Origin of the sequence: Tabrizicola sp. (assembly GCF_030373185.1) — a bacterium.
Taxonomy (GTDB): domain Bacteria; phylum Pseudomonadota; class Alphaproteobacteria; order Rhodobacterales; family Rhodobacteraceae; genus Tabrizicola.
This window is the reverse complement of the sequence record NZ_JAUCZH010000006.1, coordinates 169,855-216,383: the sequence shown is the minus strand read 5'-3', so window position 1 is coordinate 216,383 and position 46,529 is coordinate 169,855. Positions and strand designations below refer to the sequence as shown.

Sequence of the window (46,529 nt, the reverse complement as noted above, 5' to 3'; positions counted from 1 at the left end):
CCTTGCGGAGCCTGAATCATGCCGCAAGCGCAAGTTCAATGGGTCCTGACCCTAGGCTGGGAGCGGGCGCTGCGGCAGCATTTCCTTTTCCGGCGGACCCCTTCCCTGCCGGGGATGCAGAGGCTAGAAGGGCGGCCAATCTGCACAAGGCCAGCCATGCCCGACCTTTCGCCCGGCATCACTCTTTCTTCTGCCAGTGTTCGGCTTGGCGGGCGCCTGGTGCTTGATGGGTTGTCTCTTGTCCTGACCGAGGGCCGGATCGGCATCCTTGGCCGCAACGGGTCTGGCAAGACCACCCTTTTGCGCCTTCTGGCCGGGCTGATCGCGCCTGACAGCGGACAGGTCCGCCTTGACGGCTTTGATCCCCACAGTGACCGCAAGGCCGCCCTTGGCGCCATCGGCATCCTGTTTCAGAACCCCGACCACCAGATCCTGTTCCCAACGGTCGAGGAAGAGCTGGCCTTTGGTCTGGCCCAGCAGGGCTTGGCCCAACCGCAAGCGCTGGCCCGCGCCGGGGCCGTCCTTGCGGCTGAAGGCCGTGCGCATTGGGCCAAGGCCCCGGTCTCGACCCTGTCCCAAGGTCAGCGGCACTATCTGTGCCTTCTGGCCGTGCTGCTGATGCACCCCCGGACGATCCTGCTGGACGAACCCCTTGCCGGGCTGGACCTGCCGACCCAGACCCGCCTTGCCCGCCGCTTTGCCGCCCTGCCGCAGCGGCTGATCACCATCACCCATGACCCCGCCACCCTTGCCACGGCTGACCGGGTGCTGTGGCTGGAAGCTGGCCGGATCGCCGCCGACGGGCCGCCCGACAGGGTGCTTCCCGCCTTCATTGCCGAGATGGCCCGGATCGGAGAGCAGGATGCTGACGCTGACCTCACCGGTTGAGATCTGGGCGCATCGGCTACCTGCCGGGCTGAAGCTGGCAGCACTTGCGCTGGCGACGATGGGGCTTTTTGCGCTGAAGTCCCCCCTGCCACTTGCCGCCGCCGCCACGGCTACGGCGGTACTTTTCGCCACGGGCGGCGCGCGATTTGCGACCACCGGACTGCGCCTGTTGCGCCCGCTTTGGCCCTTTGTAGTGATTGTCGGCCTTTGGCATCTGTGGACTGCCGACATCTTCGGCGGCGCGGCCATCCTGTTGCGCCTGCTGACCGCCGTGGCGCTGGCCAACCTTGTCACCATGACCACCCGGCTTTCCGACATGATCGCGGTGTTCCAGACCCTTGCCCGCCCGCTGCGTCCGATTGGACTGTCGCCCCGCCGCCTTGCGCTTGCCATGGCACTGGTGATCCGCTTCATCCCGGTGATGCTGGACCGGCTGACCCAGATTTCCGAGGCATGGTCCGCCCGGTCCCGCCGCCGTCCGCGCTGGCGTGTGCTGGTGCCAGCCACCCTTGCCGCCCTTGACGATGCCGACCGCGCCGCCGAAGCCTTGCGCGCCCGGGGCGGGGCTGGTTAAACGGCGCGAGCAAACGGGGGATCCCATGGAACGCAACCTGACCCACATCGCCCTTTTCGCGGCCCTGATCGCGGTGCTTGGCCTGATCCCGCGGATCGACCTTGCCGCTGGCGTGCCGATCACCGCGCAATCGCTGGGCATCATGCTGTGCGGCACCGTGCTTGGTGCCAGACGCGGGGCTTTGGCGGTTTTGCTGTTTCTTGCCCTTGTTGCCGCCGGCCTGCCCCTTCTGTCAGGCGGGCGCGGTGGCCTTGGCGTCTTTGCCGGGCCTTCGGTCGGCTTCCTTGTCGGCTTTCCCATCGCCGCTTTCGTGGCGGGCTGGGTGATGGAGCGGACGACACTTGCCCCCGGCATTGCCGCTGGCGCCGCATCCGTCATCGGCGGGATCGGGGTGCTTTACGTCTTCGGGATTGCCGGTATGGCGATCACGCTGGACAAGACGCTGTCCGAAGCCGCCTTCCTTGGCATGGCCTTCCTGCCGGGCGACGTGTTGAAAGCGGTGCTGGCCGGGCTGATCACCCAAAGCCTTGCCCGGATGCGCCCCGCCTCGCTTTTGTCACGGGCCTGAGGCTTCGACCCAAAGCGCCGTCCCGATCCCCCCGGCAGAGGCGATGGTGGCAAGCCCCCGCCCCTGTTGCAGGCCGTGAAACAACCGCACCGCCAGAATCGCGCCCGAGGCACCGATGGGATGGCCACGCGCCAAGGCCCCGCCACCGGAGTTGACCAGCGCGGGGTCTATCGCTGCGCCTTCGACCACCGCGATGGCCTGCACGGCATAGGCCTCCATCACCTCGACCATGGTCAGGGGTGTGCGGTCCCAGACCCGCGCGATGGCCGCCAGCGGCGCAAGGCCCGGCTCTACGGGGTTGGCACCGACCGTTGCCCCGCCAAGGATTGCCAGCCCCCGCCCTTTTGCCACCCGGTCTGACACCACAAGACACACCGCCGCCGCATCTGCCGCAACCGCCGCTGTGGCCGCCGTGACGCTGCCCGACACGACCGGCGCGCGGGCCAGAAGGCCCGGGGTCAGGCGGCGCGCAAAGGCGTCACGCGTGACGTCGGCCACAGCGACAATCTCGGCGGAGTGGTCTGCTTTCAATGCCTTGGCATGGCTTTCTGCCGCCCATGCCTCTTGCCTGTCCCGGCTGATCCCCAAGCGCTGCGCCAGCGCCTCGGCGGCGTCAGCCATGCCGGGATCGCGGTCTGGCCATGGGGTGAAGGGGGACTGGTCATAGGCCATGGGCGCCCCGCCATCAGGATCAGTCGCCAACCGCAAGGGACGGCGAGAATAGCTTTCGACACCCCCCGCCAACACCACATCCGCAGCGCCGCTGTCCACCAGCGCCCGGGCCAGCAAGATCGCATCCAGCCCCCCCGCGCATTGCCGGTCCAAGGTCAGCCCCGCCACATGTTCGGGCAGCCCCGCCGCCAACGCGACTCGCCGCGCCGGATTGCCCCCAGCGCCAAGCGCGTTGGACAAGATCACCTCATCTACCCGGTCCGCGCCGATCCCGGCATCCGCCAGACAGGCCAGCAGGACAGGCGCGGCCAGAGCCTCGATCGACAGCCGCGCGAACGCCCCGCCACGCGGCACCACAGCCGTTCTGCGGGCGGCAATCAGATGGGCCATTGCAACTGCACCTCCAGCGCCCGAAGGTCAGTCTTGCCAGAGGGCAGGCTTGGCCAGTCCTGAAGCCAGATCAAAGTCTTGGGCGCCTTCAGCGCCCCAAGCTGGCGGCGCAGGGCGGTCAGGATATCGGCCTCGGTGGCCCGATTGCCCTGCACCATCGCGACCAGCACAGTGCCACGCAACCCGTCCCGCACTGGCAGGACAGCGGCGCGGGTGATACCGGGCAGCGCTTGCATGAAGGCCTCGATTTCTTCGGGAAAGACGTTTTGATCGGCCACCGTCACCATCCGCCCCGCGCGGCCATGAAGATACAGAAATCCGCCCTCCATCCGCCCGATCTCGCCCACGGAAAGCCAACCATCTCGCCAGCGGCCTGACCCCGCGCTGCCAACGTAGCCGATGAAAAGATAGGGGCTGTTCACCCAGATTTCACCGCCCGGATCGACCAGAACCTTGACCCCCGGATACGGCCGCCCGACCGACCCTTCCGGCGTCGCCTCATCGGCAAGGGTGATGAAACTTGCCTCGGCGGCACCGTAGAATTCACGCAAGCGTGCGCCGGGGGCCATGGCGCGCACCGCCGCGCGCAAGGCCGGGTCCAGCTTCGAGCCGCCCACCAGCACCAGCCGCAGATCGGGGCAAGGCCCCTGCCCCTGAGCCAGCAGACGCAACTGGGCGGGCGTGGCGTAAAGATGCGTGATCCCCTTGTCCGCCAAGGCCTTGCGCTGCCTGTCGGGGCGCAGACTGTCCAGCAGATGCACCTCTGCCCCCAGATGCAGACCCTCGACCGCGCCGTAAAGCGACAGCGAATGGACCAGCCGCCCCAGCACCGCAACCCGCGCCCCCGGGCCGATGCCGAAAGCCGCGTTCACGGTGAAACTGGCCACCCAAGAGCCTTGCGACCGCAAGATCCGGCGTGGCTGGCCGGTGGAGCCGGAGGTCAGCGTTTCAAAGACCGGGGTATCGGTCGGCGCGGGCGCGGGCTGATCCATGGCCCCAAGGCGAAAGGCCGTCAAACCAATGGCTTGCGCCAGACCCTCTGCCCCGTCGGCCAGGACCGGGCCAAGGGGCGGCTGCGCGCAAACCTCAGACCCGGCCCCGCCAAACAGCCGTGCTTGGGGATGCCAGCGAAACCTTTCGGTCATGCGTTCAGAAGCGTCGCCATCCGCCGCAGCGCCAACAGGTAGCCTTCGGTGCCGAACCCCGCGATCACCCCATCAGCGCGGGCCGACACATAGGAGTGGTGCCGGAACGATTCGCGCTTGTGGATGTTGGAGATATGCACCTCCAGCACCGGGCCGTCATAGGCGTTCAGCGCATCGAGAATTGCGATCGAGGTATGGGAATAGGCCCCCGGATTGATGATGATCCCGGCCGAGGAGCCGCGCGCCTCGTGGATCCAGTCAACCAGCTGACCCTCGTGGTTCGATTGCAGCGCGCGCAGGCGCAGGCCAAGGTCTTCCGCCAGATCGGCGGTCTTGGCGGCCACATCCTCGAGCGTCTCTCGCCCATAGATTTCTGGCTGGCGCAGGCCAAGCAAGTTGAGGTTGGGGCCGTTCAGAAGGGTGACGAGCCTGGTCATGATGGTCCTGTGCCGGTCCTGCAAATGCGCCCTCAGACATTAGCTGATGTGGGCGGGGGGGCAAGCATCAGGAAAAATGGCGGCCTTCCGAGCCTGCTGGGGACAGTTCGGAAGGCCGCCCAGGGAGACGACGTTGACGACAAGCGTCTGAATTCAGGCGACCTTTTCCAGAACAACCTCTGGCGTGATCCCAAGGGCGCGCACCACCTCTCGCGTCAGATGCGGGCGGTTCAGGGTGTAAAAGTGCAGATCTTCAACCCCGCCCTCGATCAGGCGGTCGCAAAGCGCGGTGCAATGGGTCAGGGCCAGAAGCTCTTCGCGGCCATCGCGGGCGGCGGTGGTAAAGGCCTCATCCAGCTTGGCCGGAACCTGCGTGCCGCAGCGGTGGGCAAACTTCCTGGCCCCCTCCCAGCTGGTAATCGGCAGGATGCCGGGGATGATCGGCGCGGTGATCCCGGCTTTTGCGCAGGCATCGCGGAAGCGAAAGAAGGTGTCAGCGTTGAAGAAGAACTGGGTGATGGCCGATGATGCGCCCGCGTCGATCTTGCGCTTCAGCCATGTCACATCGGCGGAGCTGTCGGCCGCATCGGGGTGCGGTTCGGGATAGGCGCCGACGCGGATCTTGAACTTGCCGGTTTTCGCCAGCTTTTCAACCAGTTCGACCGAATTTGCAAACCCCAGTGGATGCGGCACAAACCGCTGCGCGCCTTTCGGGGCATCGCCGCGCAGGGCGACGATTTCGGTTACGCCAGCGGCGGCATAGGCTTCGGCGATGGACAGCGTTTCGGTCTGGGTAGCGTCAACGCAAGTCAGATGCGCGGCAACAGGCAGGCCGTAGTTGCGGTGGATGGTCGAAACCGCCTCGTGCGTCAGGGTGCGGGTCGTGCCACCCGCGCCGTAAGTCACGGAAACAAATGAAGGTTTCATCGGGGCGAGCGCCTGCACCGTTTCCCACAGCCGGAATGAGCCATCCAGCGATTGCGGCGGGAAGAATTCAAAGCTGATGCGGGGTGTGGTCATGGTGGTCTCCTTCATTGCCCCTCTTGTTTCAGATTCCCCTATGTGAGACCAATTCATAGTTTTCACGTTCTTCATGAGGTTCATTCATGTATGTCGAGCTGCGCCACCTGCGCACCATCCGCGCGATTCAGCAGGCCGGGGGGCTGGCGCGGGCGGCTGAAGTGCTGAACATGACCCAGTCGGCGCTGAGCCATCAGGTCAAGGGGCTGGAAGATCAGGCCGGGATGGAACTGTTCGTGCGGCGGTCCAAGCCGATGCGGTTGTCAGCCGCCGGACACAGGATGTTGCGTGCGGCCGAACGTATCCTGCCAGAGATAGACGCGATGGAGGAGGAGTTTCGGGCGCTTCGGGCGGGAAGAACCGGGCGTTTGCACATCGCGATTGAGTGTCATGCCTGCTTTGACTGGCTGTTCCCGGTGCTGGAGATGTTCCGCCATGCCTGGCCCGAGATTGACGTGGACATCCGCGCGGGCCTCGCGTTCGAGGCTTTGGCGGCACTTAACCGCGAGGATGTGGATCTGGTGATCAGTTCCGACCGGGAACCGCCACCGGGAATCCTGTTCAATCCGCTGTTTGATTACCATCCGACATTCGTGGCCTCGTCGCAGAATCCGCTGGCCGAACAGCCATTCATCACGGCGGAAGACTTCCGCGATCAGGTGCTGATCACCTACCCGGTAAGCCGCGACAAGCTTGATATCTTTACCGAAATCCTGACACCTGCGAAGGTGGAACCCCGCGCGCAGCGCACGGCGGAACTCACGGCGGTGATCCTGATGCTGGTTGGATCAAACCGGGGCGTGGCGGTTTTGCCGGACTGGGTGATGCGGGAAGTGAGGTCGAATGCGGACTATGTGACGCGGCCCTTGGGTCCGGAACCGGTGTTGAAGCGGATGTACGCGGCGACAAGGGTCGAGGATGCGGGGAAGGCCTATATGGCGCATTTTCTGCGGCTGGCGCGCAGCGAGCCGGTGAAATTGCAGCGGGGCGGCTAAGTCCCTGCGGTCGCTGGGGTAATCGGTGGATTTTGTCAGCTTTCTCACGTCTTTTACCGGTCTTTCCTGCGTCTTCCTTCCGTCTCTACGCCCGGCGGGAAAAGCCACGGTTAACCTTTGTCGACGAGTCGGCTTTCCGGTGGCCCCGTCCCACCCTTTCCCTCCCCAACGACGGGGGGAGCGAAGCGCCCGGCTTTCGGTGCAGGCGCCCTTCGGGTGCCTTGGCTGACAATCTAGCCCGAGTTTTCCACCGCCATTCCGGCATTGCCCAGCATCAGGTTGCGGCCGGCGTAGATATCTCCAGCCAGTTGCAGCGCGAAGCGGTCGGCGTCTCGGAGGCGCACTTCCGCTACGGTCGCCACGACGCGTTCCTCCTCTGCCCCAAGATGGCGGAGAAGATGCGCGCCCATCGACAGGGCCGATTCAAATGTCTCGCGCACCGGGGCATCGACGCCTGCCTTGATCAATTCGATGGAGTGGCGGCGATCAAAGCTGCGGGCGAAGACTGGTATCAGGGGACATTCCTCATGCAGCAGTTGGGCGATGCGGGTCGCGGCACCGGGGTTGTCGATGGCGATGACCACGGCGCGGGCATGCGTGGCCCCGGCGGCATGCAAGATATCCAGCCGCGTGCCATCACCGAAATAGACCTTGAAGCCAAAGTCGCGCGCGGTGGTGATCGCGGTGGGGTCGGTGTCGATGATCGTCAGGCGGTGGCCCATCTGCAAAAGCGGCTGGGTGACGACCTGACCGAAACGGCCAAAGCCGATCAGAAGGACCGCCGCGCCATCATCTTCCGGCGCGGGAAAACCATCGGCTGAAACCGCAGGCTTTGGCATCAACCGGTCATGCAGGATGATGAAAAGCGGCGTCATGACCATCGACAGGATGATGATCGCGGTCAGGGTGGCGTTTTCTTCCGCGTTGATCAGGCCGACCGAAAGCGCTGCGGCGTAAAGGACAAAGGCAAACTCACCCCCTTGCGCCATCAGCACAAGGCGTTCCACCGCCTCGCGGTGCGAGGCCTTGAAGGCGCGGGCGACGGCGTAAATGGCAAGCATCTTCAGCACGGTAAGGGCCACGACGGAAATCAGGATCAGCTGCCAGTTGCGGGCAACGACCGACAGGTCCAGCGCCATGCCCACGGCAAGGAAGAACAGGCCAAGAAGAAGGCCGCGAAACGGTTCCACATCCGCCTCAAGCTGGTGGCGGTAGGAGGAGGTGGACAAAAGCACCCCTGCCAGAAACGCCCCCATCGCAGCGGAAAGCCCGCCGACCTGCATCCAGAGCGCGGCACCCAGCACGATCAGAAGCGCGGCGGCGGTCATCACCTCACGCGCTTGCGCCGCAGCAAGCAGCGCAAAGACCGGGTTCAGAAGATAGCGCCCGGCAAGGATCAGCGCGGCGATGGCGCCAAGGCCGACCGCAATGCCAGTAGCCCGGTCGGCAAGGGTGACGGCCTCTCCGCCCGGGGCAAGAAAGGCGACCATCGCCAGAAGCGGGACAATCGCAAGGTCTTCCAGGAGCAGGATAGAGACGATCCGCTGCCCCTTTGGTGCGGAGATATCGCCCCGTTCTTCAAGCATCTGCATGACGATGGCGGTAGAAGTCAGCACAAAGCCGGTGCCAGCCACCAGCGCGGGCGCAAACGGGTAGCCAAGCGCAAGGCCGACCAGCGACAGGAGGCCCATCGACAGAAGCACCTGCGCCAGACCAAGGCCAAAGATATCGCGCCGCATCGACCACAGGCGCGAAGGCTGCATTTCCAGCCCGATGATGAAGAGAAACATCACGACGCCAAGTTCGGCCACATGCAGGATCGCCATCGGATCGGAAAAGAGGCCCGCCCCGAACGGCCCGATCGCCAGACCGGCGGCAAGGTAGCCAAGGACAGAGCCAAGCCCGGCCCGCTTGAACAAAGGCACAGCCACCACGGCGGCCCCAAGCAGAGTCACAATGGCGGGGAGATCGACGCCTGCGCTTTCGGTGGCCATGAGCTTTCCTTCCTTGCCGGCAAGGGTGAAGGCACGCGGGTCCGTTGGCAAGCGCCGGGGATGCGAAACCCCGTTTCGGTCTGCGCAGGTCCAGTGTGCGGCCATTGTATAGCCTTCCAGATATGCCGGACCAGGGTCACCGATGCGCCGCCCAAAATGGTCTGCTTGGCTATGACATGACCCCAGCTCAGCAGATTTTCGTTGACTCGCGCGCGGTTGCTGAAATCCTGACAGGATTGAACACTGAATTCGGAGGTGTGCATGCGCAGGTATTTCGCTGCGTTGGCTTTGGGGGCGGCGCTGGTGGTGCCGGGAGCGGCGCTGGCCGACCGGGTGGTCGCCCGCGTCTCGATCTCGACCCAGACGATGAAAGTCTACCACGAAGGGCGGCATCTGTTCACATGGGAGGTGTCGACGGCCAAGTCGGGAAAGATTACGCCCACAGGAGTTTATGCGCCCGAGTTTCTGTCACGCCACCACCGGTCAAGGCGCTACAACAACGCGCCGATGCCGTTTGCGATCTTTTATGACGGTCATTACGCGATCCATGGCACCGACCAGATCAAGGGGCTGGGGCGGCCTGCGTCAAACGGCTGCGTGCGGCTGCATCCCGACAATGCCGCGATCCTGTTCCAGATGGTGAAGGCCGAGGGAATGGCAAACATGCGGGTCGAGATCGTCCAGTAGCCCCGCGCCTCTTTCTTTCCCGCGCGCGACCCCCTATAGAGCCGGGCTTGAACTGCGCCCCATGGCGGGCGGCACGCTTGGGAGCGGATTGATGCAAGGCTCGGCCAACCTAAACCTGATGATCAAGGCCGCGCGCAAGGCCGGTCGTTCGCTGGTCAAGGACTTCCGCGAGGTGGAGAACCTTCAGGTCTCGACCAAGGGGCCGGGAGATTTCGTCAGCCGCGCCGACCGTGAGGCCGAACGGCTGATCAAGGAGGAACTGCTGGGCGGGCGGCCGACCTATGGCTGGCTGGGCGAGGAAACCGGGGCTACGGCAGGGGCAGACCCGACCCGGCGCTGGCTTGTGGATCCGTTGGACGGGACCACGAACTTTCTGCACGGGATGCCGCATTGGGCGGTGTCGATCGCGCTGGAACACAAGGGCGAGATCGTGTCAGCCGTGGTCTATGACCCGGCCAAGGACGAGATGTTCTGGGCGGAAAAGGGCGCAGGCTGCTGGCTGAACGACAACCGCCGCCTGCGGGTGTCGGGCCGCCGCGCGATGCATGAGGCGGTGTTTGCCACCGGCGTGCCGTTCGGGGCGAAATCCACCCTGCCCGCGACCTTGCAGGATCTGGCGCGCCTGATGCCGGGCTGCGCAGGGGTTCGGCGCTGGGGGGCGGCGGCACTTGACCTTGCCTATGTGGCGGCTGGCCGGTTCGACGGTTATTGGGAGCGTGAGCTTTCCGCATGGGACGTGGCGGCGGGCATCCTGCTGGTCAAGGAAGCTGGCGGGCTGGTCGAAGGCCTGCGCAAGGGCAGTGACCCGCTGGATGGCGCGCTGATTGCCGGGAACGACGGGTTGTTCGACGCGTTTTCCGGCGTGATCCGGGGCTGATCGGGGTCAGGATCGACTCCTCGTGGTCCGCTAGTTCTTGCGGCGAGGGATCAGCGGCACGTTGGAGCGGGCGGCCGCAAAATGCGTTTCGGGATGCGGCGGATGGCCTTTGGTGGCCTGCCAGAACCCTACCGCCCCACGTTTCAGCCAGACCGGCAGCGTCAGCACCAGTCCGGCGATGAACCCTCCCGCATGCGCCCAATAGGCAACGCCCCCGGCATCGCCGGGCGTGGAGAGGCCAGAGAATATCTGGATCGCGAACCACAGCCCAAGCACGATCCACGCCGGAATTGCGAAGATGCGGATGAAGATGACGATGATCACCAGGACATCGACCTTCGCGCGCGGAAACAGCAAGAGATACCCCCCCATCACCCCGGCAATCGCGCCTGATGCCCCGACCATCGGGATGTCTGAGCCAAGGTCGGCAAAGGTTTGCAGTCCAGCCGCAGCCAGCCCGGCGGCAAGGTAGAACAGCAGGAAGCGGAAGTGGCCGAACTCTTCCTCCAGATTGTCGCCGTAGATCCAGAGAAACAACATGTTGCCGGCCAGATGCATCCAGCCTCCATGCAAGAACATCGAGGTCACGAAGGTCTCATACCCGCCACCGGCCATGATGCGGGCAGGAACAAGGCCCCATTCAAAGAAGAAGAACTGAAGCTGGTAGTCGTTCTTCCCCAGAAAATAGCCAAGGAAAACCATGATGTTGATCGCGATCAGGACGATCGTGACATAGGGCGCCTTGCCCGAAGGGTTGTGATCGCGGATCGGAAACATCGGCTACAGGGTTTCCGATCCGCGAGGGGCCGTCAAGCGTCGGCCACAGCGGCCAACAGTTGCGCGTTGCCACCCGAGGCGGTGGTATCGATGCAAAGGTGCCGCTCAAGGCTGGCGTGGCCCAGATCCGGCGCGCCGATCAGGGGCAGGATCGGACCGGGGCGTTCGGCAAGCGCCTTGGCATAGGCGCGGCCCGGGTCTGCATCCCCCCACCACAGCGCACCTGAAAATCCAGCCAATGTGGTCAGCGCTTGCGGATCAAGCCCCGGGGCCTCGACGGCATGGCCGCCTAGTTTGCGCACCCGTTCGGCCTGTTCCAGTGCCGCCGCCCGGCCCGGACCAAGGCACAGAAGCGGGGCGCGCGGGGTCAGCGTCAGGCGGTTGGATTCGCCGGTCGGGCCGGGAAGGTCATGCGTGACCGCCGCCAGCACAGGCCATGGCGCGGTCAGGGCGCGGGCGATGTCCTTGGAAGTGGAGGTCGCGTCATCGGGCGTCGCGGCGGGCAGGCTGGCTGCGGTGAAGCGGGTCAGGTAATGCGGGCCGCCGGCCTTTGGGCCTGTGCCGGAAAGCCCTTCACCGCCAAAGGGTTGGCTTCCAACCACAGCGCCAATCTGGTTTCGGTTGACGTAGGTGTTTCCGACGTGCAGCCCTTCGACAATGCGCTGCACCCGGTCATCGATGCGCGAATGAAGGCCAAAGGTCAGCCCATAGCCGGTGGCGTTGATTGTGGCGATGACCGCGTCGATCTCGCTCGCCTTGAAGGTGGCGATGTGCAGGACCGGGCCAAAGATTTCGCGCGGCATGTCCTGAATACCCCGGACCGACAGAACGGTGGGCGCGATGAACGTCCCCCCGGTCGGGGCGGCAAGTTCCTTCAACACGCGGCCATCGCTGCGGGCGGCATCGACATAGGCGCGGATACCGGCCTGGGCTTCGGCGTCGATCACCGGGCCTACGTCGGTGGCAAGGTGCCACGGGTCGCCAAGGGAAAGGTCGTCCATCGCGCCGAACAGCATTTCGGTAACGGTGGCGGCCACGTCTTCCTGAACATAAAGGCAGCGGAGCGCCGAACAGCGCTGGCCCGCCGACTGGAAGGCCGAGGCGAGGATATCGCGCACCGCCTGTTCCGGCAGGGCGGTCGAATCCACCAGCATCGCGTTAAGGCCGCCAGTTTCGGCGATCAGCGGGGCGGTCGGGTCCATATGGTCGGCCATGGCGCGGCGGATGGCTTGGGCGGTGGCGGTCGATCCGGTGAAGGCCACGCCATTGACGCGTGGGTCGCGGGTCAGGGCGGCACCGATGCTGCCATTGCCCGGCAGAAGTTGCAGGGCAGTGGCGGGGACGCCGGCGGCGTGCAGATGGTCAACAGCGAGGGTCGCGATCAGCGGGGTCTGCTCGGCGGGTTTGGCAAGGACCGCGTTCCCGGCGGCGAGTGCGGCACCAATCTGGCCGCAGAAGATGGCGAGCGGGAAATTCCAGGGGCTGATGCAGGCAAAGACACCCCGGGCAGGGTTTTGCAGGCCGGTCGCCCCGGCGGCGTAGTAGCGCAGGAAATCCACCGCCTCGCGCAGTTCGGCGATGGCGTCGGCTAGGGTCTTGCCTGCCTCACGCGCCAGAAGGGCAAAGATGCGGCCGAAATCGGCCTCCAGCCGGTCAGCGGCGCGGTTGAGAACTTCGGCACGTTCCGGCGCGGCGGCAGACCACGGCTCGGCCAGCCGCAGCGCGGTGTCGACGTCGGGATGCCCGGCAGTCAGCACATGGCCGACCAGCGCGCCGGTGGCAGGGTTCAGGACCGCAAGGCGCGGACCTCCGACAGCACGCCCGGCAATGCGGGGGGCGACGTCGGTCTGGCTGTCGGCATGGGGCGCGCGGGCGGCCTCGATCGCGGCAAGATCGGCGGTGTCGGTCAGATCCCAGCCTTTTGCGTTCTTGCGCGGGGCAAAGAGGGTGGGGCCGGTGGCAAGCGCCGGGCTGGGGATGGCAGTCAGGCCGTCCACCGCCGTCAGCGGGCAGGCGGCCACTTGCACAGGGGTAACGTCCTCATCGACGATCTGGTTGACGAAGCTGGAATTCGCGCCGTTCTCCAGCAGGCGGCGGACGAGATAGGCCAGAAGGTCACGATGCGCGCCGACGGGGGCGTAGATCCGGCAGCGGGTGGATTGGTCGGTCAACACGAGGTCATGCAGCCGCTCACCCATGCCGTGCAGGCGCTGGAATTCGTAATCCAGCGGCGTGACACCGATCTCTTCGGCCAGATGCAGGATGGCGGCGACGGTATGGGCGTTGTGGGTGGCGAATTGGGGGTAGATCCGGTCGGTCAAAGACAGCAGCTTGCGGGCGTTGGCGATGTAGCTGACATCGGTCGATTGCTTGCGGGTGAAGACCGGGAACGAGGTCAGGCCCAGAACCTGTGCGCGCTTTACCTCGGCGTCCCAATAGGCGCCTTTGACAAGGCGGATCATGATCTTGCGGTCAAGCCTTGTGGCAAGGGCGTGCAGCCAGTCGATCACCGCCCCTGCCCTGCGGCCATAGGCCTGCACGACGACGCCAAACCCGTCCCAGCCTTTGAGTGCGGGGTCCGAAAGCGTGGCCTCGATCACTTCAAGGGAAAGGGCAAGGCGGTCGGCTTCCTCGGCGTCGATGTTGAAGCCAAGACCCGCCGCCTTCGCCAGTGAGGCAAGGGCGCGGACGCGGGGGACCAGTTCCTCCATCACCCTTTCGCGCTTGGCGACCTCATAGCGCGGGTGCAGCGCCGAGAGTTTGACCGAGATGCCGGGATTGGTGCGGATATCGTTGCCCTTGGCGGCGCGGGCGATGGCGGTGATCGCGCGGGAATAGCTGAGGTGATAGCGTCGGGCGTCGGCTTCGGTGCGCGCGGCCTCGCCCAGCATGTCGTAACTGTAGGTGTAGCCTTTGGCTTCCAGTTCCTGCGCGCGGTCCATCGCCTTGTCGATGGTTTCACCCAGGACGAAGTTGCGACCCATTTCCTTCATCGCGCGGGACACGGCGGTGCGGATCACCGGTTCGCCCAGACGTTTGACGGCGGCACGGAGGTGGCGGGTGATGCCGCCCTCATGGTCGTCCAGAACCTTGCCGGTCAGCATCAGGGCCCAGGTCGAGGCGTTCACCAGGCTTGAGGCGGATTTGCCCAGATGGCGGCCCCAGTCGGAGGGGGCGATCTTGTCTTCGATCAGCGCGTCCATCGTCTCGGCGTCCGGCACGCGCAAAAGCGCCTCGGCCAGACACATGAGCGCGATGCCTTCATCGGTGGACAGACCGTATTCCGCAAGGAATACTTCCATCATCCCCGGTTTGGCACTGGCGCGGATGCGGGTCACAAGATCGGCCCCGGCGGCGGTGATCTTGGCCCGGGCGGCGGTATCAAGCGCCGCTTCGGCCGTCAGACGACGGACAAGGCCCGTCTCATCGGCAAGCGCGGCGGTTTCGATCACGGACCAGGCGGCAATGGAATCTGTGGACATCAAGCACCTCTGACTTTCCGCCCAGCATATACCCAAAATGACAGGCTGTTTTCCTGAAAGTTTCCTGATATGCAGGCGAATGAATGGAATTTCGGGAGAAAGCGCATGTCAGTCGACCGTGCCGACCTGGACCGTTTCGATCTGGCGATCCTGCGGATCCTGCAAACCGATGGCCGAATTTCGGCTGTGGAACTGGCCCGCCGCATCGGGCTGTCCAAATCGCCGACGCAAGCGCGGATGAAACGGCTGGAGGAGTTGCGGTTCATCACCGGCTATCGCGCGATCCTTGACCCGATTCGCATGGGTCAGGCACATGTTGCCTTTGTGGAAGTCCGGTTGTCGGACACCCGCGAAGCCGCGCTGAGCGCCTTCAACCGCGCGGTGCTTTCAGTACCAGAGGTTGAACAGTGTCACATGATGGCCTCCAGCTTCGACTATCTGCTGAAGGTGCGTACTGCTGACATCCAGTCCTATCGCCGGGTGCTGGGCGAAGTCATCTCGGCCTTGCCGCATGTCGCATCAACGTCGACCTATGTCGCGATGGAGGCGGTGAAGGAAGTGTTCTGATCTGCAGCTTCCGGCGCGCGCCCGCGTCGTTGCGGGCAAAGGGAGATGCAGATGGACATGGTTGGCCGCATCCTGCTTGCGGCGCTGTTTGCGGCGGGGGCGCTTCAGAAGGCCCTTGCCCCGGAAGCGGCGCAAGGCCTGCTGGCGGGGGCTGGTGCGCCGGTCTGGCTGGTCTGGCCAGCATTGGCCCTGAACGCCGCGCTGGCGGCCGGGCTGATCTGGCCACCGACTGTGCGCGCGGCGGCCCTGATTGCAGCAGTTTATTGCATTATCACAAGTATTTTTCACTTTTTGCCGGCGGACGGCTGGCAAATGTCGATTTTTGTAAAGAACTGGGCCATCGCCGGGGGTCTTCTGGTGCTGGCCGCAGCGCGAAAGGCCTGACGGCCAGCCGGGAACGCCCAACTGCTGAAGCCCGTCCGCTGACCCTTGGCTGATGCCGCTTGGCCGCTGTCGTTCAGTCCTTCGGTTTGCCGGACGAGATTGTCACCCTTGCATTGGTCGAAGCCACAGAGACGGCGGGTTTCGCGGTCTCTTTCTTTGGCTTCTTCACTTCCTTGCGCTTGTTCATGCCCTTGGCCATGGCCGGGTTCCCCTTGGTTGACGGCCCCGAACGGGCCTCGCGGCGGACCCTACGCCCTTGCCCTGCACTTTGCACGGTCATTTGCAGATCGGGCGCTGGTCGGGTGCTGGTCGGGCTTGCCAGTCTGGTAGTCCGGCCGCAAACTCCGGTTGTGAAGGGGAGCCGCCAATGAGCCTTGACCGCACCGAGATTGAAGCCGCCACCCAGCCCCTGAACCGGGCGCGGTCGATGCCTGCCGGGTTTTACACCGACCCGGCGATCTTTGCGGCGGAACGCGAACGGGTGTTCCTGAAGCACTGGTTCTTCCTGACCCGGGCCGAAGAATTGCAGAACCCCGGCGACTTCCGCGCCTTTGACAGCCCCGGCGGGCCCATCGTGCTGATCCGGGGAAATGACGGACAATTGCGCTGCTTTGCCAACTACTGCCGGCATCGCGGGTCGATCCTTCTGGAAGGGTCGGGCAATGTCGGCGGCCGAATCACCTGCCCCTATCACGCGTGGAGCTACCTGAACGACGGCCGCCTTTATGGCTGCCCGGACATGAAGGACGCCGAAGGCTTCGACAAGGTGGAGAACGGGTTGGTGGCGCTGGATCTTGACCAGTGGGAGGGGTTTGTCTTTGCGCGTTTCACCAAGGACGGGCCTACGCTGCTGGAGCATCTGGGGGATTTCCCCGCCCGCATGGCCAGCCACAAGCTGGGCGACATGCGCTGCACCTGGCGGATCACGCTGGATGTGGCCTGCAACTGGAAACTGATCCTCGAAAACGCGGTCGAGACCTATCATACCGGGATCGTCCACAAGAACACCGTGGGGGCGCAGCAATCGCGGTCGCCGCAGACGCAAGGGAACTGGATCTGTATTCAGGTGATCTCGGGCCGGTCGATTGCCACGCTGACCGATGAGGTGCCGCCGTTCGACCCGATCATGGGGCTGGATGAGAATGCGCGGCAAGGCACCTATTTCACGGTGGTCATGCCCACGGTGCAATTTGCCGTCGCGCAGGATTGTCTGTGGTGGCTGAACACCATCCCGGTCAGTGAAAACCGCACACTGCTGGAGGTGGGCGGCTGTTTTCCCGAAAGCCGGTTGCCACTGGCCGATTTTGACTGGCGCGCGGCCCCCTATTATGACCGCTGGGAACGCGTCGCGCGCGAGGATATGGGGATCTTGGAAAAGCAGCAGCGGGCGCTGGGGTCAGCGCTTTACCGGCCCGGGCCGCTGTCGTGGCGTGATGACATGGTGCAGGCGATGGGCGTCTGGGTGATGGACCGGCTGGGGCTTTAAGCGTCTGGCACCCCGGGCCAGCGGGCCAGGATCATTGCGGGGTTGATACTGGGACAACCGCCCCCCCATTTGCCACCCGGTCGCTGGGGTGCAGGATCACCACGTCGCCCTGCCCCAATCCGCCCAGCACTTGCGCAAAATCCCCGTTGCGCTCGCCAAGGGTGATGGTCCGCAACCGGGCGGTGCCGTCGGTGACCACAAAGGTCGCCCAGTCGGACCCGTCCCGAAAGAGCGCCCCGACCGGGATCGACAGCACATCCTCGCCCTGCCAGACCGCGATGTGGGCGATGACGCGAAAGCCGTGGCCCAGCGCCTGCCAGTCAGCGGGATCGCCGGTCAGGCGCAGGATCACCTCGACCCGCTGTTCATCGATCCCCAAGGCCGAGACGCGGGTTCTGGCGGAAGGCTCGATCCTTTCGACCTCGGCCAGGAGGTCCGGCCCGCCCCAGCCGGTGACGCGGGCTTCGGCTCCTTCCTGCACGCGGACGGCATCGCGCGACAGAAGGTTGACAGCGATTTCCAGATTGCCCGGATTGCCGATTTCAAGGATCGGGGTGCCGGGCAGGACGACCTGTTCATCCTCGGTCAGCACCCGCAGCACCCGGCCAGACACAGGGGCGGCAAGTTCGACGCAGCAGGTGTCGGCACCATTCGGACCCGAGGTGTCCAGAACCGCGCGGGCGCTTTCAAGCTCGCGTTCGCGCACCGACAGGTTGGCGCGAGCGCTGTCATGGGCGGCCTGTGCGGTGCGTTGTTCAAGGACGGCATTGTCGTAGAAGCGCTTGGAAATGGTCGCGCTTTCGAAAAGACGCCGAGATCGTTCCGCCTCGGATGTCATGAACTCCAGCGCGGCCTCGGCTTGTGCGACCTGTGCCTTGGCCAGATCGACCGCCGATTGCGCCGCCGAGACCGTTGCCTGCGCCACGGCCCGCGCCCTTGCGTCCAGAAGCGCCGGGGCGGCAGGTCCGATCACCGCCACCACCGTTTTCCCGGCCTCTACCCGGTCACCGGCATGCAGGCCGATGCGCTGCAATTTGCCCCCGATCGTGGCCGAGATGGTAAAGACCTCGCGGATGCGGGCGATGCCTTCTTCCTCGACCGCGACCTCGATCGTGCGGGGGGCTATGGTGGCCACCTCGACCGGGACCGGTTGCGGCAGGAAGGCCCAGATCACAAGCCCGGTAAGGGCTGCGGCGGCAAGGATGGGTATCAGGCGGCGCATGGGGTCATTCCCTTGTCTTCAGGACTTCGATCAGATCCAGACCGTTGATCCGCCCGCGGATGGCAAGCGCCGAAGCAAGTGCAGCGGCAATCACGGCCAGACTGGCGGTGGCATAGACCTCGCGCCCGATCACGAACGGCACGCGGTAAAGGTCGGAGGAAAAGGCGGTGACCATGCCAAGCGCGATGCCGTAGCCGATCAGCCAGCCCAGCGGCTGCGCCAGAAGGACGACAGCGGCCAGTTCGGAAAAGAGGATGCCCGACACCTCGGCCCGCGTGAAGCCCAGCACCCGCAGGCTGGCCAGTTCCCGCCCCTGTTCCGACAGCGCGATACGGGCGAAATTGTAGACCACGCCGACGGCGATGATCGAGGCGAGCCCGACATAGACGGTGATCATGATGGTGATGTTTTCGGCCAGCGTTTCCTTGAAGCGTTGCAGCGTAAGCGACATGACGGCAACAAACCCGGTTTTCGGTGTGGTGGTGGCGGCGGCATAGAAATCAGCCTCGGCCCCGTCATCCAGCATCAGGTTGACGCCCGAAATCAACGCGCCCTCGCCCATCGCGCGGTTGAGCGCAGAAATCTCCATCGCGGCACCAAGGCCGACATAGCCAAGCGACACCCCGCTGACCGGCAGGCTGAGGCTGCGGCGATTGCCTTCAAGGAAATCCACCGTCACCCGGTCGCCGGGGCGGACGGCCAGCGCGTCAGCCAGGGCTTCGGACAGGATCAGCCCGGCCTCGGGCATGGCCATGGGCGCAAGGTCGGGTGACAGCACGCGCGACAGGCGCGGGGTTGCGGGCTTGCCCATTATCGACAGTTTGCGCGACAGGTTGCGGTGGCTGAGGCGCGCGGACACCGCGCGGAACGGTTCGGCCGCCAGAACCCCCGGCAACTGGCGTGCCGAATAAAGCGCGCGCGCGGGTTCGGGGCCGGCGAAGACCACCATCGCATCCTGCCGTTCGCCGCGAAAGAAGGTCACGTCGATCATGTGGTCGATCGACCCGAAGGACCAGAGCGAGGCCACAAGGATCGCCACCGACATCGCCACGCCAAGGATGCCCGACAGGGTGCGCAGGGGCCAGCGCAGCAGGTGCCGTGCGGTCATCACCGCCGTTTGCGGCAGCGACAGCCGCCGCCAGACACCCGCCAGCCGGGACCGGTAATCTGTCGGGGCGGGCGGCGACATCGCCACCGCCGGGGGCAATGCCAGCACCCGGCGCACTGCCAGAAGCGCCCCGCCGACAGCCGCAGCAGTGGTTATGATCGTGGCAATGGCATAGGTCTGCGGGTCGCGCATGAACACAAGGAAAGGGAAGGAAAAGAACTTGGCGTAAAGCTGGGCCATCCCGGCTCCAAGCCACGCCCCGGCGACAAAGCCGATGGCGATGCCAAGGGCCGCAATTGCCAGCACGAATTCGACATAATGCTGCGCCACCGCCCGCGCGGAATAACCGACGGCCTTCAAAAGCCCGATCTGTTCGCGTTCCAGTGTGATCAGGCGCGACAGGGTCATGTTGACCAGCATGGCCGCGACCAGAAGGAAGATCGGCGGCAGAACCCTGACCATCGCGCTGAGCTGTTTCAATTCGGCGTCCAGAAAGGCGTGCGAGGTCTGATCGGCGCGCGGGGTGGCACCGACCCCGCCATAGGGTGCTGTCAGCCGGTCCAGCGTCTCGATCACCCGGTCGGCTGACGCACCGGGGACCAGCTTCAGGACCACATTGGAAAACGCGCCCTCAAGATCGTAAGCCGCCGCAAGGCTGGCCCCCGGCAGCCATGCAATGCCGAAACGGCGCGGATCGGGCATCATCTCTCCGGGGCCAAGCGCGTAGATGAATTCGGGCGACAGCGCGATGCCGGTGACCAGAAGGTCACGCCGTTGCCCGTTCATCACGACGGCGAAAGCCGTGCCGGGGCGCAGACGGTGTGCGGCGGCAAAGCCTTCGGAGACCACCACTTCGCGCAAGGATTGCGGGTCGGGCAAGCGGCCTTGGCGCAGGTGAAGCCGATTCAGCCCGCCATCACCCCCATCGGGCAACGAGACGAACAGCATCGTCCCCGGCTCCACCATGCCGGGCATGTCCAGAAGGCCCAGCTTGACGATCCGCGCCTCGGCGGCCAGCACGCCATCAATGGCGCGGATATCGGCGATCAGCGCGCCGGGGGCGCGGGTCATGTCGGCGAAGACATCGGCAAAGCGGTAGGTTTCATAGTAGCGCGCCCGCGTCTCGTCCAGCGAGGCATAGGCCCCGGTGCCAAGGATCAGCGTCGCCACCCCCGCCGCCAGCACCAGCGCGATGGCGATGACCTGCGCCCAAAGCCTTCGCAGATCGCGCAGGGTCTTGCGGCGCAGGGGCGAGATCACCATGACACTTCCGCCGGGGCTTTGCGGGTGGCGTTGACGGTTTCCTCGACGATGCGACCATCGGCAAAGCGGACCACGCGGTCCGCGATTTCGCGGATCGCGGCGTTGTGGGTGATGACAAGGGTGGTGGCACCTATGGCCTGATTGACCTGGGTCAGCGCCTCCAGCACCCGGATGCCGGTGGCGCTATCCAAGGCGCCCGTAGGTTCGTCGCACAAAAGCACCTCGGGGTTCTTGGCGATGGCGCGGGCGATGGCGACGCGCTGCTGTTCGCCGCCGGAAAGCTGCGCGGGAAAATGGTCGCGCCGATCCGAGAGACCGACAAGGGCAAGGGCCTCGTCCGGTTGCATCGGGCGGCGGGCGATTTCGGTGACCAGCGCCACGTTTTCCCGCGCGGTCAGGCTGGGGACCAGGTTGTAGAACTGAAAGACGAAGCCGACATGATCGCGGCGGTATTGCGTCAGGCCCTTCTCGCCCAGCGCGGTCAACTGGTGATCTTGAAACCACGCCTCGCCCGCCGTGGCGGTGTCCAGCCCGCCGACGATGTTGAGGAAGGTCGATTTGCCAGAGCCGGACGGGCCGAGGATGACGATGAACTCACCTTGGGTGGCCTGAAAATCCACGCCGCGCAGGGCATGCACATCCTGCGCACCCGTGCGGTAGACCTTGGTCAGGCCCTTGGTGCGAAAGGTGATTTCGGCTGTGGCTGCCATGCGCGCGGGTTCCTTGAGGAAGCGACATTATACTGCCAGCGGAGCAAGGAGTCTTGACGTGGGTCAACCCCAGGCCCGCTACACCAAGGGGCCATGCCCGATGATTCCACCCGCAACCCATGTCAGCGCCACTGGTCACGCGCCAGTTCGGCCCTAAGATCCTGCTTGATGCCGGAGTCCGCATGCTGATCGTCACGAATGCCACCATTGCCAACCGCGGCGTCCTTGAGACGCGGAGCCTGCCAAAGAAATTCCTTGGCAGGGTGTTTCTGGTGCCACGCGGGGCGGGCTTTGGGCTCTGGCTGCGGTTTGTGGCAGAGATGCAGTTCTTGCGCTACCTCTTGGTGCTGATGCCGTTTCTGGCGCTTCCGTTGATATCGCGCGACATGGCGCTGCCGGTGATGCAGGCCCCGCTGGTGATGGTGCTGCTGGTCGCGGTGATCGAACTTCGGGTCTTGCGTCTGTCCAAGGCGGCGCGGGCGGGGGTCGTCGATCCTGACAGCGCTGATCGCCGCCTTGATACGCTTGCCTTCCGCGCCCACGCCTGCCTGCGCCGGATCGCGGCACGCCACGCCATCCCCGAGGGAGAGTTGCATCTGGTGATCGAACAATCCGAACTGGCCCGCATCCCGCCGCTGACGCTGGTGTCGGTGCAGACCGATCGGCCCGAACCACGGCTGATGGCGCTGGACGCCGAGGACAGGGCGGCGCTGGCCGGGCTGTTTGACGCCGCGCTGACGGAACGCGACCTCTTGGCGGTCAACCATCGCAGCGACACCTACATCCGCGCCATCGCGCAGGAGTCCCGCGCGGTTTCGGCGCATGCGCGGCTGGCGGCGTTTCTTGAAACAAAGGCGGCGGCATCATGAGCGTGAACGCAACCACCCTTTCGGCGGGCGAGGCGCTGGCGGTGCTGGAGGCTGGCTGGGCCGCGCAGGCAGCCGGGCAGATGACCGCCTCATGGATGCTGCACGGCCGCCCGGGCGTGGGCAAGACCGAGGTCGTGCAGACCCTTGCCGGGCGGATCGGGGCTGAACTTTTCGACCTGCGCCTTACCACGATCGAGCCGCAGGATTTGCGCGGCCTGCCCTATTTCGACCACGCCGCCGCAAAGACGGTCTGGTATCGCCCCGAAGACTTGCCCGATACCGATGCCCCGGCCATCCTGTTTCTGGACGAATTGACTGCCGCCTCGCCTGCGCTGCAACCCACGGTCTATGGGCTGTTGCAGGAACGGCGCGTCGGTCGCCACCGCCTGCCCGCGAATGTGCTGATCATTGGCGCTGGAAACCGGGTGGAGGATGGCGCGATTGCCTATGACATGGGCTCGGCGCTGAGCGATCGGCTGATCCACATGATCGTGCAGGCCAATGCCGAGGACTGGCTGACGCATTACGCGCTGCCAGCGGGGATTCACCCCTCGGTCGCGGCCTTCATCCGCACCCGGCCCGACCTTCTGGAAACGACCGAAGACGCTCTGCGCCGGGGCCAGATGATCGCCTGCACCCCGCGCAGCTGGACCCGGGTCAGCCAGATCATGCAGTCGGTGCCGGATCGGGCAATCCGGCAGGTGATGATCGCCGGAACCGTCGGGGCGGCGGCGGCGGCCGAGTTCGCGCTGCTGGCCGACGACATCGCGGCAACGGTGCAGATCGGCGCGCTCTTGGCCGCGCCACGGGCGGAACGCGCGGCACTTTACCCCCGGACGCTCCATGGGCTGACGGCGCTGGTCTATGGGCTGGTCGGAGCGGTCAGCCGGGAAACCCTGCCCGCCGCCATCGAGGTTCTGGCCGATCTGCGCGGGCTTGGGGCAAAGATGCCGGGCTTGCCGGTGGCTGATCTTGCGTCCTTCGGGTTCGAGCTTCTGATCGGCCGCGCGCTGGAAAACGGCTGGCAAGAGGCCTTTGCCATATCCGACGCCTATGCCGGCTATGCCGCCGAACGTCAGGCGGCCGGCCTGCCGTGACCGGTCATTCCGCCCGCGCCGCCCGGGCGATTGCCCATCTGGGCGAGGTGGATCCGGCGCTTGCGGTGCTGGCGCTGTGGTGCCGCCACCGCGACGGGACCGGCCCCACAATGACTGCGGGCGATGTCATCACCTATGGCCCCGGCTTTGACCGGCTTGGCTTGCCCGAACAGGTGGGACTTGTGGCCCATCATGTGCTGCATGTAGCGCTGCGCCATTCGGACCGGCAGGCGGGGCTTGCCGAACGGCTGGGTGCGGCCTTCGACCCGGCCCTGTTCGGGCTGGCCGCTGACGGGATCATCAATGACACGCTGATCCTTGCCGGGCATGCCATCCCGCGCCCGGCCGTCACGCTGACAGCCCTGCTGGCCGAAGCCGGGCTTGCGGCGCAATCGGCCATTGCCGCGCTGGAAGACTGGGACGCGGACCGTCTGGCCATGGCGCTGCACAGCGACCCCAAGCGCGCGGAACGCTTGCGTGACTGGGGGGCCTCACGCGGGTTTTCGGTCGATCTGGCGGTGGGCGAGCCGCGGGACAAAGGCAAGGGGCAGTCGGTATCCGACTGGCGCAACCAGATCCTGCGCGCAATGGAGGCGGGCCGGAAGGCCGGGGCGGGCATCGGGCGGCTTGGCGCGATCCTTGCCGACCTTGCCCCCGACACGGTGCCTTGGGAGCTGCATCTGCGTGGCCTTCTGGCGCAGGCGCTGACCGAACGCCCCCGCCAAAGCTGGCGGCGCCCGTCGGGATCATGGCTGGCCCGCATGGCAGAGGCGGAACGGGCGGGCGGCCCGGTGCCGGTGTATGAGCCGGGACGCGCGCGGCTGGACCACCGCGCCCGGATCGTGATCGGGCTTGATACGTCGTCCTCGATCTCGCCACAGACGTTGCGGCTTTTTACCGCCGAGGCAGAGGCCATTGCCCGGCGCACCGGGGCCGAAGCGCATCTGATGGCTTTTGACGAAACGGTGTTTGCGCAGGAACGGCTGGACCCGAACGGCTGGCATGCATTGCGCGAGACCGGGCTGCGCAGCGGTGGGGGGACATGTTTTGACGATCTTTTCGAAAAGGCGGGCCGGATCCGTCCCTCCATCACCGTGGTACTGACCGATCTTGATGCCCCCTTGCCCCCGGCCCCCGGTTTTCCGGTGCTTTGGGCGGTGCCGAACACGGTGGCCGCCCCGGCATGGGGCCGGGTGCTGCGGATTGGAGGCTTGCAAGCCTGACATTGCCTGATCCTTGCGGCACCTGCGAACACGCCCCGGGGGTGAGTCAGCCACGATCACCTGGTCCTGCACCAGACAACGGGCCGAATTCGGCTGTTTGCGCAGGCCGCGGAAGGCAATGACAGTTCTTTGGCAATTCTGTTTGTACAGGGATCACATCCTGGCATAGGCTCCGCTGACGACGAAAAGCCCGCAAAGGGCTCGATGATCTGCAAGTTCTGGGAGGAACACGATGAAAAGGCACGCCCTGTCCGCCGCAATCTTGTGCGGTACCACATCATTGTCAGCCACGGCTGCCCTTGCCGATCTGAACCTTTACTGCTCGGCGCAGGAAGAATGGTGTCAGATCATGGAGAAGAGCTTTGAGGAAGCGACCGGCATCGACGTGGCGATGACGCGCAAATCCTCGGGCGAGACTTTTGCCCAGATCCAGGCCGAAGCCAGCAACCCCAAGGGCGATGTCTGGTGGGGCGGCACGGGCGATCCGCATTTGCAGGCGGCAGAGGAAGATCTGACTGAACCCTATGTCAGCCCGATGCGCGACCAGTTGCACCCATGGGCCATCGCGCAGGCGGAAAGTGCTGGCGACAAGACCATCGGCATCTATTCCGGCGCGCTGGGCTTTGGCTACAACTCGGACATGCTGGCCAAGGCCGGTCTGCCCGCACCCGCCTGCTGGGAAGACCTGACCAAGCCCGAATACAAGGGCATGGTGCAGATGGCGAACCCGAATTCGTCCGGCACGGCCTATACCACGCTGGCGTCGATGGTGCAGATCTTCGGCGAGGATGGCGGCTTTGACTACATGAAGCGGCTGCATGCCAACATCAACCAGTACACCAAATCCGGTTCGGCCCCGATCAAGGCGGCTGGCGCCGGCGAGACGCTGATCGGCATCGTCTTCATGCATGACGCGGTGGCAACGACGGTTGCCGGGTTCCCGGTCGTGACTGTCGCCCCCTGTGAAGGCACCGGCTATGAGATAGGGTCGATGTCGATCATCAAGGGCGCGCGCAACATGGACGAGGCCAAGGCCTTCTATGACTGGGCGCTGAGCAAGGAGGCGCAGGATCTGGCGCTTCAGGTCAACGCCTTCCAGGTGATGTCGAACGTGGCGGCCGAGAAATCGGAAAAGGCACCCGACCTCGCGACGCTGAAGCTGATCGACTACGACTTCAAGAAGTATGGCTCCAGCGATGAACGCAAGCGCCTTCTGTCGAAGTGGGACACCGAAGTCTCGACCCTGCCGCAGTAAGTTCGGTTGCGCACCGTAAGTCTTGAACAAACGACCCATCCGGTTCTGATCTTCTGGATCATTGCCGGGTGGGTCGGCTATTGCATCCTGCCGTGGTACGGGGTGGACAAGTTCTGGTCGTTCGAGTGGCTTGTCGACGGCTGGCCGCTGGACAAGGACTACGCCCCTGCCGCCGTGCTGATCGCCATGGGGCAGAAACTGTGGCTGGCGCCGATGCTGCTGGCGCTGGCGGCACCGCTTCTGGTGCTGGGTCGGCGCAAGACCGACCCCCTTTACGCCAAAGTGCTGATCCTGGCCGGGGCTTTCGGCTTTTCCTGGCTGGTTGCGCAGGGCCTTGGCATCGGGTTGCGCGGCTTTGCCTTTGGCTGGCTTGAGACGCTGTTCGGCCCGCTGGAAGATCGGCAATTCGGCATGGGCTATGGCGCGATGATCACCGCATCGGCCTTCTTGTTTCTGTTCACCCAAGGGATTGCAGCGCGCGGGGCGGTGAACGGCGATGTCTTCGTCACCGGCGCCATTGGCGGGGTGATCGCGGTTGTCACGGTCTTTGTCTTCTACCCGATCCTGATCATGATGCTGGCTGCCTTTGCCACGGATGAGGGTGGTTATTCTTTCCTTGGCTTCTTCCCGAAGCTCTTTGATTACCGGATCTGGAGCCTTGGTTGCCTGACCGGCGGGCGCTGCGGGGTGGCGTGGAATTCGCTGTTCCTGGCCGTAGTGGTTGGGGTGCTGTCCACCCTTCTGGGTCTGGCCTTCGCGCTGGTGCTGACGCGGTCCGGGTTCCGCTACAAGCGGGCGTTGCGGGCGCTGTCGGTCTTGCCGATCATTACCCCACCCTTCGTGATCGGTCTGGCAATCATCCTGCTGTTCGGTCTTTCCGGAACGGTCACGACCACCGTGGCCGAGGTGCTGGGGGTCGAGGCTACACGCTGGGTCTACGGACTGCCCGGCATCATGATTGCGCAGGTGCTGGCCTTCACTCCGGTCTGTTTTCTGGTGCTGATTGGCGTCGTCGAAGGCATCAGCCCCAGCATGGAAGAGGCCGCGCAAACCCTGCGGGCGAACCGCTGGCAGACCTTCCGCACGGTCAGCTGGCCCTTGATGCGGCCAGGACTGGCCAACGCATTCCTGATCGGCTTCATCGAAAGCATGGCCGACTTCGGCAACCCGCTGGTGCTTGGCGGAAACTTCGACGTCCTCTCGACCGAGATATTCTTTGCCATCGTCGGCGCGCAATATGACCAAAGCCGCGCGGCGGTTCTGGCGGTGGTGCTGCTCGCCTTCACGCTGGGGGCTTTCTATCTGCAACGGTTCTGGCTGGGCCGCCGCCGCTATACCACTGTCACCGGCAAGGGCGACAGCGGCATGCATGCAATCATGCCACGCGGGCTGTCGATCCCGATCTTTATCGTGGTCGGCCTTTGGTCCGTATTCACCGTTGTCGTCTACGGGATGATCGCCTACGGGTCGGTCGTCCAGCTTTGGGGCGTCGACAACACGCTGACCTTCAAACACTACATTACCGCCTTCCGGGTGGAACTTGGCGAAAGTGGCCTGCGCTGGTCCGGCTCGGCCTGGGCGAGCTTCTGGACCACGATCATGATCGCCACCATCGCCGCCCCCTTGACCGCCGCCGTGGGATTGATCACCGCCTACCTGCTGACCCGGCAGGATTTTGCGGGCAAACAGGCGTTCGAGTTCGGAACGATGCTGTCTTTCGCCATTCCCGGCACGGTGATCGGGGTGTCCTACATCCTGGCCTTCAACGTGCCGCCGATCGAGATTACCGGGACCGGTCTGATCCTTGTCATCAGCTTTGTCTTCCGCAACATGCCGGTTGGCGTGCGGGCCGGGATGGCCTCGATGAGCCAGCTGGACAAGAGCCTCGACGAATCTTCGCTTACGCTGGGGGCGAACTCATGGCAGACCTTCCGCGCGGTGATCCTGCCCTTGCTGCGCCCGGCGATCCTGGCAGCGCTGGTCTACAGTTTCGTGCAGGCGATGACGGCGATTTCGGCGGTGATCTTCCTTGTGTCCGCACGCTACGACATGTCCACCAGCTATATCGTCGGACGGGTGGAGAACAACGATTACGGGCTGGCCATCGCCTATTCGACCGCGCTGATCTTCGTGATGCTGGCAGCGGTGGGGCTGTTGCAGCTTCTGGTCGGGCGCACGCAGATCGGGCGGCGCACAAGCCATGGTGAGGGACACTGAATGACGGGGATAAACACCAAGGCCGCCTCGGTCCGGTTTCAAAACGTGTCCAAGGTCTATGGCGGCAAGGTCCGGGCGGTGGACAGCATCAACCTTGAGGTTGCCGCCGGAACCCTGGTCACCCTGCTTGGCCCATCGGGTTGCGGCAAGACGACGACGCTGCGGATGATCGCCGGGCTGGAGATGGCGACCGAGGGCAGCATCTTCATTGGCGAAAAGGATGTGACCAAGCTGCCCGCCACCGACCGCGACGTGTCGATGGTGTTTCAAAGCTACGCGCTTTTCCCGCATATGACGGTGATGGAGAATGTCAGCTACGGTCTGAAATTCTCGGGCTTCGACAAGGCAGCGACCAAGGAAAAGGCGCTGGCAGGGTTGGAACTGGTGGGACTGACAGGGTACGGCAACCGCCTGCCGTCGGAACTGTCGGGTGGCCAGCAGCAGCGCGTCGCCGTCGCACGGGCGCTGGTGCTGGAGCCGCAGGTGCTGCTGTTTGACGAGCCGTTGTCGAACCTTGACGCAAAGCTGCGCCGGCAGGTGCGCGAGGAAATCCGCGAGATCCAGCAAAGCCTCGGCCTGACCGTGGTCTATGTGACCCATGATCAGGAGGAAGCGCTGGCGGTGTCCGACGAGATCGTCGTCATGCGCAATGCAGCCATCGCCCAGAAAGGCACCCCGCGCGACCTTTACGAGGCCCCCGCGGATGGCTTCGTGGCGGACTTCATCGGTGAGGCAAACCTGATCCCGGTGGAAATCACGGCGTTGGAGGGGGATACCGCGACCGTGCGGATTGCCGACTATACCCACCGCCTGCCTTCACGCGGCCTGCCGCAAGGCGCTGCGAAACTGGCCGTGCGCCCGTCGCGGATGCAACTGGTCGCGGGGGCGGGCGACGGGGTGGCGGCGGTGATCGACAAGGCCACCTATGTCGGCAGCCGGATGGAATATACCGTGACCGCCGCCTTCGGCACCGTCTTTGCGGTTCTGGATGACGTGGTCACGCCGTTCAGGGTTGGCGACGCGGTGACGATTTCCTTCGCCGCTTCCGGCCCGGTCCTGATCCCGGCTCAGACGTCATAGGCCGCCTTGGCAAGGCCCTCGACCGCGTCGAACACCCCAGCCCCGGCGACGACCACCCGCCCGCCACGGGCGATGGCCTCATCGGCGTTCACCGGTTCCACCCGGCCACCGGCCTCGGCCACGATCAGATGACCGGCAAGGAAGTCCCAGGCGTTCATGTGTTCCTCGACATAGCCAAGGATACGGCCAGTCGCCACATAGGCCAGCGACAGCCCGCCAGACCCGTTGCGCCAGAAGACCGTGCCTGCGTCGCAAGAAAGGCTTACCAGCCGCTTGATCCCCTCGATGTGTGTGCGGCCCGAAAAGCCCACGCCCAGGGATCCCTCGCGCAGGCTGGTCTTGGCCGAACAGTGGATCGGGCGGTCGTTGCAGAAGGCCCCGCCGCCCAGCATTGCATGATGCAGTTCGTCATGCACCGGGTCATGGACGACCCCGATCACCGTCTGCCCCTGATGCACGCAAGCGATGATCACGCACCACTGGGGAATGCCGTTGATGAAGTTCGTGGTTCCGTCGATCGGGTCGATCACCCAAGTATAGCCGCTGGTTCCGGGGGTCGGCGCGCCTTCCTCACCGACGATCCCGTCTTCCGGGAAGGCCTGCGCCAAGGCTGCGCGCACGGCGAGTTCGACATTCTTGTCGGCCTCGGATACGAAATCCTGATGCCCCTTCACATCAATGGTCAATGCCTCCCATTTCTGGAAATAGTCCAGCGCCATGTTGCCGGCTTCGGCAGCGATGCGGCGGGCGGCGGTGTAACGGGCGGCAAGGTCGGTCATCTGGCGTTCCTTCATTTGGCCGGACACTAGCATCCCATGTCGGCAAGGGGAATTGAGCCTATGCGCCTATCGGATTACAGGGCGGCGATCTTTGATCTGGACGGAACACTTGTCCTGTCCGAACCCGCCTGGGAAGAGGCCAAGCGCCGCGTGCTGGCCCGGCTTGGCATCCAGATCCCGCAGGCTGTCTACGACGCCTTCGTCGGTCGCGGCTTGCGTGGTTTTCTAAGCGAGGTGCTTGGACCGGACCTTGCCGACACCCGCCGGACCGAGCTTGCCAACCAGATCGGGGCCGAGGCCGATATCCTTTTGCCGCAGCTGCGCAAGCCCGTTCCCGGAGCAGCCGAAAGCATCCGACGGCTTGTGGATGCGGGGCTGGACATTGCGGTCTGCTCGTCGTCCCCGCATCGGCACATCGTGGCTGCACTGGACCAGTTGGGCATCGCTGGCTTCGTGCGGGTTCTGGTTTCGGGTGCGGACCTTCCGCGCGGCAAGCCCGATCCCTTGCCCTACCTCGAAACCTTGCAGCGGCTGAGGCTTGCCCCCGATGCCGCCTTTGCGGTGGAAGACGCGCTTCCCGGTGTCATATCTGCCCATGGCGCGGGTCTGACGGTCATCGGAATCGGTCCGGAAACCCTCAAGGCGGAAATGTCGGGCTTCTGTAGCTTTCAAGTGCCGGACTACAACGCATTTGACCGGCTTTTCAGTGCCGGCTGACAACGGCACGCAGAAAAGCCCGGCCTTGATCCCCGACAGGGCTGATCAGGTTTACCCGAACTGTCCTTTCCTGAAGGATCGGGGTTCTTGAAAGTACACAAGCCTATGTTTTAAAATGTCTTTGCAGATTTTCTGGTGCCCGCGGCCGGATTTGAACCGGCATGGCCTTTCAGCCGAGGGATTTTAAGTCCCCTGTGTCTACCATTCCACCACGCGGGCATTAGTCTTTTTAAATACTTACGAGACTCTATCCTTCCGCTTCCCTGTCTGCTAGTCTGTCTACCGTCTACCGGACTGCCGCAGGGGATTTTTCCATGCTCACCAAGATCACCAAAGACACTTTGTCAGGACTGAAAGCCAGTGGGAAGGTCCAGTTTGTCAGAGATACCAAGCTGATAGGCTTCGGGGTGAAGGTCTCTGAGGCTGGCAGGGCTACATACATCGCAGAGAAGCGTATCAAGGGTGGTCGGGTGGTCAGGAAGACCATCGGTGAAGTGAGCTTGCTTCCGCTGGATCAGGCCAGAGAGGAAGCTAGGGAAGTGCTGCTGCAACTCTCCAAAGGGATAGACGTTGCTAGGGTAGAGCCAGAAGACGAAGACAGCCTGCAAAGCCATTTGACCCAGTACCTTGCCCTAAGAAGGCACAAGCTCAAGCCTAGCACGGTGGCCGACTACCAGAAGGTGATGCAGAACTGCTTCAGCGATTGGCTTCCTTTGAAGGCCACAGACATAACCGACAAGATGGTGGCTCTCCGGTATGCCCTACTCAGGGACAAGCATTCCGAGGACTACACCAATAAGGCCATGCGGACCCTTAAGGCGATCCTCAACTCTGCTGGCATTGCTCCTAACCCAGTCAACAGAGCTATGAAGAAAGGTGGGCTTAGGACTAGCTCCAGCGCCAAGACACGGTATCTGTCAGACGATGAAATCGTGAAGGTGATGGAATACGCAGAGAAGGAACCCTTCGGGAAGCTCCTGATGTTCTACCTCTGCACCGGATGCAGGAAGAATGAAGCTCTGAACTTCGAGGTTCATGGGGACCAACTGACCTTCAAGAACACCAAGTCAGGCAAGGACCATACGATACCGATTGTAGGGCTGATCGAGGCAAACCACGGTCCCTTTGTCTACACGGATACTCAGTGGAGGAACGAGCTAGACAAGGCCAGAGAGGCTCTAGGCTTCAAGCAGCCTTGGACAGTGCATGACCTTAGACGGACCTTTGCAGAACATGCTCAGCTAGCTGGTGTTGATGTAGGGGCCATTGGCATAGCTCTGAACCATACTCCCATCGGGGTGACTAGAACAAGCTATCTGGGTGGTGGTCTGGCTAAGAAGATGATCCTGACCCAGTGTCTCAAGACTGTCTCCAAGCAGTACCTTGCCTACATGGAGGGAGAGACAGGGATAGTCGGGGAAGAGGTTCTAGACGCTGAGGCAGTGCTACAGATGCTTAGGGACGCTGGTCTTAAACTGCGGTAATTTTCCAGAGATAGTTTCGGGGGGTATTTCTCTTAAGAAGGAGTACCCCCAGCCCCCCCCTTGTAGGCCCCCATCAAGATTTGCCTAGAAGACTTAGGCCCTTCATTCATTCAGTGGGGGAATGACCCCTAGCTGACAGGCATGGGGCTGTAGCGTGAGGCTTGCTCAATGCGTAACCTTAGGGTGTACTCAAACATTACACGCATTAGGCTAGACTAAAGTGTAACGATAGGGTTGACTTATGCTATATGTTACACTAGCTGAATGATACTCTAGACCCTAACCATACGAAAGGAAGCATTATGGCTACAGTAAGCTACCGAAGGGTATCATCAGAAGACCAATCCCTAGACCGACAGGACCTAGGACCATGCGACAAGGTGTTTGAGGACAAGGCATCAGCAGGCACTAAGGACAGACAGGGCTTAACTGACCTGATTGAGTGGGTACGGGAAGGGGATACAATCAAGGTCTGGTCAATCGACAGGCTGGCTAGGAACCTTCAAGACCTACTTGAACTGGTGCAGGGCTTCCTTCGCAAGAAGGTAACCATTGTCTTTGTTAAGGATGGCCTCACCTTCAGCCCTGACAACTCCAATCCTGCAAGTACCCTGTATCTCCAAGTACTTGGGGCTGTGGCAGAGTTTGAAAGGGCATTGATCAGGGAACGACAGAAGGAAGGCATAGCGAAGGCCAAGCTTAAGGGTGTCTACCGTGGCAGGAAGCCTAGCGTCACCAAGCAGGAGGTAGATCAGCTCAAGCAGGATGGGCTTAGCATATCGGATATTGCTAGGAAACTTGACGTAACCCGACAGACTGTCTACCGGTATCTGTCATAGCTGTAACCATAGGAGGAATGAATGTCTGTACTTGATCAAATCAGAGACCTAGAGAAGCAACGAGCAGAGTTGGTGAAGGAGGCTAAGGCGGTACTGCTGGCCGCAGCAGAGAAAGCTGTAGCTGAGCTGAATGAGCTGGGGAAAGAGCTTGGTTTCTCCTACTCGCTCAGAGAGGGCAACGCACCAGCAGCTAGGACCACCACAGGCAGCACTGGCAACAGGAAACAGATGTCAGAAACAGACATTCTTGAGGCTCAGAAGGATATGCTGGCCTTCCTTAAGGGCAAGAAGGCCGATCAGCAGAGCCAGACAGAAATATTTGATGGTCTTGGCTACGAGCAAAGCAGGCACCAGACCATGCAGAAGCACCTCAAGGACCTGCTTGCCAGCGGACACATCGAGGCTACCGTGAAGGACACCAGCAAGGGGAAGTCTCCGAAGAACCCCACTGCCTACCTCTGGGTCAAAGACCTGGACAACTGATCCTTTCGATCACCGTTAGCTTGCATCAGGCCCCCTTCACCGGGGGTCTTTTCTTTGGTATGCCCTCAGGCTTCATAGGAGAGGCGCTAGAGGCCCTTCTCTTGGTTTTCCACCGGGGACCGCCCACGGAGTTAGCTACGCTGTACGGGCCTCTTTGGCCCCTCTCCGTGGATTCACCCTATAAGTATACTAAGAGGTAGTAGCTTGATGCTCACCTCTAGTTCCTTCGGAAGTAGATTCCGTTTATTTCATTAGTAGAAGAGTTACTACTATCAGACTATACGTCGAGAGCGTAGGCTCCGCCTACTCGACAGCCGAAGGCTGTTGCTACGCAGCATTACTCGACAGAAACATAGGGGAACTGCTTAAGGGTACCACTTAGCTTTATGATAGCTTCGTAAGAATAAAAGATACCAACCTACGTAGTAGCATAAAGTATATACCTTAAGAGGGCCTTGAGGCAGCTTCTGTAAGAATTAGTGGAATGAAATACGAAGTAACTCAAGGCAACTAGGGATACTTCTAGTATTACCTTTTGTCAAATAATAGCCCTTTAGGATAATAAGAACAACAGCTTAAGCCTACTTTAGCTCAACACTCTTGTCTATGCCTGTTAGCCTTCTGTCCATGATCTGTCTCTTGGCTTTCCTGAAGGTGAGCATTTAAGACCAGCCGGGAGCATCCCTGTTGTCTGATACCCCGTTAGATCACTATCCAAATGACAGCCTTTACGGCTGGGTTAAAGGGCCAACCTCCAACCACCCTCATACCTAGTAAAGATTATACGGAGGGGGTCCATTTCGACCAATAAAATAAGGGCTTTTTGAGGGTCGTGAAACCGGTATGGGTTTTATTAGCCTGCTTTAGAGCCACTCAGGCACAACCTTCTAGCCTCATCCTTGTCGCTCAAGCATAAAAATTATTAAGGAAACTTCCAAATATTCTTTTCGTTCTATTGCAATGCTTTAGCAATTCTATTACAAACCGAACGCTAATTAAGCTTGACAAATCAGTAAAAATGTGTCAAACTAGTATTATAGAAGTTTGAAACAGAATTACCTGTTCTCTGGCTATCAGCCCACTTCTATCTCCCAACACTTTAGAAAGGATATTTTTATGGGACTATTTTCGGATGAGACTAATGAACTGGAAGCACTGCGCTCAGAGCTTGCTTTGCTTAAGGCTCAGCTTGATAAGAAAGAGCCTTCAAAGTCTGCTGAGGCTGAGCGTATTGGTCTACATAGCTCCGACCGGCCAAGAACCTTTGCGCAATGGATGAGCTACCGCAAGAGGGTCGGAGATACGATCTACCGCAGTCGCAAGGTTCAAGAGCAGGTCCAGAGAGACTTTGGTCTACTTGGTCGAGAAGCTTTTTACGGTTCGGAGTAACCACTATGGCAAGAATATTTTTAGAGAAGGATGAGCCTATGAATACCTTCTGGTGTTTCATCGGAAGCGTAGCAACTTGGGACTTTGATGACCCTTGGAACGTTGCGCGTATCAATAATCTGGAGGAAGCTCTGAAGCTGGAAGGCGTATTGCCAACCATTAGAGCAGGTATGCACGGCAGCAATCAAAGGAAGTTCGTAGCCGCCCTAATCCGCTTTGTCGATGAAGATGAGGTTACCAAGGTCAATATCCGTAACGGGATGGATTGGATCAAGCAGGGCTACTCAGCTATCTGGATCGAGTACCTGGACAAGCTAGCAGAGAAAAATCTTATTAAGTACAACCGTTCCACCAAGACCATTAGACCCACTGAGCAACTTACTAATATTGCCAAGCTCAGTACTACCAAATTTATCAAGGCAGCATAAGGAGAACAGAATGCCAGCGATTAAAACCAAGCAACCCATTACGTCAATCAATGTAGATGATCACCCTCAGGCTAACAGGGTCGCAAAAGAGGAATACCTTGCGTACTCATATCCCAATCTGACCCTCTTTGAAGATTTTTCTTCTGGCATGGCTAGAAAGGAAACAAAGTGGTTCGCTGTCTTAAAGGACAAGGACGAGACAACGTATTACATCAAGAGAGGAACACAAGAGCATAGCCTCACCTATGTCATTACTGACTTCGCTCCCTTTGAAGGTCACAGATTCACCTCAGCATTCATTGCCGCTAAGGCTCTTGACGAGTACTTGAGTAAATAAGGATTCAGGAAAATGAAATTGATTGCTGAATTATCCCACGTCCTCCTATACGAAGACTCTGTTAACCTAACTTCCCGATGTAAACGGGACTACAAGACTGCGACGGAGTATCGGAAGCCTCAGACCTACACCATTGTCAGCAAGGACAGAAAGCAACTCTGGTCCCTGATGTTGGTAAAGTTCCTAGGACCTCAGGACAGGTTCCTGCTCAACGGTAGAGGGGAAGGATTCAAGTCTCCTCTAGATGCAGCAATGTTTGTCAATCAACTTATGAGAAAGGAGTTACCTCTCGTTGCCTAACGTCGATTTATCTTTGTCCCTTTATTCTGAATTACCTTTCATCACTTCCACCCCTACGCAATCACCCCACAGGGCCGCAGATAGCCTCTTTGGTGACGTTGCCATACTGGCCAGTCTCATCCCAGAGCTTGACCTGCAAGAGCTAGCCCAAAAGGACAAGCAACGCAGAGCAGGGGAATACCTGCGTAGCAAGCTGCAAGGCGTCTCTCTTTCCCCTTTCCAAGCTAGGGTATTGGCTACTCTGGTAGAAGAAGACTACGAGTATCGAGAGAAGCTCAAACACCAAGAGCCAGAGGCAGTAGTCCCCAAGGGGATCGACTACCACAAGGGAGCTTGGAGAGTACGAAAGCAGGTCAATGGCAAGAAGCTAGAGAAGCAATTCCCTACGCTGGATCAGGCTAAGACCTATCTCCAAAAGGCTTCACCAGAGGCCCCAAAAGTGCAAGTTGGGGAGCTTCAGGTAGGGTAGTACCCGATAGCTAAAAGTTGGGGAGTTTTTCGCCTTATTTTACTGGGCCTATTCTCCCCAATTTAGGCTACCCTACCCCCCATTTCACCAGCAGCATATTTCTTGGAGCATATTTTGACTGATATTCGATTTATTGATAAGCCTTGTGGAGCAGGAAAGACCACAGAGCAGATTGCATCACTTGACCCTAGGCGACAGTACCTAATCGTAGTCCCCTTCTTGTCTGAGGTAGACAGGTGGAAAAATCAGGCCGGAATACCATTAGAGGCAGCACCAGACGACAGCAACAAGTCAGACTGGCTGAGGGAGAATGTTCTAGAGGGTAACAACATAGTCTGCACTCACAAGCTATTCGACCTAGTGGACTTGGACAGAACAGACCTCAGTGAGTACCACGTCCTGATTGATGAGGTCTTTGACTGTGTTGAAAGCATTCATGGCGTAAAGGAAGAAGTGTTTGAGAAGGTCTATATCGGAGAAGGCTATGCGGTAGTCGATCCTTGCACTGGTAGAGTTACTCCTACTGCCAAGTGGATTACCCATAGCCAAGAGGCAGAGAAGCTAGCCCCTACTGTACGCAATGACCTGTATCAGAAAGCCAAGCAGGGGAGCTTGTATAAGGTAGAAGGCAAGGGATTCTTTGTCTCGATTGTGCCGGTGGAACTGTTCACCAGTCCTTTAAGCTGTACTGTCTTAACCTACCAAGCTGAAAGCAGTCAGATGGTGGGATACCTTCGGAGGCTTGGGATTCCTTTCAGAATCGACAGGTCGGATGATTCAGCTTTCAAGCATGGATTACGACAAAGACTAGAGGTCAAGGATATCCCTGCCCTTCGGGATACTCAGATGACCCATACAGCCCAAGAGAAGATGAGGAAGGAAGGAGCCAAGAAGGTTTCTACTGCCCTGATGAACCTGAGAGGCAGGGAGCTTAAGGGAGTAGAAGCTGAGAACATAATGCTGTCTTGCAACAAATCCAAATGGCATTCCCAGAACGACCAGCCCAAGGGTCTATTTGCTCAGGGCAGCAAGCTTAGTCTATGCAACTTCCTTCCCAAGACTACCAGAGGAACCAACAAATATCGGCACTGTAGCCATGCCCTTTACCTCAATGACCTTAGGCTTAATCCTGCCGAGAAGGAATGGTTAGGATGGAACAAGGAACAGGAGGACCAGTGGGCCTTAAGTGAGCTAATACAGTGGGTGATGAGGTCTAGGCTTAGAGAGGGTGACTATGTGTCTCTCTACCTTGCTTCACCTAGGATGAAGGCATTGCTTGAGGACTTCCTAGACAATAAGGAAGAGGCTGTCAGCTTCGCTGACGAGTTCGTTAACGATAGTCAACTTGATGATGCTGTTACGCTCCTAGCGGCGTAAGTCCCCAAAGCCTGACTTACTGCTTAAGCCCTGTGGTCGCCTCCATGGGGCTTTTCTTTTTGCTCGCTAATTTTATCACCAGTTCGTTCCGATTAGAAAGCCGATTGCGAGGACTGCAAGTGCGTAGGGCAGATAGTCTCCGATTTTGCCCTTCAAAGGCGAAAGCATCTTTTCCTCGATAGGTGGTATGAAGTTCGGGTACCTTTGCGATACCTTACTCATGTATATCTCCACCTCGCTTGGTGATCCTACCGCTACGTTACTTTCAATTGCAATAACCTTCCTAGGATGGTATCCGCTGTGATAAATCTGGGATTCTTTCTTTGTTCTGAACTTTGGCTCCCGCTGATTGTAGTTTAGTACTACCTTACATAGATACTTGGAAGTGAACTCAGATTCCTTGTGATATCCCTTCTTTGCATATAGTACTTGTGACGAAACAGATTCTAACTGACAGGTAGCGTATGGAAGTTCATTTTCTTTCAGGAACTGCTCTGCCTCACTTTCGCTATTGAAGGTTCTGCTATAGATTAGCTTCTCCTCAGCAATCATAAACCAATTTTCGGACTGAGGAACCATTGCCACAACTCGGACTTCAGCGGAATCCACGAGTAGGAAGACATGCACATTCCTATAGACTTCGCTTACAGCACTGGTTGTCACGTAAGTCTCCTCGGCCAGCTTTGATGAAGCCTCTCACCGGCCTGCCGATCAGTCAACTTGAAGAACCCTAAGCAGATGAGATGGTCTGTAGCTCTGGCCCTCCTCGCCTTACCTCTGGTAAGTTGCAACCTCTGGTAGCAGGAGAAGAAACTCATGGACCATTGGCATGTGATACTGGACGGTTACGGCGACAGGGAAAAGCTAAGCGGCGATGTTATCACCAAGGACGGGGAGATCATCGGAACGTGGGTTCTTGATCCCGAAGACCATCCGGGCTTCATCCCTCTTGGGGAGACAGAGCAGGTTATCTGGTCTCCGTGGATCGGCGAGTTCTGCAAGCTGGTGAAGGAGTGGCACGAGGAGCAAGAAGCTAAGAGGCAGATTGGGCGGTAACTTAGGCCCTCAGTCAGTCCCACAGTCACTATATATACTGGCCTCAGAGGCTCATCTGTCTGCTTTTCGTCTACTGACAGAAGAATCTTGTTTTTTATCAATGCCTACCAGACTCTTTTAAGTCCCCTGTGTCTACCGTTCCACCACGCGGGCTTGCGAGGCTGGTCAAAGGGTCGGTCATCGGGCGCAGCATAGCGGCTTTGCCGGGGGCCGAAAGACCCCGCCAGCATTTTGGATGATTTGACAATTTTTCATCGGACCCACAAGACTGCGTCCGGTAGAGAGGCCGAATGATGGCGCCCAAGACCCAGACCCGATCGCATTGCCGCGGCGTCGTCGAGGCCAGCTTCGCGCATCTCTTGGGCCTTGTCCGGGACAACGGGCGCTTCGTCTATGCCCATCGCGCCGGTCGGCCCGATGTGATGCTGGACGGCTACAACATGCTGCGCCATTGCGGGACTTTGTGGTTCATGCTGCGGGCCTTGAACGAACTGGCGCTGCCGCTTGCTCCGGCCGGACGCGCGGCACTTGACCGGGCCGTCGCCTATGCCACGGGCAAGTTCGAGCGCCCCTTGTGGATTTCCGAGCCAAGCCTCGCGCTTGTCACCAAGGGGGCGGTCAAGACCGGAGGCATCGGGCTGGCTCTGGTGATGCTGGAAGAATACCGCCGCGCCTGTCAGCACGGGTTGCCCGCGGCCGGGTTGCCGGGGCCGGAGGAAATGATCCCCCGCTTGCAGACCTATGCGCTGGTCCAGATTGCCGACAACGACTTCCTGCACAAACGGCTGATCACGGATGGCACGGTTTTGCCGTTCCGCAGCGCCTTTTATACCGGCGAGGTTCTGCTGGGCCTGTTCGTCACCGGCTGCTCTGACCCAAGGCTTCTGGCCACGACCGAAGCCCTGATCGCCCGGCGCTACGGCGTGGCGGAACAAAGTCACTGGATGGCCTATGCCGCCTGCGAAGCGGCAGCGCGCGGGTTGATCGATGCTGGGCGCCTGACCGGCTACCTCACCGACCTGATCACCGCCATGATCGAGGATGACGCCTATCGCAGGCGGCGCATGTCCACGCCCATCGCCTGCCGGTCCGAGGCGCTGACCCGGTTCGTCGGGCTTTGCGACCAGTGGCCGGGCCGCTTTCCCCCTGCCTTGCGCGCTGCCGCCTTGCAGACAGCGGCCGAGAACATGGCGCTTCAGCTTGGCTGGTATGCTGATGGCCAGTTCTGGAAGGGCGACACGGATGACAAGGTGCAGATCGACTATATCCAGCACAATGCCACGGCCTTTCTGAACCGCTGGCACATTGACTGATCAGCCCTCTACCGCCCCCGGCGCGGCCAGCAGGCGACTGACCAGTTCAAAGCTGTTCCTGACCTTCATCTTGCGGATCATGTTGGCGCGGTGAACCTCCACCGTGCGGGGGGACGACGCCAGCGCCTGCGCGATTTCCTTTGAGGTGAAGCCATTAACCAGATAGCGGGCAATGCGTTTTTCGGTGGGCGTCAGAAGGTCGCCCGGCCCCGGGTCAGCCTCCAGCGGGCGGTAGGTCCAGATCGCCAACCGCTGCGGATCATCCCGGTCAAGGGCGGTGCCGCGCCCTTCCATCCACAGCGCCTGCCCGTCCTTGTGGCGCATGAAACGTTCGTCGCGGTAGATGGTCTGGGCCAGCATCGCCTTGCGCGCCCGTTCCCCGATCACCTGATAATCGGTCTGGCCGGGGTACAGGAGGCGGATCGACTGGCCCTCCAGTTCCTTCGGGCTCCAGCCGAATACCGCCTCCACCCGCAGGCTGGCGCGCAGGATCACCCTTTCGGCAAGGATCAGCGTGGCATCAGGTGCATGGCGGAAGGCGAGGCGTTCGTAATCGGGGGTGGCCATGGGCAAGCCTTATACGTAGCGATCTACGTATTCTTACGGATGGCAGTCGGCAGCGCAATCTTTCAGGATTGCCGGGTCCGAAGTTTCCGGCCCTTTCGATGTGGCGGCGTGGAACCGGTGGGGGAGAGCAGGAATGAACAAGGTATTTCCAAGTGCCGCTGCGGCGCTGGACGGGGTCTTGAAGGACGGCATGCTGATCGCGGCAGGCGGCTTTGGCCTGTGCGGTATCCCGGAACTTCTGATCGCGGCGATCCGTGACAGTGGCGTCAAGGGGCTGACGGTCGCGTCAAACAACGCGGGCGTTGACGGGTTCGGTCTGGGGCTGCTGCTGGAAACCCGGCAGGTGAAGAAGATGATCTCGTCCTACGTCGGGGAAAACGCGGAATTCATGCGCCAGTATCTGTCGGGCGAGCTGGAGCTGGAGTTCAACCCCCAAGGCACGCTGGCCGAACGGATGCGGGCCGGGGGTGCGGGCATCCCGGGGTTCTATACCAAGACCGGCGTCGGCACGGTCATTGCCGACGGCAAGGAACACCACGATTTCGACGGTGAGACCTTCATTCTGGAACGCGGGATCGTGGCCGATCTGGCCATCGTGAAGGCGTGGAAGGCCGACACGTCGGGCAACCTTGTGTTCCGCAAGACCGCACGGAATTTCAACGTTCCCGCCGCCACCTGTGGCCGCATCTGCGTGGCCGAGGTTGAAGAGATCGTGCCGCTTGGGTCACTTGACCCCGACACGATCCACCTGCCGGGCATCTATGTGCATCGTCTGGTCACCGGACCACATGAAAAACGCATCGAACAGCGCACCGTGCGCAAGAAGGAGTCTGTCTGATGTGGGACCGCAACCAGATTGCCGCACGCGCGGCGAAGGAACTTCAGGACGGCACCTACGTCAACCTTGGCATCGGCATCCCGACGCTGGTCGCCAACTATATCCCCGAAGGCGTTCATGTGACGCTTCAGTCGGAAAACGGCATGCTGGGCATGGGGCCGTTCCCGTTTGAAGGCGAGGAAGACCCCGACCTGATCAACGCAGGCAAGCAGACGATCACCGAACTGCCGCAGACCGCCTATTTCGACTCGGCTCAGTCCTTTGCGATGATCCGGGGCGGCAAGATCGCGATGGCGATCCTTGGCGCGATGGAGGTCAGCGAGAAGGGAGACCTCGCGAACTGGATGATCCCGGGCAAACTGGTCAAGGGCATGGGCGGGGCGATGGATCTGGTGGCGGGCGTGGGCCGGGTGGTGGTGGTGATGGACCACACCAGCAAGCACGGCGAATCCAAGGTGTTGCGCGAATGCACCCTGCCCCTGACCGGCAAGGCGGTGGTGGACCGGATCATCACCAACCTTGGCGTCCTGGATGTTGGTCACAAGGGGCTGCATATCGTGGAACTGGCCGATGGCGTGACCGAGGCGGAACTCCGCGCCGCGACCGAAGCCACCATTGTGGGCTGAATGGCCGAGGCCCTGATCAGCCGCGAACATGGCGCCTCCAAGGGGCGCTATGTCATCCGCAGGGGAGACGAAGAGGCGGATGTCTTTGTCTGACAGGGTGGGGAAGCGGGATTACCCGCCCGCTGCGATGGCCTTGAAGACGCAAGGATCGGTTACCAGTTGTGGCGGGCTCAGGCACAGGCCCTGCGCCACCTGCCATGCGGCCAGCACCTTCGGCACGTAATCGCGTGTCTCGGCGTAAGGCGGCACGCCGGAATTGGCCTTCACCGCGCCCTCGCCCGCATTATAGGCTGCAAGGACCATCAGCGGGTCGTTGTTGAACTCGTTCAGCAGCCAATCCAGATAGGCCACACCGCCCTTGATGTTCTGCGCCGGATCCTTGGAATCCGTCACCCCGAAGCGTTCGGCGGTGGCCGGAATCAACTGCATCAGCCCGACCGCCCCGGCATGGCTGACCGCATCGGACCGTCCGGCGCTTTCGATTCCGATCACGGCCAGCACCAGAGCGGGCGAAACATCAGTGCCGATGGTGGCCAGAAGGATATCCTTGCCATAGGTCTTGGCGACTTCTTGCATGTGCTGCATCCGCGGGGCGTTGACGGTCTTGCCATCCGGCCCAAGCGACAATGTCGCCAAGGCCAGATCAAACCGGCCTGACACATCCTTCACCCCCGGTGGTACGGTGTCCCAGAACCAGGCATAGGAAGATTTCGGCGCGGGGGCGGGGGCAAGCGGGCCGTCACGGTCGGCCTTGGGGGTTTCGGCCTCTTCGCTACGCTTCGGCCTTGGGTCGACCTTGGGCAGCGAGGCCAGATAGCGGGCCTGTTCTTCCGGATCGATCTGGACGGTGATCCGCTTGCCCGGCAGGCCCTCGCCCACCTTGACGCGCTTGAACTGGAAATCATCCGCAGCGGCGGCGAAGGGAGCCACCGCGCAGAGAATCACTGAGATCAACCTGACTGTCTGCCGCATCGGCTGGGTGCCTGCTTGTTGTTCTTTTCGTCGGAGAATCGCAGTTTCGCCCCCTTCGAGCCAGCACTTTCGCCGCTGAATCATGGCATTTCCGCCAGAATTGACCGAAAAACCACGGCCTAACCCAAGCCCGTCAACATCCGGTTAAGATTTTTATTGTTACTATTCATTTAGTTATGCCAGATTCGGTGGAATCTTCGAGGAACAAGAAAAACCTTCACCTCTGTTCAAACTGATGCCACGATTGGCCGGTCATATAAGTGCATACCGAACGGCAGCGGCGCAAACGATAGCCAGTCGAAGCGGTTGACTGACAAGTGAACACCTTAGGAAGGGATTATGACCATGACCAAGTTCTCCGCTTTTCTGAAAGACGAATCCGGTGCCGTGACCGTTGACTGGGTGGTGCTGACCGCTGCCATCGTCGGCCTGGGCCTGGTTGTCTTCACCTACATCCAGCCGGCGATTTCGGGCCTGGCAGACGACATCGGCAAAGAAGTCGACAAGGCCGGTTCGAAGATGATCGCTGCCGGCAACTGATCCGGAAGATCCTTTTCTTGAGTGGCCGCGTCCTTCCGGACGCGGCCCTTTTTGTTGTGCGTAGTTGACGCGCAGCGCAAGACCGACCAGAAAATGCAATCTCCTGCCACGAATTGTCTGATCTCGGCTAAAGTTTCGCCGCAATCGGCCGTCAAGATTGGGCTAAGAGAAGTATGGTGCCATAAATCGGAGAGCCGGTATGCTTGGTTTGAAGCACTTTGTTACGGACGAAACTGGGGCAGTCACGGTTGACTGGGTGGTTCTCACCGCTGGGGTCGTGATACTGGCGGTCATCGTCGCGCCTCCGATCCAGCGTGCCGTTTTTGAAAACGGCGAGAAGATCGGCGATACTGTCGCCGAGTACAAGAAGTTCATGGAATAGGGCAGAGCTGTCCACCTGCTGCCAACGGGGCGCCCGGCCATTGGCTTGAAGGGGCGCCCTTCTGATATTAAGATCGAAACCCGACAGAGCCGCAGAGCGTAGGGGAAGAAAATGAGAGCAGTGTTCGGATTGGTTCTCGTCGTCGGCATGGCCCTTGCGGGTGCTGCTGTCTACATGATCCAGGGTTACATCAAGCAGACGGAAGTCCTGCTTCAGAACGAGCGCGCATTCAACGAGAAGGCCGGCAGGCTGGTCGAGGTCTTTGTTTTCAACAAGCCCCTCAACTTTGGCGACGCGCTGCAAGAGGGTGACGTTCAGCTGATCTATTGGCCCGAGCGGGCATTGCCTCCGACGATCTTCCGCGATCAGGCGGAACTGTTCCCGGAAAATGCGCCCGGGCCGCGCTATGTCATGCGCCCCACCGAAGCGTTCGAGCCGGTTCTGGCCAGCCGCCTGACCGAACCCGGGCAGCTTGCCGGGCTTACCGCCAAACTCGGGGCCGGCCAGCGCGCCTTTGCGATCCGGGTCGGCGTTGCTTCGGGCGTCTCGGGGTTCGTCAAGCCCGATGACTACATCGACATCTACTGGACCGGCGGCGTGGCGGGCATGAACGGCGAAGTCACACGGCTGATCGAAAGCTCGATCCAGATCATTGCGGTCGACAACGCCTTCAACGAAGCCCAGACCGTCAGCACGGGCGATGCCAGAACAGTCACCGTCGCAGCCACGCCAGAGCAGGTTGCCCGCCTGGCGCAAGCCCAATCGACCGGGCGTCTGTCCATGTCGCTTGTTGGAAGCGGCGATGACATCGTCACCGACAGGATCGAGGTCAACACCGACTCCATGCTTGGGATCGAGCGGGAGCAGGTTGTTGTCGAAGCACCGAAGGAAGTCGAAAAAGTCTGCACTATCAAGTCTCGCCGGGGTGGCGAGGAAGTGGAGACGGTCATTCCCTGCCGCGATTGATGCGGTGGAATATCTGCGGGGCGCGGCCACATCATATGGGGTCGCGCCCCATTCATTTTGCAAGACATTGCGGTCTGTTGCAGTTTGCCCACATCAACAAAACCTTCCAACCAATTGATTATTGCAAATAAACGGCACCTACTGCATTCTGGCCGAGATAAGGGCATCCAAGACCCTACAGAGGCGTGGTCGAAAGGGCAGATCACATGAACATGAAACGAATTCTTGTTGCGGGTTATCTCGGTGCGCTTCTTGCATCGACAGTCATGACTCCGGTTACCGCCGAAGTCCTGCGTGTTTTGCAGGGTCAGGCATCAGGCGCACTGAACGTTCCGATGAACCGGGCCGTTGTCGTTGAAAGTGACGTTCCGTTTGCGGAACTGTCGATCGCGAACCCGGGCATTGCCGACATCTCTACCCTGTCGGACCGCTCCATCTACGTTCTGGGCAAGGCGCCGGGGCGAACGACGCTCACACTCTTGTCGCCGGAAGGCGCACTGATCTCGAACGTCGACGTGCATGTCACGCCCGACATCGCCGAGTTCAAGGAGCGGCTCCAGCAGATCCTTCCGGGCGAACCGATCGAAGTGCGCACCGCGAATGATGGCATCGTGCTGTCGGGTCAGGTCTCTTCGACCGCCAAGCTGGACCGGGCGCTGGATCTGGCAAACCGCTACGCACCTGACCGGGTGTCGAACCTGATGGTGGTCGGTGGCACCCAGCAGGTGATGCTGAAAGTCCGCTTCGCCGAGATGAGCCGCACGGTTTCCAAAGGCTTCTCGTCTTCGGTGGCTTTAGGCGATGGCGGCAGGCTTCGTGGTGAAAGCGGAACCTACCTTCAGGGTGCCAACGGGCTTGGCTTGCCGATCACGGTGTCCGGCAACCCCAACGGCGCAATCGGCCTTGGCGGGTCGATCGGCGGGCTGGAGTTCGAGGTTCTGCTTGAAGCCCTTGAAAGCAAGGGCATGGTCCGCACCCTGGCCGAACCAAACCTGACCGCACTTTCCGGGCAAGAGGCGAAGTTCCTTGCCGGGGGTGAGTATCCAGTTCCCGGAGAATCGGATTCGGGCGGGATCACGGTCAGCTACAAACCCTTCGGTGTTGAACTGAACTTTACCCCCGTCGTGGTCGATCAGGACATCATCAACCTGACAATTGACGCCGCCGTATCATCCATCGATACGACCAACGGCTTCACACAGTCCGATGGCACGGTCATTCCGGCTTTCCGCCAGCGTCAGACCTCGACCACGGTCGAAATGCGCGACGGTGAAAGCTTTGCGATTGCCGGGCTTTTGCAGGACGACTTCAGGAATGGAGCATCGCAGATCCCGTGGATCGGGGATATTCCGATCCTTGGCGCGCTGTTCCGCAGCTCGGATTATCAACGCGCACAGACCGAACTGGTCGTGATCATCACGCCGCATCTGGTGACCCCGGTGGCCGGAGAGGCGCTTGCCCTGCCGACCGACCGGGTGCGCATCCCGACCGAGCGTGATCTGTTCCTGTTCGGCAAAGTTGCGACCGGACCGAAAAGCGGCGGCGCGGGCGAAGTGGCCCGGCAGGACTTCAGCAGTTCCTACGGCTATGTGATGGAGTGAGATGATGACCAGTATGCTTCCAAAGCTGCTTGCAGCCTCTGCTCTTGTCACTCTGGCCGCTTGTGGCTCTGAATATACC

Annotated in this window: 46 protein-coding genes and 1 tRNA gene (1 of these 47 running past the window's edge); 31 read left to right on the top strand and 16 right to left on the bottom strand. The window is 61.4% G+C overall.

The window, feature by feature from the left end:
* Nucleotides 1-156: 156 nt before the first annotated feature.
* Genes QUV21_RS13420 through QUV21_RS13410 form a run of 3 tightly spaced genes read left to right on the top strand, consistent with a single transcriptional unit; the run spans nucleotide 157 to nucleotide 2,030 of the window.
* Nucleotides 157-888, top strand: a complete 732-nt coding sequence (locus QUV21_RS13420) for an ABC transporter ATP-binding protein (RefSeq protein ID WP_300855625.1) — start codon at nucleotides 157-159, stop codon at nucleotides 886-888.
* Nucleotides 863-1,462 carry a CbiQ family ECF transporter T component gene (locus tag QUV21_RS13415; RefSeq protein WP_300855624.1) on the top strand — a complete coding sequence of 200 codons (600 nt, stop codon included), beginning with the start codon at nucleotides 863-865 and terminating at the stop codon, nucleotides 1,460-1,462. The genes QUV21_RS13420 and QUV21_RS13415 overlap by 26 nt, the downstream gene beginning before the upstream one ends.
* A 25-nt stretch (nucleotides 1,463-1,487) precedes the next feature.
* Complete coding sequence (locus QUV21_RS13410) at nucleotides 1,488-2,030, top strand: biotin transporter BioY (RefSeq protein ID WP_300855623.1); 543 nt, start codon at nucleotides 1,488-1,490, stop codon at nucleotides 2,028-2,030.
* Here the strand turns inward: QUV21_RS13410 and QUV21_RS13405 are convergent.
* From QUV21_RS13405 to metF, 4 genes are all read right to left on the bottom strand, one after another.
* A complete protein-coding gene (locus QUV21_RS13405; protein WP_300855622.1) occupies nucleotides 2,019-3,092 on the bottom strand; it encodes a thiolase family protein in 1,074 nt (357 codons plus the stop codon). The two genes, QUV21_RS13410 and QUV21_RS13405, sit on opposite strands and share 12 nt — an antisense overlap.
* Nucleotides 3,080-4,237, bottom strand: coding sequence for an AMP-binding protein (locus QUV21_RS13400; RefSeq protein WP_300855621.1), 1,158 nt, complete (start codon nucleotides 4,235-4,237; stop codon nucleotides 3,080-3,082). The genes QUV21_RS13405 and QUV21_RS13400 overlap by 13 nt, the downstream gene beginning before the upstream one ends.
* The gene (gene aroQ, locus QUV21_RS13395; protein ID WP_300855620.1) at nucleotides 4,234-4,674 is read right to left on the bottom strand and encodes a type II 3-dehydroquinate dehydratase; all 441 of its coding nucleotides are present in this window, start codon (nucleotides 4,672-4,674) and stop codon (nucleotides 4,234-4,236) included. The genes QUV21_RS13400 and aroQ overlap by 4 nt, the downstream gene beginning before the upstream one ends.
* Before the next feature lie 153 nt (nucleotides 4,675-4,827).
* Nucleotides 4,828-5,694, bottom strand: a complete 867-nt coding sequence (gene metF / locus QUV21_RS13390) for a methylenetetrahydrofolate reductase [NAD(P)H] (protein WP_300855619.1) — start codon at nucleotides 5,692-5,694, stop codon at nucleotides 4,828-4,830.
* Between the two features lie 86 nt (nucleotides 5,695-5,780).
* Between metF and QUV21_RS13385 the strand changes: the two genes are divergently transcribed.
* On the top strand, nucleotides 5,781-6,689 hold the full coding sequence (locus tag QUV21_RS13385; protein ID WP_300855617.1) for a LysR family transcriptional regulator: 909 nt from the start codon (nucleotides 5,781-5,783) through the stop codon (nucleotides 6,687-6,689).
* Nucleotides 6,690-6,922: 233 nt separating this feature from the next.
* Here the strand turns inward: QUV21_RS13385 and QUV21_RS13380 are convergent, their stop codons facing one another.
* On the bottom strand, nucleotides 6,923-8,683 hold the full coding sequence (locus tag QUV21_RS13380) for a monovalent cation:proton antiporter-2 (CPA2) family protein (RefSeq protein ID WP_300855615.1): 1,761 nt from the start codon (nucleotides 8,681-8,683) through the stop codon (nucleotides 6,923-6,925).
* A gap of 261 nt (nucleotides 8,684-8,944) precedes the next feature.
* On the opposite strand from QUV21_RS13380, the gene QUV21_RS13375 reads away from it, so the two are divergent.
* Together QUV21_RS13375 and QUV21_RS13370 are read left to right on the top strand one after the other, a co-directional pair.
* Nucleotides 8,945-9,370, top strand: coding sequence for a L,D-transpeptidase (locus QUV21_RS13375; protein ID WP_300855614.1), 426 nt, complete (start codon nucleotides 8,945-8,947; stop codon nucleotides 9,368-9,370).
* Nucleotides 9,371-9,461: 91 nt separating this feature from the next.
* On the top strand, nucleotides 9,462-10,247 hold the full coding sequence (locus QUV21_RS13370) for an inositol monophosphatase family protein (protein WP_300855612.1): 786 nt from the start codon (nucleotides 9,462-9,464) through the stop codon (nucleotides 10,245-10,247).
* Nucleotides 10,248-10,277: 30 nt separating this feature from the next.
* On the opposite strand, the gene QUV21_RS13365 is transcribed toward QUV21_RS13370, so the two are convergent.
* Nucleotides 10,278-11,024: a rhomboid family intramembrane serine protease gene (locus tag QUV21_RS13365; protein ID WP_300855610.1), complete on the bottom strand. Its 747-nt coding sequence runs from the start codon at nucleotides 11,022-11,024 to the stop codon at nucleotides 10,278-10,280.
* Between the two features lie 32 nt (nucleotides 11,025-11,056).
* Entirely contained in the window at nucleotides 11,057-14,506 is a 3,450-nt protein-coding gene (gene putA / locus QUV21_RS13360; RefSeq protein WP_300855608.1) for a bifunctional proline dehydrogenase/L-glutamate gamma-semialdehyde dehydrogenase PutA, read from the bottom strand.
* Between the two features lie 105 nt (nucleotides 14,507-14,611).
* Between putA and QUV21_RS13355 the strand changes: the two genes are divergently transcribed.
* The gene (locus QUV21_RS13355) at nucleotides 14,612-15,073 is read left to right on the top strand and encodes an Lrp/AsnC ligand binding domain-containing protein (RefSeq protein ID WP_300855606.1); all 462 of its coding nucleotides are present in this window, start codon (nucleotides 14,612-14,614) and stop codon (nucleotides 15,071-15,073) included.
* A 51-nt stretch (nucleotides 15,074-15,124) separates the two neighbouring features.
* On the top strand, nucleotides 15,125-15,457 hold the full coding sequence (locus QUV21_RS13350) for a DoxX protein (RefSeq protein WP_366908035.1): 333 nt from the start codon (nucleotides 15,125-15,127) through the stop codon (nucleotides 15,455-15,457).
* A 73-nt stretch (nucleotides 15,458-15,530) separates the two neighbouring features.
* Here QUV21_RS13350 and QUV21_RS13345 read toward each other — a convergent pair whose 3' ends face one another.
* A complete protein-coding gene (locus QUV21_RS13345) occupies nucleotides 15,531-15,656 on the bottom strand; it encodes a hypothetical protein (RefSeq protein WP_300855604.1) in 126 nt (41 codons plus the stop codon).
* Between the two features lie 168 nt (nucleotides 15,657-15,824).
* Here QUV21_RS13345 and QUV21_RS13340 point away from each other — a divergent pair, with 168 nt between their 5' ends.
* Nucleotides 15,825-16,943 carry an aromatic ring-hydroxylating dioxygenase subunit alpha gene (locus QUV21_RS13340; RefSeq protein WP_300855603.1) on the top strand — a complete coding sequence of 373 codons (1,119 nt, stop codon included), beginning with the start codon at nucleotides 15,825-15,827 and terminating at the stop codon, nucleotides 16,941-16,943.
* Between the two features lie 31 nt (nucleotides 16,944-16,974).
* On the opposite strand, the gene QUV21_RS13335 is transcribed toward QUV21_RS13340, so the two are convergent.
* From QUV21_RS13335 to QUV21_RS13325, 3 genes are read right to left on the bottom strand one after another with little or no spacing between them, the layout of a single operon-like run.
* Complete coding sequence (locus QUV21_RS13335) at nucleotides 16,975-18,165, bottom strand: efflux RND transporter periplasmic adaptor subunit (RefSeq protein ID WP_300855602.1); 1,191 nt, start codon at nucleotides 18,163-18,165, stop codon at nucleotides 16,975-16,977.
* 4 nt (nucleotides 18,166-18,169) lie between these two features.
* The gene (locus QUV21_RS13330) at nucleotides 18,170-20,536 is read right to left on the bottom strand and encodes an FtsX-like permease family protein (protein WP_300855601.1); all 2,367 of its coding nucleotides are present in this window, start codon (nucleotides 20,534-20,536) and stop codon (nucleotides 18,170-18,172) included.
* On the bottom strand, nucleotides 20,530-21,246 hold the full coding sequence (locus QUV21_RS13325; RefSeq protein WP_300855600.1) for an ABC transporter ATP-binding protein: 717 nt from the start codon (nucleotides 21,244-21,246) through the stop codon (nucleotides 20,530-20,532). The genes QUV21_RS13330 and QUV21_RS13325 overlap by 7 nt, the downstream gene beginning before the upstream one ends.
* Before the next feature lie 182 nt (nucleotides 21,247-21,428).
* Between QUV21_RS13325 and QUV21_RS13320 the strand changes: the two genes are divergently transcribed.
* From QUV21_RS13320 to QUV21_RS13295, 6 genes are all read left to right on the top strand, one after another.
* The gene (locus QUV21_RS13320) at nucleotides 21,429-22,115 is read left to right on the top strand and encodes a hypothetical protein (protein WP_300855599.1); all 687 of its coding nucleotides are present in this window, start codon (nucleotides 21,429-21,431) and stop codon (nucleotides 22,113-22,115) included.
* A complete protein-coding gene (locus tag QUV21_RS13315) occupies nucleotides 22,112-23,212 on the top strand; it encodes a MoxR family ATPase (RefSeq protein WP_300855598.1) in 1,101 nt (366 codons plus the stop codon). Before QUV21_RS13320 ends, QUV21_RS13315 begins: the two co-directional genes overlap by 4 nt.
* The gene (locus QUV21_RS13310) at nucleotides 23,209-24,435 is read left to right on the top strand and encodes a VWA-like domain-containing protein (RefSeq protein WP_300855597.1); all 1,227 of its coding nucleotides are present in this window, start codon (nucleotides 23,209-23,211) and stop codon (nucleotides 24,433-24,435) included. Before QUV21_RS13315 ends, QUV21_RS13310 begins: the two co-directional genes overlap by 4 nt.
* A 232-nt stretch (nucleotides 24,436-24,667) precedes the next feature.
* On the top strand, nucleotides 24,668-25,690 hold the full coding sequence (locus QUV21_RS13305) for an ABC transporter substrate-binding protein (protein WP_300855596.1): 1,023 nt from the start codon (nucleotides 24,668-24,670) through the stop codon (nucleotides 25,688-25,690).
* 6 nt (nucleotides 25,691-25,696) lie between these two features.
* Entirely contained in the window at nucleotides 25,697-27,907 is a 2,211-nt protein-coding gene (locus QUV21_RS13300) for an iron ABC transporter permease (RefSeq protein WP_300855594.1), read from the top strand.
* Complete coding sequence (locus QUV21_RS13295; RefSeq protein WP_300855593.1) at nucleotides 27,908-28,987, top strand: ABC transporter ATP-binding protein; 1,080 nt, start codon at nucleotides 27,908-27,910, stop codon at nucleotides 28,985-28,987.
* Here QUV21_RS13295 and QUV21_RS13290 read toward each other — a convergent pair.
* Nucleotides 28,975-29,766, bottom strand: coding sequence for an inositol monophosphatase (locus QUV21_RS13290; protein ID WP_300855591.1), 792 nt, complete (start codon nucleotides 29,764-29,766; stop codon nucleotides 28,975-28,977). The two genes, QUV21_RS13295 and QUV21_RS13290, sit on opposite strands and share 13 nt — an antisense overlap.
* Before the next feature lie 60 nt (nucleotides 29,767-29,826).
* Here QUV21_RS13290 and QUV21_RS13285 point away from each other — a divergent pair, with 60 nt between their 5' ends.
* Nucleotides 29,827-30,483: an HAD family phosphatase gene (locus tag QUV21_RS13285; protein WP_300855589.1), complete on the top strand. Its 657-nt coding sequence runs from the start codon at nucleotides 29,827-29,829 to the stop codon at nucleotides 30,481-30,483.
* 133 nt (nucleotides 30,484-30,616) lie between these two features.
* On the opposite strand, the gene QUV21_RS13280 is transcribed toward QUV21_RS13285, so the two are convergent.
* A tRNA-Leu gene (locus QUV21_RS13280) sits at nucleotides 30,617-30,702 on the bottom strand.
* Nucleotides 30,703-30,797: 95 nt separating this feature from the next.
* On the opposite strand from QUV21_RS13280, the gene QUV21_RS13275 reads away from it, so the two are divergent.
* The 6 genes from QUV21_RS13275 to QUV21_RS13250 all read left to right on the top strand — a co-directional run bounded on the left by QUV21_RS13275 (nucleotide 30,798) and on the right by QUV21_RS13250 (nucleotide 37,589).
* Nucleotides 30,798-31,967 (top strand): integrase family protein, encoded by a 1,170-nt coding sequence (locus QUV21_RS13275; RefSeq protein WP_300855588.1) that lies wholly within the window; start codon nucleotides 30,798-30,800, stop codon nucleotides 31,965-31,967.
* A 302-nt stretch (nucleotides 31,968-32,269) separates the two neighbouring features.
* A complete protein-coding gene (locus QUV21_RS13270; RefSeq protein ID WP_300855587.1) occupies nucleotides 32,270-32,806 on the top strand; it encodes a recombinase family protein in 537 nt (178 codons plus the stop codon).
* A 21-nt stretch (nucleotides 32,807-32,827) separates the two neighbouring features.
* Nucleotides 32,828-33,289 (top strand): hypothetical protein, encoded by a 462-nt coding sequence (locus QUV21_RS13265; RefSeq protein ID WP_300855586.1) that lies wholly within the window; start codon nucleotides 32,828-32,830, stop codon nucleotides 33,287-33,289.
* 1,394 nt (nucleotides 33,290-34,683) lie between these two features.
* Nucleotides 34,684-35,106, top strand: coding sequence for a hypothetical protein (locus QUV21_RS13260; RefSeq protein WP_300855585.1), 423 nt, complete (start codon nucleotides 34,684-34,686; stop codon nucleotides 35,104-35,106).
* A gap of 10 nt (nucleotides 35,107-35,116) precedes the next feature.
* Nucleotides 35,117-35,443 (top strand): hypothetical protein, encoded by a 327-nt coding sequence (locus QUV21_RS13255; RefSeq protein ID WP_300855584.1) that lies wholly within the window; start codon nucleotides 35,117-35,119, stop codon nucleotides 35,441-35,443.
* An 883-nt stretch (nucleotides 35,444-36,326) separates the two neighbouring features.
* Entirely contained in the window at nucleotides 36,327-37,589 is a 1,263-nt protein-coding gene (locus tag QUV21_RS13250; protein WP_300855582.1) for a DEAD/DEAH box helicase family protein, read from the top strand.
* 75 nt (nucleotides 37,590-37,664) lie between these two features.
* Here the strand turns inward: QUV21_RS13250 and QUV21_RS13245 are convergent, their stop codons facing one another.
* Complete coding sequence (locus tag QUV21_RS13245; protein WP_300855581.1) at nucleotides 37,665-38,252, bottom strand: hypothetical protein; 588 nt, start codon at nucleotides 38,250-38,252, stop codon at nucleotides 37,665-37,667.
* Nucleotides 38,253-38,405: 153 nt separating this feature from the next.
* On the opposite strand from QUV21_RS13245, the gene QUV21_RS13240 reads away from it, so the two are divergent.
* Nucleotides 38,406-38,645, top strand: a complete 240-nt coding sequence (locus tag QUV21_RS13240) for a hypothetical protein (RefSeq protein WP_300855580.1) — start codon at nucleotides 38,406-38,408, stop codon at nucleotides 38,643-38,645.
* Nucleotides 38,646-38,935: 290 nt separating this feature from the next.
* On the top strand, nucleotides 38,936-39,958 hold the full coding sequence (locus tag QUV21_RS13235; RefSeq protein ID WP_300855579.1) for a hypothetical protein: 1,023 nt from the start codon (nucleotides 38,936-38,938) through the stop codon (nucleotides 39,956-39,958).
* Here QUV21_RS13235 and QUV21_RS13230 read toward each other — a convergent pair whose 3' ends face one another.
* A complete protein-coding gene (locus QUV21_RS13230) occupies nucleotides 39,959-40,525 on the bottom strand; it encodes a LuxR C-terminal-related transcriptional regulator (protein WP_300855577.1) in 567 nt (188 codons plus the stop codon).
* 133 nt (nucleotides 40,526-40,658) lie between these two features.
* Between QUV21_RS13230 and QUV21_RS13225 the strand changes: the two genes are divergently transcribed.
* Nucleotides 40,659-41,363, top strand: coding sequence for a CoA transferase subunit A (locus QUV21_RS13225; protein WP_300855575.1), 705 nt, complete (start codon nucleotides 40,659-40,661; stop codon nucleotides 41,361-41,363).
* Complete coding sequence (locus QUV21_RS13220) at nucleotides 41,360-41,989, top strand: 3-oxoacid CoA-transferase subunit B (RefSeq protein WP_300855634.1); 630 nt, start codon at nucleotides 41,360-41,362, stop codon at nucleotides 41,987-41,989. The genes QUV21_RS13225 and QUV21_RS13220 overlap by 4 nt, the downstream gene beginning before the upstream one ends.
* Before the next feature lie 111 nt (nucleotides 41,990-42,100).
* Here the strand turns inward: QUV21_RS13220 and QUV21_RS13215 are convergent, their stop codons facing one another.
* Complete coding sequence (locus QUV21_RS13215) at nucleotides 42,101-42,961, bottom strand: lytic transglycosylase domain-containing protein (RefSeq protein ID WP_300855574.1); 861 nt, start codon at nucleotides 42,959-42,961, stop codon at nucleotides 42,101-42,103.
* 345 nt (nucleotides 42,962-43,306) lie between these two features.
* Between QUV21_RS13215 and QUV21_RS13210 the strand changes: the two genes are divergently transcribed.
* The 5 genes from QUV21_RS13210 to QUV21_RS13190 all read left to right on the top strand — a co-directional run.
* Nucleotides 43,307-43,501, top strand: a complete 195-nt coding sequence (locus QUV21_RS13210) for a hypothetical protein (RefSeq protein WP_300855633.1) — start codon at nucleotides 43,307-43,309, stop codon at nucleotides 43,499-43,501.
* 199 nt (nucleotides 43,502-43,700) lie between these two features.
* Nucleotides 43,701-43,883: a hypothetical protein gene (locus tag QUV21_RS13205; RefSeq protein WP_300855573.1), complete on the top strand. Its 183-nt coding sequence runs from the start codon at nucleotides 43,701-43,703 to the stop codon at nucleotides 43,881-43,883.
* A 111-nt stretch (nucleotides 43,884-43,994) separates the two neighbouring features.
* Nucleotides 43,995-44,849 (top strand): Flp pilus assembly protein CpaB, encoded by an 855-nt coding sequence (cpaB, locus tag QUV21_RS13200; protein WP_300855571.1) that lies wholly within the window; start codon nucleotides 43,995-43,997, stop codon nucleotides 44,847-44,849.
* A 206-nt stretch (nucleotides 44,850-45,055) separates the two neighbouring features.
* Nucleotides 45,056-46,450: a type II and III secretion system protein family protein gene (locus QUV21_RS13195; RefSeq protein ID WP_300855570.1), complete on the top strand. Its 1,395-nt coding sequence runs from the start codon at nucleotides 45,056-45,058 to the stop codon at nucleotides 46,448-46,450.
* A 4-nt stretch (nucleotides 46,451-46,454) separates the two neighbouring features.
* Nucleotides 46,455-46,529: the 5' end (the start) of an OmpA family protein gene (locus QUV21_RS13190; protein WP_300855569.1), read on the top strand. It continues 573 nt past the right edge of the window; the window shows 75 of its 648 coding nt (coding positions 1-75); it begins with the start codon at nucleotides 46,455-46,457; its stop codon lies off the right edge, out of view.

Bases quoted from the DNA above. Each gene is read 5' to 3' on its own strand.
- QUV21_RS13420 (WP_300855625.1), top strand. From the start codon at position 157: ATGCCCGACCTTTCGCCCGGCATCACTCTTTCTTCTGCCAGTGTTCGG.
- QUV21_RS13415 (WP_300855624.1), top strand. From the start codon at position 863: ATGCTGACGCTGACCTCACCGGTTGAGATCTGGGCGCATCGGCTACCT.
- QUV21_RS13410 (WP_300855623.1), top strand. From the start codon at position 1,488: ATGGAACGCAACCTGACCCACATCGCCCTTTTCGCGGCCCTGATCGCG.
- QUV21_RS13405 (WP_300855622.1), bottom strand. From the start codon at position 3,092: ATGGCCCATCTGATTGCCGCCCGCAGAACGGCTGTGGTGCCGCGTGGC.
- QUV21_RS13400 (WP_300855621.1), bottom strand. From the start codon at position 4,237: ATGACCGAAAGGTTTCGCTGGCATCCCCAAGCACGGCTGTTTGGCGGG.
- aroQ (WP_300855620.1), bottom strand. From the start codon at position 4,674: ATGACCAGGCTCGTCACCCTTCTGAACGGCCCCAACCTCAACTTGCTT.
- metF (WP_300855619.1), bottom strand. From the start codon at position 5,694: ATGACCACACCCCGCATCAGCTTTGAATTCTTCCCGCCGCAATCGCTG.
- QUV21_RS13385 (WP_300855617.1), top strand. From the start codon at position 5,781: ATGTATGTCGAGCTGCGCCACCTGCGCACCATCCGCGCGATTCAGCAG.
- QUV21_RS13380 (WP_300855615.1), bottom strand. From the start codon at position 8,683: ATGGCCACCGAAAGCGCAGGCGTCGATCTCCCCGCCATTGTGACTCTG.
- QUV21_RS13375 (WP_300855614.1), top strand. From the start codon at position 8,945: ATGCGCAGGTATTTCGCTGCGTTGGCTTTGGGGGCGGCGCTGGTGGTG.
- QUV21_RS13370 (WP_300855612.1), top strand. From the start codon at position 9,462: ATGCAAGGCTCGGCCAACCTAAACCTGATGATCAAGGCCGCGCGCAAG.
- QUV21_RS13365 (WP_300855610.1), bottom strand. From the start codon at position 11,024: ATGTTTCCGATCCGCGATCACAACCCTTCGGGCAAGGCGCCCTATGTC.
- putA (WP_300855608.1), bottom strand. From the start codon at position 14,506: ATGTCCACAGATTCCATTGCCGCCTGGTCCGTGATCGAAACCGCCGCG.
- QUV21_RS13355 (WP_300855606.1), top strand. From the start codon at position 14,612: ATGTCAGTCGACCGTGCCGACCTGGACCGTTTCGATCTGGCGATCCTG.
- QUV21_RS13350 (WP_366908035.1), top strand. From the start codon at position 15,125: ATGGACATGGTTGGCCGCATCCTGCTTGCGGCGCTGTTTGCGGCGGGG.
- QUV21_RS13345 (WP_300855604.1), bottom strand. From the start codon at position 15,656: ATGGCCAAGGGCATGAACAAGCGCAAGGAAGTGAAGAAGCCAAAGAAA.
- QUV21_RS13340 (WP_300855603.1), top strand. From the start codon at position 15,825: ATGAGCCTTGACCGCACCGAGATTGAAGCCGCCACCCAGCCCCTGAAC.
- QUV21_RS13335 (WP_300855602.1), bottom strand. From the start codon at position 18,165: ATGCGCCGCCTGATACCCATCCTTGCCGCCGCAGCCCTTACCGGGCTT.
- QUV21_RS13330 (WP_300855601.1), bottom strand. From the start codon at position 20,536: ATGGTGATCTCGCCCCTGCGCCGCAAGACCCTGCGCGATCTGCGAAGG.
- QUV21_RS13325 (WP_300855600.1), bottom strand. From the start codon at position 21,246: ATGGCAGCCACAGCCGAAATCACCTTTCGCACCAAGGGCCTGACCAAG.
- QUV21_RS13320 (WP_300855599.1), top strand. From the start codon at position 21,429: ATGCTGATCGTCACGAATGCCACCATTGCCAACCGCGGCGTCCTTGAG.
- QUV21_RS13315 (WP_300855598.1), top strand. From the start codon at position 22,112: ATGAGCGTGAACGCAACCACCCTTTCGGCGGGCGAGGCGCTGGCGGTG.
- QUV21_RS13305 (WP_300855596.1), top strand. From the start codon at position 24,668: ATGAAAAGGCACGCCCTGTCCGCCGCAATCTTGTGCGGTACCACATCA.
- QUV21_RS13295 (WP_300855593.1), top strand. From the start codon at position 27,908: ATGACGGGGATAAACACCAAGGCCGCCTCGGTCCGGTTTCAAAACGTG.
- QUV21_RS13290 (WP_300855591.1), bottom strand. From the start codon at position 29,766: ATGACCGACCTTGCCGCCCGTTACACCGCCGCCCGCCGCATCGCTGCC.
- QUV21_RS13285 (WP_300855589.1), top strand. From the start codon at position 29,827: ATGCGCCTATCGGATTACAGGGCGGCGATCTTTGATCTGGACGGAACA.
- QUV21_RS13275 (WP_300855588.1), top strand. From the start codon at position 30,798: ATGCTCACCAAGATCACCAAAGACACTTTGTCAGGACTGAAAGCCAGT.
- QUV21_RS13270 (WP_300855587.1), top strand. From the start codon at position 32,270: ATGGCTACAGTAAGCTACCGAAGGGTATCATCAGAAGACCAATCCCTA.
- QUV21_RS13265 (WP_300855586.1), top strand. From the start codon at position 32,828: ATGTCTGTACTTGATCAAATCAGAGACCTAGAGAAGCAACGAGCAGAG.
- QUV21_RS13260 (WP_300855585.1), top strand. From the start codon at position 34,684: ATGGCAAGAATATTTTTAGAGAAGGATGAGCCTATGAATACCTTCTGG.
- QUV21_RS13255 (WP_300855584.1), top strand. From the start codon at position 35,117: ATGCCAGCGATTAAAACCAAGCAACCCATTACGTCAATCAATGTAGAT.
- QUV21_RS13240 (WP_300855580.1), top strand. From the start codon at position 38,406: ATGGACCATTGGCATGTGATACTGGACGGTTACGGCGACAGGGAAAAG.
- QUV21_RS13235 (WP_300855579.1), top strand. From the start codon at position 38,936: ATGATGGCGCCCAAGACCCAGACCCGATCGCATTGCCGCGGCGTCGTC.
- QUV21_RS13230 (WP_300855577.1), bottom strand. From the start codon at position 40,525: ATGGCCACCCCCGATTACGAACGCCTCGCCTTCCGCCATGCACCTGAT.
- QUV21_RS13225 (WP_300855575.1), top strand. From the start codon at position 40,659: ATGAACAAGGTATTTCCAAGTGCCGCTGCGGCGCTGGACGGGGTCTTG.
- QUV21_RS13215 (WP_300855574.1), bottom strand. From the start codon at position 42,961: ATGCGGCAGACAGTCAGGTTGATCTCAGTGATTCTCTGCGCGGTGGCT.
- QUV21_RS13210 (WP_300855633.1), top strand. From the start codon at position 43,307: ATGACCAAGTTCTCCGCTTTTCTGAAAGACGAATCCGGTGCCGTGACC.
- QUV21_RS13205 (WP_300855573.1), top strand. From the start codon at position 43,701: ATGCTTGGTTTGAAGCACTTTGTTACGGACGAAACTGGGGCAGTCACG.
- cpaB (WP_300855571.1), top strand. From the start codon at position 43,995: ATGAGAGCAGTGTTCGGATTGGTTCTCGTCGTCGGCATGGCCCTTGCG.
- QUV21_RS13195 (WP_300855570.1), top strand. From the start codon at position 45,056: ATGAACATGAAACGAATTCTTGTTGCGGGTTATCTCGGTGCGCTTCTT.